The following is a 57,671-nucleotide window of genomic DNA, read 5'->3' as shown; positions in this document are numbered from 1 at the left end:
GCTGCATGATGGCGTGGCCGCCGACCTGGCCCTGGCCAGCGAGGAATACGCCGTGGCGGTACTCGATGTCGGCCTGCCGCGGATGGACGGCTTCGAGGTGCTGGCGCGCCTGCGGGCCCGCGGCAAGACCGTGCCGGTGCTGATGCTGACCGCGCGCAGCGACGTCAAGGACCGGGTTCATGGCTTGAACCTGGGCGCCGACGATTACCTGGCCAAGCCGTTCGAGCTGACCGAGCTTGAGGCGCGGGTCAAGGCCCTGCTGCGCCGTAGCGTGCTCGGTGGCGAGCGCCAGCAGCGCTGCGGGCCACTGGTTTATGACCTCGATACCCGGCGCTTCACCCTCGGCGAAGAACTGCTGACCCTGACCTCCCGCGAGCAGGCGGTGCTCGAAGCACTGATTGCGCGGCCCGGGCGGGTGATGAGCAAGGAGCAACTGGCCGCCCAGGTGTTCGGCCTGGACGAAGAAGCCAGCGCCGACGCCATCGAAATCTACGTGCACCGCCTGCGCAAGAAGCTCGACGGCCATGCCGTGGCGATCGTCACCTTCAGGGGGCTCGGCTACCTGCTCGAGCACAAAGATGCGTAACAGCGACAGCCTGCGCGGGCGACTGCTATGGAACCTGGCAATTCTGCTGGTGGTGCTGATGCTGGCCAGCGGCCTGAGCGCTTACTGGAACGGCCGTGAAGCCGCCGACACCGCCTACGACCGTACCTTGCTGGCCTCGGCGCGGACCATCGCCGCCGGCCTGTCGCAGCGCGACGGTACCCTCAGCGCCGACGTGCCCTACGTGGCGCTGGATACGTTCGCCTACGACAGCGCCGGGCGAATCTACTACCAGGTCAACGATATTCACCAGCGCTTGATCTCCGGCTACGAAAACCTCCCGGCGCCGCCGCCCAATACCCCGCGCACCGACGATTACCCGGCCCTGGCGCGCTTTTACAACGCCCGTTACCTGGGCCAGGACGTGCGCGTGGTCAGCCTGCTCAAGGCGGTCAGCGAGCCGAACATGAATGGCATGGCCGAAATCCGCGTGGCCGAAACCGAAGAGGCGCGGGTGCGCATGGCCCGCAGCCTGATGGCCGATACCCTGCTGCGCCTGGGTATGCTTGCCCTCGGGGCGCTGATGCTGGTGTGGTTTGCCGTCAGCGCCGCCCTGCGCCCGCTGGAGCGCTTGCGCAGCGCTGTGGAAGAACGCCAGCCCGATGACCTGCGGGCCTTGCCGGTGGTCCAGGTGCAGCGCGAGCTGAGCCCGCTGGTGCGCGCCCTGAACCACTTTACCGAGCGCTTGCGCGGCCAGTTCGAACGCCAGGCGCAGTTTATCGCCGAGGCCGCCCATGAACTGCGCACGCCGCTGGCGGCGCTAAAGGCGCGGGTCGAACTGGGCTTGCGCTCCAACGAGCCGCAAGTCTGGCGCGAAACCCTTGAGGCCGCCGCGCAAGGCACCGATCGCCTGACCCACCTGGCCAACCAGTTGCTGTCGCTGGCGCGGGTCGAGAACGGCGCCCGGGCGATTGCCGAAGGCGGCGCGCAATTGCTCGACCTCAGCCAATTGGCCCGTGAGCTGGGCATGGCCATGGCGCCGCTGGCCCATGCGCGTGGCGTCGCCCTGGCGCTGGAGACCGAGGGGCCGGTGTGGGTGCGCGGCGAGCCGACGCTGCTCAATGAGCTGCTGAGCAACCTGGTCGATAACGCCATGGCGTATACGCCCAAGGGCGGCGATGTGATTCTGCGCGTGGTTGAGCCGGGCATTCTCGAAGTCGAAGACGACGGCCCGGGGATTCCTGAAAGCGAGCGCGAAAAGGTCTTCGAGCGCTTCTACCGGCGCGGCGCCCAGGGCACTGGCCTGGGCCTGGCGATTGTCGGCGAGATCTGCCGCGCGCACCTGGCGCAGATCAGCCTGCACGATGGTGAGCGTGGCGGCTTGAAGGTGCGGGTCAGCTTCAGCGCTGACTAGCGGAACATCGCCTTGGCATTGAGCAGGTCGCTGGCCTGCAGTTCAGTGCCGGTAGGCAGGCCAAGGTGGCGGTAGGCGGGCAGGGCGGCCAGCGGTCGTTCCTTGCTGTTGCTGCTGAGTACCTGGGCGATCTGCACAATATCGACGTAGTCGACCTTGTCGGTGCCGCGATCCAGGTCCTGGATCAGCCCGGGCAGGTGCACCAGTTGCTCGGGGAACTCCCAGACGCTGAGGATCTTGTCGCCCAGTGCCGGGTGAATCTGTTCGATGACATAGTTCAGGCTGACCGGGTCGGAGAGCAGCTCGTTGTGCTCTTCGGCATACAGCAGGATCGGCAGCGCGCCAATCTGATGAACCAGGCCAGCGAGGGCTGCCTGGTCCGGCTTGAGCTGGGTGAATCGCAGGCACAGCTCATAGCTGATGCCCGCCACTTCGAGGCTTTTTGACCAGATCTCGCGCATTTTTTGCTCAACCACATCCGAGCGGGCATGGAAGATCTGCTCGATCACCAGGCCGATCGCCAGGTTGCAGCTGTAGTTGATGCCCAGGCGGGTGATGGCCGTTTGCAGGTCGGTGACCTCGGTGGCGGCGCGCAGCAAGGGGCTGTTGACCACCTTGATCAGGCGCGCCGACAACGCTGCATCGCGACCGATCACCTTGCTCAGGGTGCTGACGCTGATCTCGCTGTCTTCGGCGGCTTCGCGAATGCTCAAGGCCACTTCCGGCAGGGTCGGCAGCACCAGGTCATCGTTGTCGATGGCGCTCAGCAGGTGGGCCTGGATCATCTCGGCCATCTTGTTCATGGTGATTCTCTACCGCAATTGACGAGTGCCCCGCCCGTGCAGGGCGGGCGCAGGCTCAGCGCTGGATTTCGCGATCGCGGTCCAGTTCGTAAGGAAGCGTCAGCAGCTCCAGGCGCGGACCTTCGGCGCTGCCCAGGTGCAGGTTGTTGTCGGCAACCGCGTCGGCGGTCAGCACGGCCAGCAGTTCGCAGCCCTGTTCACTGTGGGCAGCCAGTACCACTTCACCAACGGAGGAGCTGTGGGTGGGCGAGAACACTTCGGTACCGGGCTGCGGCAGGTCGCCCTCGGCCAGGGCCAGGCGGTACTGGCGACGCTTGAGCTTGCCCAGGTACTGCATGCGCGCGACGATTTCCTGGCCGGTGTAGCAACCCTTCTTGAAGCTCACGCCACCCACGGCCTGCAGGTTGATCATCTGCGGAATGAACAGCTCGCGGGTTTGCAGCATGACCTGGCCGATGCCGGCGCGGATCTGTCCGAGCAGCCAGTCGTTGAGCCCGGCCTCGGCCAACTGCGCCGCCAGTTGCGCTTGCACCGCCGGGGCCTGCTCGGCAGGTACCCACAACTCGATGCGCCCAGCCGATACGGCAATGGCGGCCAAACCGTTGTGACGGGTGACCGCGTCAGTCTGCACCGGCACTTCCAGGCCCAGGGCCGGCAGCGCGGCTGCACCGTCGTGCAGGCCGAAACGCACCCAGGCAGCGCTGTCGTCGGTCAGCTTGGCCTTGGAGAACACTGCGTACTTTTTAAGGTCGGCCAGTTGCGGTTCGAGCAGTTCGCGGGTCATCGCCAGCAAGTAGCCATCGCCCTCGGAGAGGATGCGAAAGCTCGACTGCATGCGGCCCTTGACCATGCAGCGGGCGCCGAGGCTGGCGGTATGCTCGTTGAGGTAACTGATGTTGCAGGTCAGCTGGCCTTGCAGGAACTTGCCGGCGTCCGAGCCGCGGACGGCGAGAACGCCTTCGTGGGAAAGGGTGCAGAAAAAAGCGGAATCGGCCATGGTTTATCGCAAGGTGATAGGACTGGGGCCCATGATAGAGCGCTGTCGGCAAAATAGGTAGTTGAGTACAGGCCTCTGTCATTATTTGCTCACATGTCCGGACCAACGTCGCGTGTCCCCCGGGCGCTGGCTCTGTATACTGGCGGCCTATTTTAGGAGGGCTTCATGGTCGAACAAACTGAACTCAACCGGCTCTTTTGGCACAGCCGCCGCGGCATGCTCGAGCTTGATGTACTGCTGGTCCCGTTCAGCGCGGAGGTCTACCCGACCCTGAGCGAGGCCGACCGTGAGCTGTACAAGCGCCTGCTGAGCTGCGAAGACCAGGACATGTTCGGCTGGTTCATGGAGCGCAGCGAGTCCGAAGACCCGGAGCTGCAACGCATGGTTCGCATCATCCTGGACCGTGTCCAGCCCAAGTGAGCGTTTCGAATGTCGCTGGCAGGGCTCAAGGGCACTGTTGGCGGCATACCTGGCCAGCCTGCTGCTGGCCTTGCTGGCCCTGAGCCTGCTGCAGGTGCCCCTGTGGTTGCGCCTGGCGGCCATTGCCTTGTGCCTGCTGCATGGCGCCTGGGTCATTCCCCGGTGCATCCTGCTGACCCACCCCAACGCCATTACCGCCCTGCGCCGCGATGCCCACGGCTGGCAGTTGTTCAGCCGCGCCCAGGGCTGGCAGGCGGTGCAGCTCAAGCCCGATAGCCTGGCCTTGCCCGGATGCGTGGTATTGCGCTTTCGCCGGGCCGGGCGGCGTTTCAACGAGGGCCAGTGCATCGCCTTCGACGCGCTGGAGCCGGTGCAGCACCGGCGCCTGCGTTTGCGCCTGAAATTCAGTCGGCGTAGGTGGGCGGCTGCAGGATAGTGTCGCGGGCCTCTTTGAGCATGCCCGGGTAATCCAGGGTGTAGTGCAGGCCGCGGCTTTCCTTGCGTTGCATGGCCGAGCGGATCATCAGTTCGGCGACCTGGGCCAGGTTGCGCAATTCGATCAGGTCGCGGCTGACTTTGTAGTTGCTGTAAAACTCGTCGATCTCATCGAGCAGCAGGCGCACCCGGTGTTCGGCGCGCTGCAGGCGCTTGTTGGTGCGCACGATACCGACGTAGTCCCACATGAAGCGCCGCAGTTCGTCCCAGTTGTGCGCGATGATCACGTCTTCGTCCGAATCGGTCACCTGGCTGGCATCCCAGCACGGCAGCGCCTGGGGCATTGCGGTCTGGTCCAGGCGGGCGACGATGTCGTTGGCCGCCGAACGCCCGTAGACGAAACATTCGAGTAGCGAGTTGCTGGCCATGCGGTTGGCACCGTGCAAGCCGGTAAAACTGGTTTCGCCGATGGCGTACAGGCCCGGCACGTCGGTCAGGCCTTGTTCGTCGACCATCACCCCGCCGCAGGTGTAATGGGCGGCCGGTACTACCGGGATCGGCTGGCGGGTGATATCGATGCCAAAGCCCAGGCAGCGCTCGTAAACGGTGGGGAAGTGGCTTTTGACGAATTCGGCCGGCTTGTGGCTGATGTCCAGGTAGACGCAGTCCACCCCCAGGCGCTTCATTTCATGGTCGATGGCGCGGGCGACGATGTCGCGCGGGGCCAGTTCTTCGCGCGGGTCGAAGCGCGGCATGAAACGCTCGCCATTGGGCAGCTTGAGCAGGCCGCCTTCGCCGCGCAGGGCTTCGGTGATCAAAAAGCTCTTGGCCTGCGGGTGGTACAGGCAGGTCGGGTGGAACTGGTTGAACTCAAGGTTGGCCACCCGGCAACCGGCGCGCCAGGCCATGGCGATGCCATCGCCGCAGGCGCCGTCGGGGTTGCTGGTGTAGAGGTAGACCTTGGCTGCGCCGCCGGTGGCGAGCACGGTAAAGCGCGCGCCGAAGGTGTCGACTTCGCCGCTGGTGCGGTCCAGCACGTACGCCCCCAGGCAGCGATCGCCGTCCAGGCCCAGACGCCGCTCGGTAATCAGGTCGACCGCTACCCGTTGTTCCAGCAGTTCGATATTCGGCCGCAGTCGCGCTTGCGCCAGCAGGGTGGTGAAGATCGCCGCGCCGGTGGCGTCGGCGGCGTGGATGATGCGCCGATGGCTGTGGCCACCTTCGCGGGTCAGGTGGAACTCAAAGCCGCTTTCTTCATCGCCGGCGTGTTCGTCGCGGGTAAAGGGCACGCCCTGGTCGATCAGCCACTGGATCGCTTCGCGGCTATGCTCAACGGTGAAGCGCACGGCGTCTTCGTGGCACAGGCCGCCACCGGCATTGAGGGTGTCTTCGACGTGGGACTGCACCGTGTCGGTGTCGTCCAGTACCGCGGCCACGCCGCCCTGGGCCCAGAAGGTCGAGCCGTTGGCGAGGTCGCCCTTGCTGAGCACGGCGACGCGCAGGTGACCGGGGAGGGTCAGGGCCAGGCTGAGGCCGGCGGCGCCGCTGCCGATCACGAGAACATCATGTTGGAATTGTTGGCTCATGTCAGGACACTAGTATCTGAAGGGGGGGATCGGCACAATAGTCAGGCGCTTATGGCATTGTGAAACTATCGTGAATCTGGACCGGCTGCCTTTATAGCAGCCCCAAGGCCCTGATTTCCAATGGCGCTTGTGCAGTCTAGGGAGCCTTTTGTGGGAACTTTCCGTGATGTACGGATATCCATAGAAGGATGCCCGCACGCCACAATGCCGCGGCGACGCATGGCAGGCGCCCCTTGAAGGCACTGTTTGCGTATTCGAGACCCGATTATCGACGCAGCCGGCCGTGACCGCGCTGCGTTTTTCGTGCGAGCCGACCAAGGGCCGCAGGAAACTTGCTTGGAGGGGAGAACTTTTGCGCAAAGCCCGAGTCTATGGTTGCAAGCCTGAACGATGGCAGGTGCAACGCTCCTTCGAGTTCACTGAGGAGTGTTCATGCTAACCCAGGAAGAGGATCAGCAGCTTGTCGAGCGCGTGCAGCGTGGCGACAGGCGAGCGTTCGATCTGTTGGTGCTGAAGTATCAGCACAAGATTCTCGGGTTGATCGTGCGTTTTGTCCACGACACCCATGAAGCCCAGGATGTGGCGCAGGAAGCTTTCATCAAGGCTTACCGGGCGCTTGGTAATTTTCGCGGGGACAGCGCCTTTTATACCTGGCTGTACCGCATTGCCATCAACACGGCAAAAAACTATCTGGTGTCCCGCGGTCGGCGGCCACCAGACAGCGATGTAAGTTCCGAGGATGCGGAATTTTACGACGGCGATCATGGCCTCAAGGATCTGGAGTCCCCCGAGCGCGCGTTGTTGCGAGATGAGATCGAAGGCACCGTCCATCGGACCATCCAGCAACTGCCAGAAGATTTGCGTACGGCGTTAACTTTACGTGAATTCGATGGTCTGAGTTACGAGGACATTGCGAGCGTCATGCAGTGTCCGGTGGGTACCGTGCGCTCTCGAATCTTCCGCGCTCGGGAGGCCATAGACAAAGCCCTGCAGCCGTTGTTGCAGGAAACCTGAGACAGCGGCGACAGCCAAGAGAGGAACCGCCATGAGTCGTGAAGCTTTGCAGGAATCGCTGTCCGCGGTGATGGATAACGAAGCGGACGAACTGGAATTACGTCGGGTGTTGAATGCCGTCGATGATCCCGAAACCCGTGCCACCTGGTCGCGTTACCAGGTAGCCCGTGCAGCCATGCACAAAGAGCTGGTACTGCCACAGCTGGATATCGCCTCGGCCGTATCCGCAGCCCTGGCCGATGAAGCCGCTCCGGCCAAGGTCTCCCGTGGACCCTGGCGCAGCCTGGGCCGCCTGGCCGTTGCCGCTTCGGTGACTGTCGCGGTACTGGCCGGTGTACGCCTGTACAACCAGGACGAAATCAGCGGTGCCCAGCTGGCTGCCCAACAACCGGCGCAGCAAGGCCTGAGCTTGCCACAAGCACAAGGCCCGGCCGTATTGGCAGGCTATAGTGAAAGTGCAGAACAGCCAGGCCCGATGGCCAATGGCGTGCTGCAGGGGCAAACCGGCTGGCACGACCAGCGTCTGCCTGGCTACCTGCGTCAGCATGCTCAGGAAGCAGCCCTCAAGGGTACCGAGAGCGCTCTGCCGTATGCACGTGCAGCCAGCCTGGAAAATCGCTAAGTAAGGAGGATCATGCGCGCGCTACCTCTCATACCGCTGCTGCTGGGTGGCTGGTTGACGCTACCGGCCCTTGCCGCCAACTCCTCTGCGCAGGCAGGTGACTGGCTCAAGCGTCTGGCACAGGCCGAGCAACAGCAGAGTTATCAGGGTACTTTCGTTTACGAGCGTAACGGTAGCTTCTCCACCCACGACATCTGGCATCGCGTCCAGAGCGGCAAAGTCAGCGAGCGGCTGTTGCAGCTCGATGGCTCGGCCCAGGAAGTCGTGCGTGTCGACGGGCAGACCCAGTGCGTAAGCGGGGCCCTGGTACCGGGAGTGGCCAACACGCCGGAGTCTGCGGCGCGAGTGCTTGATCCTCTGAAACTGATGAGCTGGTACGACCTCGGGGTCGCCGGCAAATCCAGGGTGGCCGACCGTGAAGCGGTCATCGTCACCCTTACCCCGCGTGATCAACACCGCTATGCCTTCGAGCTGCACCTGGATAAAGACACCGGGCTGCCGCTCAAGTCGTTGATGCTCGACGACGGTGGGCGATTGCTTGAGCGTTTCCAGTTCACTCGCCTGAATACCGCCGTCGCACCAAGCGATGAACAGCTCAAGGCCAGTGGCATCTGCAAGCCGGTTGCCCAACTGACCGCGCAGGCTGCACAACCTGTCACCGGCTGGCGATCGGACTGGTTGCCACCTGGATTCGAGCTGATCACCAGCTCCGTGCGCAAGGACCCGCAAAGCAAAAATGCCGTTAGCAGCCTGATGTACGACGACGGCCTGGCGCGCTTTTCGGTGTTCGTCGAAGCCCTCGACAAAGGCTCGGCCGCCGATATCCGCACGCAGCTGGGCCCGACGGTCGCCGTCTCGCGACGGCTGACCACGCCCCAGGGCGAAATGATGGTGACGGTGGTGGGCGAGATTCCTATCGGCACCGCCGAACGCATTGCGCTGTCCATGCGCGCCCAGGATGCCCAGGCTAAAAATGAGGCGCAGGCAATGAGGCTGACAGGTCGAGGATTGCTTGGCTGACATGATTGGCAAGCTTTGCAGTTTGCAAAAACTCCAGAATTTTTCTATAGGTCAGTCCTTTCGGGGGCTGGCCTTTCCTGCTTCTGCAGGTCCCTACTGCTAACCACGCTCGTTGTGACGGGAGCCGTATGTCAATACCACGCTTGAAAACCTACCTATCGATGGTCGCCGCCGTGTTCATGCTCGGTCAGGTGCTCACCGCCCAGGCCGAAGCCCTGCCGGACTTCACCACCCTGGTCGAGCAGGCCTCGCCTGCGGTGGTGAACATCAGTACCAAGCAGAAACTGCCGGACCGCAAGTACGCCGCCGGGCAGATGCCTGATCTTGAAGGCCTGCCGCCGATGTTCCGCGAATTCTTCGAGCGCAACATGCCGCAGACGCCGCGTTCGCCGCGCGGCGACCGCCAGCGTGAAGCGCAATCGCTGGGTTCGGGCTTCATCATCTCCAGCGACGGTTACGTGCTGACCAACAACCATGTGGTCGCCGACGCCGATGAGATCATCGTCCGCCTGTCGGACCGCAGCGAGCTGCAGGCCAAGCTGGTCGGCACCGACCCGCGCACCGACGTGGCCCTGCTCAAGGTCGAAGGCAAGGACCTGCCAACCGTCAAGCTGGGTGACTCCGAGAAGCTCAAGGTCGGTGAGTGGGTGCTGGCCATCGGTTCGCCGTTCGGCTTCGACCATTCGGTGACCAAAGGTATCGTCAGTGCCAAGGGCCGCACCCTGCCCAACGACACCTACGTGCCGTTCATCCAGACCGACGTGGCGATCAACCCGGGTAACTCTGGTGGCCCGCTGTTCAACATGAACGGCGAAGTGGTGGGTATCAACTCGCAGATCTTCACCCGTTCCGGTGGCTTCATGGGCCTGTCGTTCGCCATCCCGATCGATGTCGCGCTGGATGTTTCCAATCAGCTGAAGAAAGACGGCAAGGTCAGCCGCGGCTGGCTGGGCGTGGTGATTCAGGAGGTCAACAAGGACCTGGCTGAGTCCTTCGGTCTCGACAAGCCGGCCGGTGCCCTGGTCGCCCAGGTCCTGGAAGATGGCCCGGCCGCCAAGGGTGGCCTGCAGGTCGGTGACGTGATCCTGAGCATGAACGGTCAGCCGATCGTCATGTCTGCCGACCTGCCGCACCTGGTCGGTGGCCTCAAGGATGGCACCAAGGCCAAGCTCGACATCATCCGCAATGGCAAACGCCAGTCGCTGGACATCACCATCGGCGCACTGCCGGATGAAGATGCCGACATCACCACCAACGCCAATGGCGGCGTCGAGCGCAGCAGCAACCGCCTGGGTGTGTCGGTGGCCGACCTGACCGCCGAGCAGAAGAAGTCCCTCGAGCTCAAGGGCGGCGTGGTCATCAAGGAAGTCCAGGACGGTCCGGCAGCGCTGATCGGCCTGCGTCCGGGCGACGTCATCAGTCATCTGAACAACCAGGCGATCCTTTCGGCCAAGCAGTTCACCGAAATCGCCAAAGAGCTGCCGAAGAACCGTTCGGTGTCGATGCGCGTCCTGCGTCAGGGCCGCGCCAGCTTCATTACCTTCAAACTGGCTGAATAAGCCGGCTTGAGCAGAAAAGGGCAGCCTCGGCTGCCCTTTTTTCTGGGCGCCGCGCAGGTTTCCCGGGGCATGCACCGATTTCCCACAATCGCGGTACCCACAGTTCACGTGACGCCAACGTCAAGCTTCAGGTACAATTCCCGGCTATTTTTCGGTGGGCGTCCGGCCCGCAGCCTTTTTGAGTGTTGACCCGTGAGTGATTTGAGTCATATCCGCAATTTCTCCATCATCGCCCACATTGACCATGGCAAGTCGACCCTGGCCGACCGCTTCATTCAGATGTGCGGTGGCCTGACTGCGCGTGAAATGGAGGCCCAGGTACTCGATTCCATGGACCTGGAGCGTGAACGCGGTATCACCATCAAAGCCCACAGCGTCACCCTGCACTACAAGGCGCAGGACGGCAAAACCTATCAGCTGAACTTCATCGACACCCCCGGCCACGTTGACTTCACCTACGAAGTCAGCCGCTCGCTGGCGGCCTGTGAAGGTGCCTTGCTGGTGGTCGACGCCGGCCAGGGCGTAGAGGCCCAGTCGGTCGCCAACTGCTACACCGCCATCGAGCAGGGCCTTGAGGTCATGCCGGTACTGAACAAGATGGACCTGCCCCAGGCCGACCCGGACAAGGTCAAGGACGAGATCGAGAAGATCATCGGTATCGACGCCACCGACGCCGTGGCCTGCAGCGCCAAGAGCGGCATGGGCGTCGACGAGGTGCTCGAGCGCCTGGTGCACACCATCCCGGCGCCTACCGGTGACATCGAGGCGCCGCTGCAGGCGCTGATCATCGACTCCTGGTTCGACAACTACCTGGGCGTTGTCTCCCTGGTGCGTGTCCGTCACGGCCGGGTGAAGAAGGGCGACAAGATCCTGGTCAAGTCCACCGGCAAGGTCCACTTGGTCGACAGCGTCGGTGTGTTCACCCCCAAGCACACCCAGACCGCCGATCTCAAGGCCGGCGAAGTAGGCTTCATCATCGCCAGCATCAAGGACATTCACGGCGCGCCGGTGGGTGACACCCTGACCCTGAGCACGACCCCCGAGGTCGAGGTGCTGCCAGGCTTCAAACGCATTCAACCGCAGGTGTATGCCGGTCTGTTCCCGGTCAGTTCCGATGATTTCGAAGATTTTCGTGATGCATTGCAGAAACTGACCCTGAACGACTCGTCGCTGCAGTACCTGCCGGAAAGCTCCGACGCCCTGGGCTTCGGCTTCCGTTGCGGCTTCCTCGGCATGTTGCACATGGAGATCATTCAGGAGCGCCTGGAGCGCGAGTACGACCTGGACCTGATCACCACCGCGCCGAGCGTAATCTTCGAGGTCAAGCTCAAGACCGGCGAAACCATCTACGTCGACAACCCGTCGAAGCTGCCGGACGTGTCCTCGGTCGAAGACTTCCGTGAGCCGATCGTATCGGCCACCATCCTGGTGCCGCAGGAGCACCTGGGCAACGTCATTACCCTGTGCATCGAGAAGCGTGGCGTACAGCGCGACATGCAGTTCCTCGGCTCGCAGGTGCAAGTACGCTACGACCTGCCGATGAACGAAGTGGTACTGGACTTCTTCGACCGCCTGAAGTCCACCAGCCGCGGCTACGCCTCGCTGGACTATCATTTCGACCGCTACCAGTCGGCTAACCTGGTCAAGCTCGATGTACTGATCAACGGTGACAAGGTCGACGCCCTGGCGCTGATCGTGCACCGCGACAATGCGCACTACAAGGGCCGCGCATTGACCGAGAAGATGAAGGAACTGATTCCTCGGCAGATGTTCGATGTGGCAATCCAGGCCGCCATTGGCGGGCAGATTGTTGCGCGTACGACTGTCAAGGCGCTCAGAAAGAACGTACTGGCCAAATGCTACGGTGGTGACGTTAGCCGTAAGCGCAAGCTGTTGGAGAAGCAGAAGGCCGGTAAGAAACGCATGAAACAGGTCGGTAACGTGGAAATCCCACAAGAAGCCTTCCTCGCCGTGCTCAGGTTGGATAGTTAGGTCCTATGTCGCTAAATTTCCCGCTGTTGCTTGTCATCGCCGTCGCCGTCTGCGGTCTGTTGGCCCTGGTCGACCTGCTGTTCCTGGCCCCGCGCCGGCGTTCGGCGATCGCCAACTATCAGGGCAGCGTCAGCCAGCCAGAAATGGCAGTGGTCGAGCGCCTGAACAAGGAACCGTTGCTGGTCGAGTACGGTAAATCGTTCTTTCCGGTGCTGTTCATTGTCCTGGTGCTGCGCTCGTTCCTGATCGAGCCGTTCCAGATCCCTTCGGGGTCGATGAAGCCGACCCTGGAAGTGGGCGACTTCATCCTGGTGAACAAGTTCTCCTACGGGATCCGCCTGCCGGTGATCGACAAGAAGGTCATCGAGGTGGGTGATCCGCAGCGCGGCGATGTCATGGTGTTCCGCTACCCGAGCGACCCGAACGTCAACTACATCAAGCGTGTGGTTGGCCTGCCGGGCGATCAGATTCGCTACACCAGCGACAAGAAGCTGTTCGTCAACGGTCAGGCGATCGCCGAGCAGCTGGTCGGCACCGAGCCGGGTACCCTGGGCAGCGCCGAGCTGTACAAGGAAAAGCTCGGTGAAGCCGAGCACCTGATCCGCAAGGAAATGAGCCGCTACCGCATGCCGCCTGACCAGCAATGGACAGTCCCGGCCGGCCATTACTTCATGATGGGCGACAACCGCGACAACTCCAACGACAGCCGTTACTGGGATGATCCCAACATTCCCAAGGAACTGCACGGCATGGTCCCGGACCAGAACATCGTCGGCAAGGCCTTCGCGGTCTGGATGAGCTGGCCAGAGCCTAAACTGAGCCACTTCCCGAACCTGTCGCGGGTCGGCCTGATCAAGTAACACCACAACGGCGCTGTCCTGGGACAGCGCCGAATGCGTTTCTGGCATAGGCTGTGTTCAGGGAAGCCTGGATGCAACCGATCACCCCGGCCAGCGAGCATGAGCCAAACAGTCTTTCAGGATGTTGATTTGAACAATGCGTTAAATCCGACGGTAGCCCCGATGGCGGCGTACCGAGTTGCAAAGTGTGAGCCCCGCGCCCAGGCGTGCGGGCTGAATTTCGGCCACGAACTGCGCGTGGGTACACTGTGAGCGTTTCCTTGAGTCGCCTCGAGCGCCAGCTCGGCTACACCTTCAAGAACCAGGAGCTGATGCTGCTGGCCCTGACGCACCGCAGTTTTGCCGGGCGCAACAACGAACGCCTCGAGTTCCTCGGCGATGCGATCCTCAACTTCGTCGCCGGTGAAGCACTGTTCGAGCGCTTCCCCCAGGCCCGCGAAGGCCAGCTGTCGCGCCTGCGTGCGCGGCTGGTCAAGGGCGAGACCCTGGCGGTACTGGCCCGGGGCTTTGACCTGGGCGAATACCTGCGCCTGGGTTCGGGCGAGCTGAAAAGCGGCGGTTTTCGCCGCGAGTCGATCCTGGCCGATGCCCTGGAGGCGCTGATTGGCGCCATCTACCTGGATTCGGACATGCAGACCGCTCGCGAGCGGGTACTGGCATGGCTGGCGGGTGAATTCGAAAGCCTGACCCTGGTCGATACCAACAAGGACCCGAAAACCCGTCTGCAGGAATTCCTGCAGTCGCGGGCCTGCGAACTGCCGCGCTACGAAGTGGTGGATATTCAAGGTGAACCCCATTGCCGGACGTTTTTCGTCGAATGCGAAGTGACCCTTTTGACTGAAAAAAGCCGAGGGCAAGGCGTCAGCCGGCGTATCGCCGAGCAAGTCGCGGCCGCCGCAGCACTGATCGCCCTGGGCGTGGAGAATGGCAATGACTGATACCAACACTACCCGCTGCGGCTATGTCGCCATTGTCGGCCGCCCGAACGTCGGCAAGTCGACCCTGCTCAACCACATCCTCGGGCAAAAGCTCGCAATCACCTCGCGCAAGCCGCAGACCACCCGCCACAACATGCTCGGGATCAAGACCGAAGGTGATGTGCAGGCGATCTACGTCGATACCCCGGGCATGCACAAGAGCAACGAAAAGGCGCTCAACCGTTACATGAACAAGACCGCTTCGGCCGCCCTCAAGGACGTCGACGTGGTGATCTTCGTGGTTGACCGCACCAAATGGACCGACGAAGACCAATTGGTGCTCGAGCGCGTGCAGTACGTGCAGGGCCCGGTGATCCTGGCGATCAACAAGACCGACCGGATCGAAGAGAAAGCCGACCTGATCCCGCACCTGCAATGGCTGCAGGAGCAACTGCCGAACGCCGAAATCGTGCCGATCTCGGCCCAGCAGGGGCACAACCTCGAAGCACTGGAAGGGCTGATCGCCAAACACCTGCCGGAAAACGAGCACTTCTTCCCGGAAGACCAGATCACCGACCGCAGCAGCCGCTTCCTGGCCGCGGAACTGGTGCGCGAGAAGATCATGCGCCAACTCGGCGCCGAGCTGCCGTACCAGATCACCGTCGAGATCGAAGAGTTCAAGCAGCAGGGCAAGATCCTGCACATCCATGCGCTGATCCTGGTCGAGCGTGACGGCCAGAAGAAGATCATCATTGGCGACAAGGGCGAGCGGATCAAACGCATCGGCTCCGAGGCGCGCAAGGACATGGAAGTGCTGTTCGACGCCAAGGTCATGCTCAACCTCTGGGTCAAGGTCAAGGGTGGCTGGTCCGACGACGAGCGCGCCCTGCGCTCGCTGGGCTACGGCGACCTCTGATCGCTCCAGGCCCGGTAGCGTCCGCTGCCGGGTCGAACCTTTTCTGAAGCGCCGCTCATGGAACTGCCAGTTGGCCAACCGGCCTACGTGCTGCACAGCCGGGCCTACCGTGAAACCAGCGCGCTGGTGGATTTCCTCACCCCGCAAGGACGCCTGCGCGCGGTCATGCGCCGTGCCCGTGGCAAAGGCGGCAGCCAGGTGCGGCCGTTCGTCCCGCTTGAAGTCGAGTTTCGCGGCCGCGGCGAGCTGAAGAACGTCGGCCGTCTGGACAGCGTCGGTGTCGCTGCCTGGCTGCACGGCGATGCGCTGTTCAGCGGGCTGTACCTCAACGAGCTGCTGATTCGCCTGCTGCCGGCTGAAGACCCGCATCCGGTGGTATTCGAGCACTATGCGGCGACCTTGCAGGCGCTGGCCGCCGGTCGCCCGCTGGAGCCGCTGCTGAGGGCGTTCGAGTGGCGCCTGCTGGACGAACTGGGTTATGCCTTCGCTCTCGATCATGACGTCAACGGCGATCCGCTGGTGGTCGATGGCCTGTACCGCTTGCAGGTCGATGCCGGGCTCGAGCGCGTCTACCTGTTGCAGCCGGGGCTGTTCAACGGTGCCGAGCTATTGGCCATGGCTGAAGCCGCCTGGGAAATCCCCGGTGCTCTGGGCGCCGCCAAGCGCCTGATGCGCCAGGCCCTGGCCGTACACCTGGGCGGTCGGCCGCTGGTCAGTCGCGAACTGTTTCGCAAGCGCTGAACAACGTCGTATGCTGTGGGGCTCAATCTTCAGGAGAGCCTCTTCGTGACTCAAAGCAACCGCATGCTGCTCGGCGTGAACATCGACCACGTGGCGACCCTGCGCCAGGCGCGTGGTACCCGCTACCCGGACCCGGTCAAAGCCGCGCTGGACGCTGAAGAGGCCGGTGCCGATGGCATTACCGTGCACTTGCGCGAAGACCGCCGGCACATCCAGGAGCGTGACGTGCTGCTGCTCAAGGATGTGTTGCAGACGCGCATGAACTTCGAAATGGGCGTCACCGAAGAAATGATAGTGTTTGCCGAGCGCATTCGCCCGGCGCACATCTGCCTGGTTCCGGAAACCCGTCAGGAGCTGACCACCGAAGGCGGCCTGGACGTCGCCGGCCAGGAAGCACGGATCAAGGCTGCGGTTGAGCGCCTGTCGCGTCTGGGCGCGGAAGTGTCCTTGTTCATCGATGCTGACGAGCGCCAGATCGAAGCCTCGCGCCGTGTCGGTGCGCCGGCCATCGAGCTGCACACCGGCCGTTATGCCGATGCGCAAACCCCGAGCGAAGTGGCTGAAGAGCTCAAGCGCGTGGCCGATGGCGTAGCCTTTGGGCTCGGCCAGGGCCTGATCGTCAATGCCGGTCACGGCCTGCATTACCACAACGTTGAAGCGGTGGCGGCGATCAAGGGCATCAACGAACTGAACATCGGCCATGCGCTGGTGGCCCATGCGCTGTTCGTTGGCTTCAAGTCGGCGGTGGCGCAGATGAAGGCGCTGATTCTGGCGGCCAGCCGGCACTGACAGATTCGACGCTAACCCTGTGGGAGCAGGCAAGCCAGCTCCCACAGGGTTTGCTGCGGCCCTCCTATTCGGCAGTATCCACAAACACCAGGCTAAACCGCGTCACCCCCTGCAGCTCGCTCTGCACCTCAACCCGCCCGCCATGCACCTGCATGATCGAGCGCACGATTGCCAGCCCCAGCCCGGTACCGCCTTCCAGGCGCGAGCGCCCCGAGCCCACGCGGTAAAAGCGCTCGAACAGGTGCGGCAAATGCATCGCGGCAATACCGGGACCGCGATTTTCCACTGATACCCACACCGAGCCGTCCCGGCGTTCAATCGCGATGTTGATCGGCTGGCCCTCATCGCCATGGCGAATCGCATTGCTGAGCAGATTCGACAGCGCCCGCTGCACCATCAAGCGATCCCCCATCACCGTGCCCCAGCCCTGTACGCGCAGGGCAATACCTTTTTGCTCGGCGTTGCATTCGAACAGCTCGCAAACCCGCTGCACCTCGTCGGCCAGCACCACCGGCTTGAGCGGCACCTGCGCCTGCGGCTGGCTGACCTGGGCGAGGAACAGCATGTCGTTGATGATGCGGTTCAGCCGGGTCAGCTCTTCGATGCTGTTTTCCAGCGCTTCACGGTATTGCTCGTTGGAGCGCTCGCGGGTCAGGGTGACCTGGGCCTTGCCCATCAGGTTGCCGATGGGCGTGCGCAGTTCATGGGCAAGGTCGTCGGAAAACTGCGACAACCGCTGCACGCCGTCGTCCAGGCGGTCGAGCATGATGTTGATACCACCGGCCAGGTCGCCCAGTTCTTGCGGCAGGCCGGTTTCTGGCAGGCGGTGGCTGAGGGTTTGCGCCGAGACCTGTTCGGCCACCCGGCGAAAACGGCGCAATGGCAGCAGCCCGCGCTGGACCAGCTTCCAGGCGCCCAGGCCGATCAGCACCAGCAGCAGCGGCAAAGCCCATAGGGTCGAGCCCAGGTAGGCCTGGAGCAGGGCATGGTCGTCGGCACGATTGACCGTCAGCAGCACCCGCACCAGGGTGCCGTCCTGCAGGCGCATCAGCCGCGAGGCGGTGAGCAGGTGTTCGCCGTCCTGGTCGCGCCAGGGGCTGAAAGCCAGGTGCGGGCCGCTTTCAATCTGCAGCAAGGCGTTGGCTTCCAGGGCCGGGCCTAGAGTGAGCAGGGCTGAGTGACGGCCGGTCAGGGCAATGACGCTCAGGCTCAGGTTGTCGTGGCCCATGACCACATCCAGCAACGGATGCACCGGCGTGCCCAGGTCGGCGGCTTTCAGGTCGATGGTCAGGCTGTGTTCGATCTGCGCCATCTTGTTGGCCAGGTGCTTGCGTGCACGGCTGTCCAGCTCATGGTCGAGGGCAAATACCGCAAGGCATGCGAGCAGCAGCACCAGCGCCGCGCCCATCAGGCTGACGCTCAGGCCCAGGCGCAGCGACAGGCGCGCAGGTTTCATTCGCGGGCCTCAAGTACGTAGCCGACGCCGCGCAGGGTGTGGATCAACTTGTTGTCGAAAGGATCGTCGATTTTCGCCCGCAGGCGGCGGATCGACACTTCCACCACGTTGGTGTCGCAATCGAAATTCATGTCCCAGACCAGCGAAATGATCTGTGTGCGCGACAGTACCTCGCCGCTCTGGCGCATCAGCAGGTGCAGCAGGGCGAACTCCTTGGCGGTCAGGTCGATGCGCTGGCCGCTGCGGTAGGCGCGGTGGCGGCTGGGGTCCAGTTCCAGGTCGGCGACCTTGAGGGTATTCGGTTGCAGGGCCTGGTCGTTGCGCCGCAACAGGCTGCGGATGCGCGCCAGCAGTTCGGGGAACTCGAAGGGCTTGAGCAGGTAATCGTCGGCGCCCAGGTCCAGGCCCTTGACCCGATCGGCCAGGCGGCCGTGGGCGGTGAGCATCATGATCCGTGTGCTGGACTCGGCGCGCAGGCGCTGCAGCACGGTCCAGCCATCGAGCTCGGGCAGGTTGACGTCGAGAATCACCAGGTCATAGGCCTGCTGGCGCGCCAGGTGCAGGCCGTCGGCGCCAGTGTGGGCGCAATCGACGATGTAGCCGTTTTCGCGCAGGCCCTGTTGCAGGTATTCGGCGGTGCGCAGTTCGTCCTCGACAATCAGTAGACGCATGGGATGACTCGTTGGCAGTGAAAGGCGCTGATTCTCAACCCTGTAGTAACTGTAAGGTCAAGCGCTGGAGTGCATTGAGCGGCGGATACTAAGCCATCCGCGCCTGCGGTTTGCCTGGATTACAGATTTGTAATACTTGAGTCATCCTGGCGATAAACCCCGATTACTAGAGTGCGGGCTCCGATCACGGCGCAGGAGTCCGCCATGTTTTGCACCCTGGAGCGGCCAGGCACAGGCCCTGGCCGACTATTGCTGGCCCTGTTGTTGCTGGCCTTGCCGTCGCTGGCCCTGGCGCAGGAGCCCGTATTAACGCTGGAATCGGCGCTGCAGATGGCCCGTGACAACAACCCCGAGCTGGCTGCGGCGCGTTGGGGCATCGACATTGCCGAAGGCGAGCGGCGCCAGGCCGGTGTACTGCCCAACCCGCAACTGAGCTGGGAAGTGGAAGACACCCGCAAAGGCTCGCAGACCACCACCGTTGGCGTCAGCCAGCTGTTCGAGCTGGGCGGCAAACGAGGTGCACGCCTGGACGTTGCCGGCCGCGATGCCGAACTGGCGGCGCTGGAACTGGAACGCCAGCGCAACGTGCTGCGGGCCGAGGTTATTGCTGCCTTCCAGGCCGCTGCCCAAGCCCAGGAAGGCTTGCAACTGGCCGAGCAGTCGTTGCGCCTGAGCGAGCGTGCGCTGCAAGTGGTGCAAGGCCGGGTCAGGGCCGGCAGCGCCTCGCCGGTCGAGGCTACCCGCGCCCAGGTGCAACTGTCAGAAGTGCGCCTGGAGCAGGGCCGCGCCGAGCAGGCGCTGACCGTTGCCTACCAGCAACTGGCCGCCGTCACTGGCGCTGCCAGGGTGCAGTTCAGCCGCGTTGACGGCGGCCTGCAGGCGAACAACGACATCCCCAGCCGCACACTACTGCTCGATCGCCTGGAGCAGACGGCCGACTTGCGTCTGGCCCGCCTGCAGATCGACCAGCGCGAAGCCGCCCTGGGCCTGGCCCGCAGCCAGCGTATTCCCGACCTGACGGTCAGCGTCGGCAGCCAGTACAGCGAAACCGACCGCGAGCGCATCAATGTGGTCGGCTTGTCGGTGCCGATTCCTTTGTTCGACCGCAATCAGGGCAATGTGCTGGCCGCTGCCCGGCGCGCCGACCAGGCCCGTGACCAGCGCAATGGCGCCGAACTGCGCCTGCGCAGCGAAGTGGTCCAGGCCCTGGCGCAGTGGAGCACGGCGGCCAGCGAGGTGCAGACCTTCGACCGCTCGATCCTGCCTTCGGCGCAGCAGGCGCTGGATGCCGCCACCCGCGGCTTCGAACGCGGCAAGTTTGCCTTCCTCGATGTGCTCGACGCCCAACGCACCCTGGTGGCTGCGCGCCTGCAATACCTGCAGGCCCAGGCCCAGAGCAGCGAGGCACGGGTGCGCCTGGAACGGATCTTTGGCGACCTGAGCCTCGCCAGTCGCTGATCGCGACCATCACCCGACACTTTGCTGAGGAACCTGCATGAACAACAAGTCCATCACGCTGCTGGTCGCGGCCCTGCTGCTCGGCCTGGGCCTGGGCGTGCTGCTGGCGCGCCAGGGCGGCCCGGTTGCCGCCGCCCCTGCCGCCGCCCACGCCCATGCCGAAGGCGATCATGAGGAAGAAGAACATGGCCAAGCGGAACAAGCCGAAGAAGGTCATGAAGAGGAGGGCGCGCTGACCCTAAGCCAGGAGCAGATAGATCTCGCCGGTATCGAGCTGGCCGCCGTTGCCCCGCGCCAACTGCAGCGCAGCCTGGCACTGCCCGGCGAGATCCGTTTCGACGAAGACCGCACCGCGCACCTGGTGCCGCGCGCAGCCGGGGTGGTCGAGTCGGTCGCCGTGGTGCTCGGCCAGCAGGTCAAGGCTGGCGATCTGTTGGCGGTGATCGCCAGCCCGCAGATCTCCGAGCAGCGCAGTGAACTTGCCGCCAGCCAGCGCCGCCTGGAACTGGCGCGCAGCAGCTACCAGCGCGAGAAGGACCTGTGGCAAGAGGGGATTTCCGCCGAGCAGGATTACCAGCAGGCGCGCCAGGCCCTGCAAGAGGCAGAAATCGCCCAGGCCAATGCCCGGCAGAAGATCAGCGCCCTGAGCGGCAGTGTGGTGCTGGCCGGCGGCAACCGCTACGAGTTGCGCGCACCCTTTGCCGGGCAAATCGTCGAGAAGCACTTGGTGCCGGGCGAGGTGGTCAACGAAACCAGCGCCGCCTTCACCCTTTCGGACCTGTCGCGGGTCTGGGCGACTTTCGGCGTGGCGCCCCGTGACCTGCCCAAGGTGCGCGCCGGCATGCCGGTGACCATCGTTGCCAGCGAGCTGGGCCAGCAGGTGAGTGGCACGGTTACTCATGTCGGCAGCCTGCTCGGTGAACAGACCCGTACCGCCGCCGTGCGCGTCACCCTCGACAATCCGCAAGGGGCCTGGCGCCCCGGCTTGTTTGTCGCAGTGCAGGTGCCCACCGAGCAGTATGCCGCCGCCCTCAGCGTACCGGACCAAGCCCTGCAGACCCTGGAAGAAAAGCCCACGGTGTTCGTGCGCACTGCCGAAGGCTTTATCGCCCAGGCGGTTGAGCCGGGCGCCAGTGCCAACGGTTTCGTCGAGATTCGCAAGGGCCTGCAAGCCGGCCAGCAAGTAGCGGCGCAGGGCAGCTTCATCCTCAAGTCGGAGCTGGGCAAGGCCAGCGCCGAACACGCCCACTGACCGGGAAGCTCACATGTTCGAACGCCTCATACAATTTGCCATCGAACAGCGCCTGATGGTGCTGCTGGCGGTGCTGCTGATGGCTGGGCTTGGGGTTGCCAGCTACCAGAAGCTGCCGATCGACGCCGTGCCGGACATCACCAACGTCCAGGTGCAGATCAACACCCAGGCCGCGGGCTTTTCGCCGCTGGAAACCGAGCAACGCATTACCTTCGCCATCGAAACCGCCATGGCCGGCTTGCCGGGGCTGGAACAGACCCGTTCGCTGTCGCGTTCGGGTCTGTCGCAGGTGACGGTGATTTTCGAGGAAGGCACCGACCTGTTCTTTGCCCGGCAACTGGTCAACGAGCGCCTGCAGCAGGCGCGTGAACAATTGCCCGAAGGCGTTGAAGCGGCCATGGGGCCGATCTCCACCGGCCTTGGCGAGATCTTCCTGTGGACCGTCGAAGCCGCTGACGATGCGCGCAAGACCGATGGCAGCCCGTACACGCCGACCGACCTGCGCGAGATCCAGGACTGGATCATCAAGCCGCAACTGCGCAACGTGCGCGGGGTGGCGGAGATCAACACCATCGGCGGTTTCGCCAAGGAATACCAGATTGCCCCAGACCCCAAACGGCTGGCGTCCTACAAGCTGACCCTGGGCGACCTGCTCACCGCCCTTGAACGCAACAACGCCAACGTCGGCGCCGGCTATATCGAGCGCCGCGGCGAGCAGTTGCTGATCCGCGCGCCGGGGCAACTGGCCGGTCTCGATGACATTGCCAATATCGTCCTGGCCAACGTCGACGGCACGCCGATCCGCGTGCGCAACGTCGCCGAAGTCGGTATCGGCCGTGAGCTGCGCAGCGGCGCGGCAACCGAGAACGGCCGCGAAGTGGTACTCGGCACGGTATTCATGCTGATCGGCGAGAACAGCCGTACAGTGTCCCAGGCGGTGGCGCAAAAGCTGGTGGAGATCAACCGCTCGTTGCCGCCAGGGGTGAGCGCGATCACCGTCTACGACCGCACCAACCTGGTCGACAAGGCCATTGCCACGGTGAAGAAGAACCTCATCGAAGGCGCGATCCTGGTCATCGTCATTCTATTCCTGTTCCTCGGTAACATCCGTGCGGCGCTGATCACCGCCATGGTCATCCCGTTGTCGATGCTGTTCACCTTCACCGGCATGTTCAGCAACAAGGTCAGTGCCAACCTGATGAGCCTGGGCGCGCTGGACTTCGGCATCATCGTCGATGGCGCCGTGGTGATCGTTGAAAACGCGATCAGGCGCCTGGCCCATGCCCAGCAGCATCACGGCCGCCTGCTGACCCGTTCCGAACGCCTGCACGAAGTCTTCAATGCCGCCCGCGAAGCGCGCCGGCCGCTGATTTTCGGCCAGCTGATCATCATGGTGGTGTACCTGCCGATCTTTGCCCTGAGCGGGGTCGAGGGCAAGATGTTCCACCCGATGGCCTTCACCGTGGTCATCGCCTTGCTCGGCGCCATGCTGCTGTCGGTGACCTTCGTGCCGGCGGCCATTGCCCTGTTCGTCACCGGCAAGGTCAAGGAAGACGAAAACCTGCTGATGCGCAGCGCCAAGCGTGGCTATGCGCCGCTGCTCAAATGGGTCATGAGCCATCGCCCGCTGGCGTTCTCCCTCGCCGCGATTACCGTGCTGCTTTCGGGTGTGCTGGCCAGCCGCATGGGCAGCGAGTTCGTGCCGAGCCTGAGCGAGGGCGACTTTGCCCTGCAGGCCCTGCGCGTGCCCGGCACCAGCCTGAGCCAGTCGGTGCAGTTGCAGCAGCGCCTGGAGCAAAGCGTGCTCAGCCAGGTGCCGGAGGTAGAGCGGGTGTTCGCCCGCACCGGTACCGCTGAAATCGCCTCGGACCCGATGCCGCCGAACATTTCCGACAGTTACGTGATGCTCAAGCCACAAGCGCAATGGCCCGATCCGGGCAAGAGCCGCGAGCAACTGATCGCCGATATCCAGCGTGCCAGCGCGCGGGTGCCGGGCAGCAACTATGAGTTGTCGCAGCCGATCCAGTTGCGCTTCAACGAGCTGATTTCCGGGGTGCGCAGTGATGTCGCGGTGAAGGTGTTTGGCGACGACATGGCGGTGCTCAACAGCACTGCGGCGAAGATCGCCAGTACCTTGCAGGCGGTGCCGGGCGCCTCGGAAGTGAAGGTCGAGCAGACCTCGGGGCTGCCGGTGCTGACCATCGACGTTGACCGCGACAAAGCCGCGCGCTATGGGCTCAACGTCGGCGATGTGCAGGACACCATCGCCGTGGCCGTCGGCGGCCGCCAGGCCGGGACCTTGTATGAAGGCGATCGGCGTTTCGACATGGTGGTGCGCTTGTCCGACACCCTGCGTACCGATATCGACGGCCTTTCGCAGTTGCTGATACCGGTGCCGGCCAGCAGTGGCAGTGGCGGCCAGATCGGCTTTATCACCCTTGGCGATGTCGCCAGCCTTGAGCTGGTGCAGGGCCCCAACCAGGTCAGCCGTGAAGATGGCAAGCGCCTGGTGGTGGTCAGCGCCAACGTGCGCGGTCGCGATATCGGCTCGTTCGTCGACGAGGCGGCGGCGCGCATCGACAGCCAGGTGAGCATTCCGGCCGGTTACTGGACCCGCTGGGGCGGTCAGTTCGAGCAGTTGCAGTCTGCTGCTCAGCGCCTGCAGGTAGTGGTGCCAGTGGCGTTGCTGCTGGTGTTCGGTCTGTTGTTCATGATGTTCAACAACCTCAAGGACGGGCTGCTGGTGTTCACCGGCATTCCATTCGCCCTGACCGGCGGGGTGGTTGCCCTGTGGCTGCGGGATATCCCCCTGTCGATCTCGGCGGGCGTGGGCTTTATTGCCCTGTCTGGGGTCGCGGTGCTCAACGGCCTGGTGATGATTGCCTTTATCCGCGGCCTGCGCGAGCAAGGTCGTTCGCTGCACCAGGCGATCGACGAAGGCGCACTGACGCGTTTGCGCCCGGTGCTGATGACTGCCTTGGTGGCATCCCTGGGCTTTATCCCCATGGCCCTGGCCACCGGCACCGGTGCTGAAGTGCAGCGACCGCTGGCCACTGTGGTGATCGGCGGCATTCTCTCGTCGACGGCGCTGACCCTGCTGGTACTGCCGGCGTTGTATTACTGGGCGCACCGCAAGGATGAAGAGCAGGAGGTCGCATCCGAGGTGACGAAACTGTAATTCGCCGCTCATCTTCGGGTTATTCAGCCCTTGTCAGGATACCCAAGGCGCCCGCATTGCGGGCGCCTTGGGTATCTCTGCCAATAATCAGGAGTTGAAGATGGGGAACAAATCCACAGCCTGTTTTACCGGCGCCCTGGCCCTGGCCAGTTGTGCGACCGCCAATGCCGTCAGCCAGCCCGCAGGCGGGGGCTTTGTCGAAGACAGCAGCCTGACGGTGCTCAGCCGTAACTTCTATTTCAATCGCGACTACCGTAACGGTGAGCAATCGCCTACCGGCAAGGCCGGTTACGCCGAGGCCTGGGCCCAGGCCTTTATCGCCCGCTTCGAGTCAGGTTACACCGAGGGCACGGTCGGTTTTGGCCTGGATGCCCACGCCATGCTCGCCCTCAAGCTCGACAGCGGCGATGGCCGCAGCGGCGGGCGCAGTTCGTTCGACATGCTGCCGGTGGACCGCAATGGCGATACCGCCAGCAACTTCAGCAAGCTCGGTGGCGCGATCAAGGCGCGCTTGTTCGACACCGAGCTCAAGTTCGGCGACGTGTTCCCGACCACTCCGGTGGTGCATTTCGGCGACTCGCGGCTGTTGCCGGAAAGCTTCACCGGCTGGACCCTGGAGAACACCAGCCTGGCCGGCCTGAAAGTGCAGGGCGGGCGCTTGCATGCCATGAGCCAGCCGCTGTCGAGCAACAACCGCGACGGCTTCGTGACTTTCTACGCCGGCCCCGTGGATTCGCCCTGGCTGGGCTATTTCGGCGGCGATTACCAGGCCACCGACAACCTCAGCCTGAGCCTCTACAGCAGCCGCCTGAAGGACGCCTGGGACCAGTACTACGCCGGAGTCAGCTACAAGTACCCGATCACCCGCGACCTCACCGGCTTCACCAGCTTCAACTACTACAAGGCCAAGGATGAGGGCCAGCAACTGCTCGGCACGTTCGACAACGACATCTGGAGCGCCCGCGTCGGTGTCAGCTACGGCGCCCACACCCTGGCCTTGTCGCACCAGCGCAACCAGGGTGACAACGATTTTGACTACCTGCGCCAGTCCGACTCGATCTACCTCGACAACTCGATCCAGTACAGCGACTTCAACTCGCCGAAAGAGCGCTCGTGGATGCTCCGTTACGACCTCGACATGGCCGCTTATGGCGTGCCGGGCCTGTCGTTCATGAGCCGCTACGGGCGCGGCAGCGGCATTGATTACTCCGATGCCAACGGCGTGTACATGCGCCGCGATGCCGAGGGCAACCCGCTGACCGGGCAGAAGCGCTGGGAGCGCGATATCGAGGCGAAGTATGTGGTGCAGTCCGGCAGCCTCAAGGACCTGTCGCTGCGCGTGCGCCAGGCCACGACCCGGGCCACGGCATTCGAATCGGACCTCGATGAGGTGCGCCTGATTGTCGAGTATCCGCTGAGCGTGCTGTAAGGCGAATCTTGCAGCACTGTAATGTCCGCCTCACCTTGGCGTTAGCTTGCCCCCCGTAAGATTGAACTGTCCTGAAATTCAATCACGAGGTGAGCAACATGAGCCTGAACAAGTATGTGCTGATGGCCGTATTGGCCCTGGGCAGTAGCGCGGCACTGGCCGAAGGCGGGGCGGAGCGTTCCAGGCAGTTCTGGGAAAACTTCCGCCTCAGCCAGGAGCAGATTCACGGCAAGAAGGACCAGGCCGTGGCCGAGTCCGAACGTGAGAGCAAACAGAAGCAGGTCGCCAAAGAGTAGCTCCGTTCACCTTGGAAGCTCCCCAGCTCCTTTGGAAAAGGTGAATCTTCGGCGCCCGTTACGGGCGCCTGTTTTACTTGCGCGCCACCAGTACGGCGCGGCGCGGCGCTGGCAGGCCTTCGATGGTGCGGCTGTGGTCGTCGGGGTCGAGGAAGTCGCTGAGCGACTGGTAGCGCATCCACTCGGTGCTGCGTTGTTCTTCGATGCTGGTGGTGCTGACATCGACGCAGCGCACATCGCTGAAACCGGCGCGGCGCAACCAGCGCTCCAGGGCCGGTACCGACGGCAGGAACCAGACGTTGCGCATTTGCGCGTAGCGGTCTTCCGGCACCAGCACCTGGTTTTCGTCACCTTCGATCACCAGGGTTTCCAGCACCAGTTCACCGCCCTTGACCAGGCAGTCCTTGAGCGCCAGCAGGTGCTCGATGGGCGAGCGGCGATGGTAGAACACGCCCATGGAGAACACTGTGTCGAAGCCTTCGAGGTTGGCCGGCAGGTCCTCCAGGGCGAACGGCAGGTGCCAGGCCGGCAGCTGCGGCAGGTAGCGCTGCACCGCCTGGAACTGGCAGAAGAACAGCCAGTTGGGGTCGACGCCGATGACGCTGTCGGCTCCGGCGCCGAGCATGCGCCACTGGTAGTAACCATTACCGCAACCGACATCCAGCACCCGCTTGCCCTTGAGGTCCAGGTGCGGGGCGACGCGCGACCACTTCCAGTCCGAGCGCCATTCGGTGTCGACGTGCACGCCGAACAGGTCGAACGGCCCCTTGCGCCACGGCGACAGGCCCATCAGCGCCTGCTGCATGCGCGCGCGGGTGTCGTCGTCGCAGTCGCAATCGAGGTTGAGGCCGTTTTGCAGATCGATGCGCGTGGGTTCCAGCACTGGCAAGGCATCCAGCGCCGCTTGCCAGCGTTCCAGGTCGCCATGACCTTTTGCCATCTTGGCGTCGAGTTGCGCTTGCAGGCCTTGCGCCCATTGCGCCAGGGGGGTGCCCGCCAAGCGGCGGACCAGGGGGGACAGATCAATCATGGCAGGGCAATCAACGAGGCAAAGTTAAGGCATTGGAACCAGGGCACAACCTTGGAGAAACCCGCCGCCAGCAGGCGCTGGCGGTGTTCTTCGAGGCTGTCGGGCTTCATCACGTTCTCGATGGCGCTGCGCTTCTGGGCAATTTCCAGTTCGCTGTAGCCATTGGCGCGCTTGAAAGCCACGTGCAGGTCGGTGAGCAGCGCGTGTTCATCAGCGTCTTCGAAGCGCAACTTCTCCGAGAGAATCAGCGCACCGCCCGGCAGCAGCGCCTGGCGAATACGTGTGAGCAGCTCCAGGCGTTGTTCGGGGGCGATGAACTGCAGGGTGAAGTTCATCGCCACCACCGAGGCCGGCTGGAACTCAAGGGCAAGGATGTCACCTTCGATCACCTCGACCGGCAACAGCTCCTGGAACATCGAGTCCTGGGCATTGAGGTACTGCCGGCAGCGCTCGACCATGGCCGCCGAGTTGTCGATGGCAATCACCCGGCAACCATCGCTACGCACATGCCGGCGCAGCGCCTGGGTCACCGCGCCGAGCGAGCTGCCCAGGTCATACAGGGCCGTGCTGGGCTGGGCAAACTGGGCGGCGAGCACGCCGAGGTTCTCGACAATGGTCGGGTAACCGGGCACCGAACGCTTGATCATGTCCGGGAACACCCGCACCACGTCTTCGTTGAAGGCGAAGTCGGGCACCTGGCCAAGGGGCTGGGCGAAAAGGCGGTCGGGTTCTTTGCTCACGGGGGCAATCCAGGCGTTGGGCGGTAAAAGGCCGGCATTTTAGCCAAACTGGCGTCAGGATGCATGGCCCGCTGACCAGCGCGGCCTACTTGACCGTGATTGCGCAGTCGAAGGTCTGCACCGGGCGCACTTCCGGGGCCCAGGGTTGCTGGTAGACCAACAGCAGATGGCCTTCACCGGCGCCCTGGGCCTGGAAACGCCACACCGATTGCCCGGCGCTACCGACGATGCCGGCATCTTCCGGGTGGCTGTAGACCTCGGGGCCGAGGCTACGCAGGATGCCTGCGGCCGGGTTCTGCACCAGCCAGCGATAGCCGGTGCTGGGGTTGCTCGGCAGGGTCAGGGTGAGGTTCTGGCCGTTTTGCAGTTGCAGCGGGCAGTCGGCCTGGTTGTCCAGTTCGACGTTGTGCACAGGTTTTTGTGCGCAGGCAGCTAGCAGGGCAAGGCCCAGGGGAACGAGCAGGCGGGCGGCAGTCATGATGGCTCCGGATAGGCGACGATAGCGCAGCATAACCGAAGATGATCGCGGGGCAAGCCTACTCCACAGCAGGAGCGGGCCGGCCCCGCGAAGGGCTTAGAACAACACCTTCGCTACATCACTGAAGCGCTTGGCGAAGTGCACGCTCAAACCCTCCTTGAGGTAATCCGGCAATTCTTCGAAATCACCGCGGTTGGCTTCCGGCAGGATCAGCTCGAAGATTTTCTGCCGCCGCGCCGCAATCACCTTCTCGCGCACCCCGCCAATCGGCAGGACCTTGCCGGTCAGGGTCAGCTCGCCGGTCATGGCCACGCCTTTCTTCGGCGCCTGGTCGCGCGCCAGCGACAGCAGCGCACTGGCCATGGTCACCCCGGCGCTGGGGCCGTCCTTGGGCGTGGCGCCTTCGGGTACGTGCAGATGAATGAAGGCCTCGTTGAAGAAGCTCGGATCACCGCCATATTGCTTGAGGTTGGCGCTGACGTAGCTGTAGGCAATTTCAGCGGACTCTTTCATCACCTCACCCAACTGGCCGGTGAGCTTGAAACCACGATTGAGGGTGTGGATGCGCGTCGCCTCGATCGGCAGGGTGGCGCCGCCCATGCTGGTCCAGGCAAGGCCGGTGATCACGCCTTTGCCGGTCAGCACCTGTTCGCTGCGAAACACCGGCATGCCCAATGACGTTTCGAGGTCCTTGGGGCCGATCTTGATCTTTTTCTCGGGATCTTCGAGCAGTTGCACCACGGCCTTGCGCACCAGCTTGCCCAGCTGTTTTTCCAACTGGCGTACCCCGGCTTCGCGGGCATAACCCTCGATCACCGTGCGCAAGGCGCTGTCGCTGATGCTCAGGCTGGTCTTGGCCACCCCGGCCTTTTGCAACTGCTTGGGCCACAGGTGGCGCTTGGCGATGGCCAGTTTTTCTTCAGTGATATAGCCGGACAGGCGGATCACTTCCATGCGGTCGAGCAACGGCCCGGGGATCGAGTCGAGGGTGTTGGCGGTGCACACGAACAGCACCTTGGACAGGTCCAGGCGCAGGTCCAGGTAATGGTCGAGGAAGTCGACGTTCTGCTCCGGGTCGAGGGTTTCCAGCAGCGCCGAGGCCGGGTCGCCCTGGTAGCTCTGGCCCATCTTGTCGATCTCGTCGAGCATGATCACCGGGTTCATCACCTCGACGTCTTTCAGCGCCTGCACCAGTTTGCCCGGCTGGGCGCCGATGTAGGTGCGGCGATGGCCCTTGATCTCGGCCTCGTCGCGCATACCGCCGACGCTGAAACGGTAGAACGGTCGGCCCAGGGATTCGGCAATCGACTTGCCGATGCTGGTCTTGCCAACCCCCGGCGGGCCTACCAACAGCACGATGGAGCCGCTGATCTCGCCTTTGTAGGCACCCACGGCGAGGAACTCGAGGATGCGTTCCTTGATGTCATCGAGGCCGGCGTGATGCTGGTCGAGCACCTTGCGCGCGTGCTTGAGGTCGAGCTTGTCCTTGCCGTAGACACCCCAGGGCAGGGCGGTGGCCCAGTCCAGGTAGTTGCGGGTGACGGCGTACTCGGGCGAGCCGGTCTCGAGGATCGACAGCTTGCCCAGCTCTTCGTCGATGCGCTTTTGTGCGGCTGCGGGCAGGGTCTTGCCTTGCAGACGCTGCTCGAATTGTTCGAGGTCGGCACTGCGGTCGTCTTTGGTCAGGCCCAGCTCCTGCTGAATGACCTTGAGCTGCTCCTTGAGGAAAAACTCGCGCTGGTGCTCGCCGATCTGCCGGTTGACCTCGGCGGAGATCTCGTTCTGCAGGTGCGCGACTTCGACCTCTTTACGCAGCATCGGCAGGACTTTTTCCATGCGCTTGAGCATCGGTACGCAGTCGAGCACTTCCTGCAGCTGATTGCCGGTGGCCGAGGTCAGCGCCGCGGCAAAGTCGGTCAGCGGCGACGGATCGTTGGGACTGAAGCGGTTGAGGTAGTTCTTCAGCTCTTCGCTGTACAGCGGGTTGAGCGGCAGCAGCTCCTTGATCGCGTTGATCAGGGCCATGCCGTAGGCCTTGACCTCGTCGGTCGGCTCGCTGGGTTGATGCGGGTACTCGACCTCGACCAGGTAGGGCGGGCGATGGTGCTTGAGCCAGGTACGGATGCGCACCCGGGTCAGGCCCTGGGCGACGAACTGCAGCTTGCCGTTCTCGCGGCTGGCGTGGTGAACCTTGACCAGGGTGCCGTACAGCGGCAGGGCCGAGGTGTCGAAATGACGGTGGTCTTCTGGTGGCGTGTCCATGAAGAACAGGGCCAGGGAGTGGTGCGGGGTCTTGGCGACCAGGTCCAGGGTTTCGGCCCAGGGTTCTTCATTGACGATTACCGGCAATACTTGCGCGGGGAAGAACGGGCGGTTGTGGATCGGGATGATATAGACCTTGTCCGGCAGCTGTTGGCCCGGCAAAGCAAGGTTATGGCCGCTGTTTTCGGCGGCTTCAAGATGCTCGACTTCGGCGTTTTCCTCGGGACGTTCCGGTAGATCCTGCTGATCGCTCATGGCGCACCTGCTCAATGACTATGGTGCTTAGATGGGGCGGGTGGAGCAAAGATTCAAGCTTCAAGCCACAAGCCGCAAATGAGGAGCGCGGTACTTGCAGCTTGAAGCTTGCAGCTTGCAGCTTGCAGCTAAGGCCTACTCAGCCAGTTTGTAAGCGATTACGTAATCGCCCATCTTGGTACCCAGCGAGCCGTGACCACCGGCGGTCACCAGCACGTACTGCTTGCCGTCCTTACCGGTGTAGGTCATCGGCGTGGCCTGGCCACCGGCCGGCAGGCGCGATTTCCACAGCTCTTTGCCGGTGTTGCTGTCATAGGCACGCAGGTACTGGTCCAGGGTGCCGCTGAGGAAGCCCAGGCCGCCGGCGGTGACGATCGAGCCGCCCATGCTTGGCACGCCAATCGGCAGGCCGATCGGGATCGGCGAGCTGTCGCGGCTGGTGCCGTTCTTATGCTTCCACACCACCTGGTTGGTGGTCAGGTCGATACCGGCCACGTAACCCCAGGCTGGCGCCTGGCACGGTACGCCCAGTGGCGACATGAACGGGTGCATGATCACCGCATAGGGTGCGCCGGTGTTCGGCTGCACACCGCTGGTTTCGCTCTCGCGCTTGCTGCCGGCGGCGACTTCGGCGCGCGGCACCATCTTCGAAACGAAGGCCATGTAGTTGGGGCTGGTGAACAGCAACTGGCGAACCGGGTCGACCGAGACGCTGCCCCAGTTGAACACGCCGACGTTACCCGGGTAGACCAGGCTGCCCTGCACCGACGGTGGGGTGTACTGGCCTTCGTAGCGCAGTTCGCGGAACTGGATACGGCAAAGCATCTGGTCGAACGGGCTGGCGCCCCACATGGCCTGTTCGGTCAGGTCCGGGCCGAGCAGGTTGAGGTCCGAACGGGCCTGGGTTGGCGCGGTATGATCGCCTTCGACCGCACCTTGCGGTACCGGGATTTCGCGGATCGGCACGATCGGCGTACCGTCGCGACGGTCGAGCACGTACAGGCTGCCTTGCTTGGTCGGGGCGATCAGCGCAGGTTTGACGCCGTCTGCGGTCTTCAGGTTGAGCAGGGTTGGCTGGCTGCCGACGTCCATGTCCCACAGGTCGTGGTGGGTGAACTGGTAGTTCCAGCGGACTTTGCCGTTGGCAAGGTCCAGCGCAACGATACCGGCGCTGTACTTCTCGGCGCCCGGGGTGCGATCAGCGCCCCACTGGTCGGGGGTCTGGTTGCCCAGCGGGAGGAAGACCATGCCCAGTTTCTCGTCGACACTGGCCAGCGACCACATGTTCGCCGAGTTGCGGCTGTAGGTCTTGCCCGGCGCCAATGGTGCGGTGTCGTCCGGGTTGTTGCTGTCCCAGTTCCATACCAGGCGGCCATCGTGCACGTCGTAGGCGCGGATCACCCCGGACGGCTCGTTGGTCGACTCGTTGTCGGTGACATGGCCGCCGATGATCACCAGTTCGCGGGTGATCGCCGCAGGCGAGGTGGAGTAGTAACCGCCGGCGGTGAACGGGCCGATGCCGGTGGTCAGGTCGATCACGCCCTGGTTGCCGAAACCTTCACAGACCTTGCCGGTGTCGGCGTTGAGGGCGATCAGACGGGCGTCGGCGGTCGGCAGGTAGAGGCGACGCGGGCAGGCGACGGCAACGGCCTGGCCGGCATCGCTGATTTTCGGCGCCGGGCTACCGTCAACGTTGACGTAGTTGTTTTCGTCGTAATACGACACACCACGGCAGGTCATGTGGGCGAAGCCCTTGAAGCCCACCGGGCTCTTGATCTGCGGGTCGAAACGCCAGATTTCGGCACCGGTGTCCGGGTCCAGGGCCAGCACCTTGCTGTGGGCGGTGCAGGCGTACAGCTTGCCGTTGACCTTCAGCGGGGTGTTCTGGTTGGTCAGCTCGACCGGGTCGTTGTCGGTCGGCAGGTCGCCAGTGCGGATGCGCCAGGCTTCCTGCAGTTTGTGCACGTTCTGCGGGGTGATCTGGCGCAGCGGCGAGTAGCGGTCGCCGAATTCGGTACGGCCGTAGGCCTGCCACTCGCCATCCGGCATCTGTGGCGCGGTGCTGCTCATCTCGGCGCTTTCACGGCCCAGCTCGCCCTTGATTTCACCCGGGTGGGTGAACTGGCTGGCCACTGCAGTAGCGCCCGACAGCACTACGGCCAGGCTCAGCAGGCCGCTGTTGACCTTGGACGGGTTGCCCAGCAGCGGGCGGCGTGCCCACGGCAGCAGCAACACCACACCCAGGGCGAACCACAGGGCCAGGCGCGGCACCAGCTGCCACCAGTCCAGGCCGACTTCCCACAAGGCCCACAGCGTGCTACCGAGCAGCACCAGGCCATACAGGCTCAGGGCGTTGCGGCGCAGGGCCAGCAAGAGGATGCCGGACAGGGCGAAGCCGATGCCGGCGATCAGGTAATACAACGAACCGCCCAACTGGCTCAGTTTGATACCGCCAGCCAGCAGGGCCAGGCCCATCAGCAACAACAGCACACCGATCAGTCGCGGCAGCCAGCGGGTTCTACTCAAGGCACCATCAGTGCTCATCGTGTGTTCTCCGTTAGGTGAAAAGGGTGGTTAGAAACTGCTCTGGATCTTGATCCCGCCGATCAGCGCGTCATCGACCTGGCTCACGCCACCGGGGTGGCGGATGTACTGCAGGTTCGGGCGCACGGTCAGCCAGTCGGCCAGGTGGATGCCGTAGTACAGCTCGGCGCTGTATTCGGTGTCCTGGATCGGACGGAACAGGGAGTCGTTGAAGTCGCTGACGTCGCGGGCCTGGTTGATGGCCTGGGCGTTCTTGCGGTAGGCAGGGTTGACGTGCACGCGTGCCAGGGCGAAACCGATGTCGTCCTTGGCGCGGGCATCGAAGGGCCCCTTGTACACCACACCTGCCTGAACATAGTTGTCGATGGCATTGGTCTTCTTGTCGTGCAGCGTGGCGTTGGCGAATACGCTCAAACCACGCGAATGGTCAGATGCCAGCGACGTCACCTGTTGCTGGGCACCGAGCCAGAAGCCGTGCTTGCTCGAACTGCTGCGGTAAGCCTGGCCGCTCAGTGCTGCCGGTTGATCGTTGCTGTCCTTGTAGACATCGCTTGCCTTGGCATTACTGTAGTAGTAACCGGCGCGATATTCCCCTTTCAGGCCATTGACCGCCGGGCTCCACACCAGTTCGACCGGAATCACCGCGCCCTGGGTGCCGCTGCCGCTGAGCTTGAAGCCGTTGCCGCGATCGAGGTTGGAAGGGTTCTGCTCGTAGGCGCCGATCTGCGCGTACAGCTCGGGAGTCAGGTTGTACTTGACCCGCAGGGCCCACTGGCTGACCGGCCAGTTGTACCAGATGTCACCGACCCAGTTGCCCACCTGCGAGCCGCAGAACGCCAGGTTCTGGAAGTCGCACGGGAAGCTGTTGAAGTCCTCGCCCTGGCCGAAGCGGCCGAATTTCACATCCAGCGCGCCGTCGAAGTATTTCTGCTTGATCCACATCTGCGTCAGCCGCCAGGTCTGGCCACGTCCCCAGACTTCCTGGGCCGAGGTAAAGCCGCCAACGCGCGGGTCGTTGATGCGGTCATTACTGATGTTGTTGCCGTGACGCTCGGTGACCGTCAGCTGGAACTCGGCATCATGCCAGCCAAGGATCTTCTGCAGGTCCAGGTGGGTGCCGAGGGCGAACTGGTCGCTGTAGCGCGCGGTCTTGTCGTTGTCATGGCCGCCGTGCAGGTTGGCGCCCATCTCGCCGGTATAACCGAGGGTGAAGTCGTAGCCGCGTTCAGCCAGCTCCGTGCGGGTGCCGCCCCAATCGCCAAGCATCCATGGCGAGTCGCTGGCGAACATCGCCGCGGCCTGGGCGCAAGGCGCGAGGCTGGCGATGGCCAGACCCGAAAGCAGTGTCCGGGTGGCGGGGGAAAAGCGGAAACGATCGTTCTGAGGCATGAGATAGCGCTATCTTTTGATTATTGAAAAAACGGCAAGGCCACCGAGTTCCGAGGATCATCGGCGATAAAGCTGCAGGGAAATAGACTGAAGCGGTTCAGCTTGCGGCGGGGAGGATATAGCTGAACTTGTAAGAAAAAAAGTCAATTCAGCAAGAGGCACCGTTGCCGGATTGGTAACAGTGCGGTTGAGGCAGGCGACTCTGATCCGCTGTGGGAGCCAGCAAGGCCGGCGCCCACAGGGGGCTATTGCTTTAGAAGGTGGTACGCAAGCCGACTTCGACACTGCGCCCTGGTGCCGGGGCGATGTCACGCAGGATCGAACTTGAGTAGCGCACGGTCTGGTCGGTCAGGTTCTCGCCCCGGACGAAGGCCAGCCACTGGCTCTGGCCGATATCGAAGCGGTAGCCGACGCTGGCGCCGAGGGTGGTGTAGCCGTCGGTGCTGGTCTCGTTGGCCGGTTTCTTGTGCTGGGCGCTGGCGTGCTGCACGTCCACCCGCGCCTGCCAGCGATCCAGTTCCCACAACAGGCCGCTGTTCAGGCGCAGCGGGGCGATGCGCGGCAGGTCCTCGCCGGTGTCGAGGTTCTTGGCCCGGGTATAGTCACCGGACAGCTCCAGGGCAAAGCTGCCATAACGGTTCTGCGCCAGTTGCCAGCGGTCCTGGGCCTCGATGCCGTAGAAGCGCGCGCGAACCCCGTGGTAGAGGTATTCGGGTACATCGCCGCCGTGGTCATGATCATGGTCGTGATCGTGGTCTTCATCGCCGTGATCATGGTCGTGGCCTTCGCGCAGGTTGCCGCTGGCCAGCAGGCCGATGTAATTGCGAAAGTGGCTGTAGAACACACCGACGCTGCCCTTGTGCGTGCCGTTGTCGAAGCGCAGGGCCAGGTCGCTGGAGATGGCTTTTTCCTTGCTCAGGTTCGGGTCACCGACCTCGTAGGTGCCGGTGGCGACGTGGGCGCCGTTGGCGTACAGCTCGTAGAAGGTCGGAGCACGCTCGGTGTAGCCCAGGGTCGCGGCCAGGGACCACACCGGGGTCAGCTCGTAGACCGCGCCGGAGGACAGGCTGGCGGCGGTGAAACTGCTTGAACGATCAGCCTCGGCAAAACGTTCGCTGCCCTTGCTGTCGGGTTCGACCCGGGTGTGCTCCAGGCGCCCGCCGAGGCTCAGGTTCAGGCGTTCGGTGGCTTGCCACTGCTCGAGCATGAACAGCGCCAGGCTGTTGGTGTCGGTGTGCGGCACGAAGGCTTCTTCGCCGAGGGCGGAGAACTCGTTGCGGCTGACCTGGGCGCCAATCACCCCTTCGACCGGCCCCAGTGGCTGATGCCGCGCCTCGACCCGCGCCTCGTAGCCTTTGTTCTTGAAGGTGGTGTGCACCTCGCCGCTTTCCAGCTCGCGGTGCTGGTAGTCGGTATAGCCAAGGTCGACCTTCACCGAGCTGAACGGGCCGTCGAGGTCGCGCAACTCCGAGGCGAAGCCGTAATGATCCTGCTGCATGTCCAGGCGCACGCCCGGCTCGGCCACCGAGCCGTAGTTGGAGTCATAGCGGCTGTAGGAAAGGCCGGCATAGCCGTGATCCCAATGGTAGGAACCGCCAACGGCACCGCCGTCCTGGCGACCGTCGCTGTTTTCCAGGCGGTGCTTGCTGCCCGGTTCGTCGGCGTCGCGCACTTTCGAGCTGCGGGCGTAGCCTGGGATGCGCAGGTCATTGAACTGGCGGCTGTTGGCGTCCAGGTGCAGGGCGAAGCGGCCATCACCAGCCTCCAGTTTGCCGGCGCTGCTGCGGGTGGTGTCGGCGCCGCCATAGCGCAACTCGCCGGCGCCGTGAATGCCGTCGATGGGCGAAGTCGGAATGCGGTTGTCGAAGCTGTTGACCACCCCGCCGATGGCGTTGCCGCCGTAGAGCAGGGCGGCCGGGCCGCGGACGATTTCGATACGCTCGACGGTGGCCGGGTCCAGCGGCACGGCGTGGTCATAGGACAGCGACGAGGCATCCAGGGCGCCAACGCCGTTGCGCAGGATGCGGATCCGGTCGCCGTCCAGGCCGCGGATCACCGGGCGGCTGGCACCGGGGCCGAACCAGGTCGAGGCGACGCCGGGCTGGTTGTTGAGGGTCTGGCCGAGACTGCCTTTTTGTTGCAGGGCCAGGTCGTCGCCATCGAGCACAGTGGTGGGCGCAGCCAGCTCGCTGTTGCCCAGCGGGTTGGCGGTGATCACCTGGGGTTGCAGTTCGACAGCCTGGCTCACGGGGGACGCGAGCCAGAGCGCAGCGGCAAGGGGAGAGAGGCGCAGGGGTAAGTGACGCATGGAGGGAAGGGGTCCTTGGCAGTGTTATAGTGCTGATACAGTATAACATTACCATCAAAGATAAAACGCTCAAGCGCTGGCTAGAGCCTTTGCCCACACTAGAATGTCTGTTAGCAGCATCTGGGATGCGAAAAGTCTGAAGACTTGTAGCCGTGCCTCGGCTAAGGTGCGCACCTTTCGTTGGCTGGAGCACAGGCATGACCGCCGCTAATCAAAACCCGCTGCATGGCGTGACCCTGGAGCAGATCCTTACCGCGCTGGTCGCGAAGTACCAATGGGACGGCCTGGCTGAGCGCATTGATATCCGCTGCTTCAAGAGCGACCCGAGCATCAAGTCGAGCCTGACCTTCTTGCGCAAGACCCCCTGGGCCCGCGAGAAAGTCGAGCGCCTGTACCTGAAAATGCAGCGCGGCCGCTGAGCCGGTGAGCCGGCGCAGGCTGTTGATTGCCCTGGCTGCGTGCCTGGGCTGGAGCGCGCTGGCGATCCAGATGTACCTGCTGTTGCTGGCACGCTGGCAGGAGCAGGCGAGCCTGCTGGGCGGCCTGGTGACCTTGTTCAGTTTTTTCACCGTGCTCAGCAACACCCTGGTCGCGGTGGTGCTGAGCCACGCGGCATTCGGCCGCGAGTCGGCGCTGCGACGGTTCTTCCTCGCGCCCTGGGTCAGTTCCGGGATTGCCGCGAGCATTATCCTCGTGGGCCTGGCCTACAGCCTGTTGCTGCGGCACCTGTGGCACCCGCAAGGTTGGCAATGGCTGGCGGACGAGCTGCTGCACGATGTCATGCCGCTGCTGTTCGTGGTCTATTGGTGGTGCTGTGTGGAGAAGGGCAGCCTGCGATTCAGGCATCTGCTGGCCTGGCTGCTGTATCCGCTGGGGTATTTTGCCTACGCACTGCTGCGCGGGCATGTGATAGGTGTTTATCCCTATCCGTTCATCGATGTGGCCGAACTGGGCTATGGCCAGGTGCTTCTTAATGCGCTGGCGATTCTCGCCGGGTTTGTCGCCATCAGTCTGCTGTTGCTCGGCCTCGATCATTGGCAGGGCGGGCGCCTGGCCAAGGCCAGGACGCAACCCTGAGGCAGCCGTTCAATCGTCGTGCGGGTCGAGCTGCCAGTACGAGGCGGCTTTGATCAGGTCTTCCTTGACGCCCTTGTCATCGATCAGCAGGCGCTTGGCCTTACGCATCAGCGATTTTTCCAAGGCTACCCAGGTATACAACTGACCGCTTGGCAAGGACAGATCCTTCACTACTTCAAGCAGATCCTGCTGCTGGCGCAGAACCCAGATCACTTCGACCTGCGCGGCGCTGGCCAGTGCTTGTTGCTCCTGAGCATTCTCGATCTCGATCACTGCCAGCACCTTGCGGCCGGCTGGCAGTTTTTCCAGGCGCCGGGCGATGGCCGGGATCGCGGTTTCGTCACCGACCAGCAGGTAGCTGTCGAAGATATCCGGGACCACCAGCGAGGCCCGTGGCCCGGCCATGTTGAGCACTTGGCCGACTTGCGCCTGGGCCGCCCAGGTCGAAGCAGGGCCGTCGCCGTGCAGGACAAAGTCGATGTCCATCTCGCCGCCGGCCAGGTCGATGCGCCGCGGCGTGTACTCGCGCATGGTCGGGCGCAGGCCGTCGCGGCTGAAGTCGAGGTTGTCGAGCACGGCCTGTTCTTCTGCCGAGCAGGCGAACATCAGTTTGACGTGATCGTCGCTGCCAACGCTGGTAAAGCCCTGCAGTTCTGGCCCGCCGAGGGTGATGCGGCGCATGCGCGGGGTCAGCTCGGTGACCCGCAGCACGTTCAGGCGGCGGTGCTTGATCTCGTGGTTGACGCGGTGAATGGTGGCGTTTTCGCTAACAGTCATTCGGCTTGCTCCGTTGAGGTCGCAATGGGCCCTGCGACGATGGCTTTGGCGGTGTCGTTGAGCAGGGTGCGGACCCGCTCGATTTCTGCCGGGTTCCAGCGCCCGCTGTGCATCTGCAGGGCATGGCGCAGGTTGTGGACCGCTTCGTGGATCTCGGCCGGGCGGTCGTGGCCGCGCAGCGAACGCTTGCTGACTTCAATGCGCATGCGCACCCCGTCCAGGGCGATGGCCTGGTCGGCCAGGGATTTCTCCCCGGCTGCGGTAATGCCGTAGAGGCGCTTGCTGCCCTGGGTCTGGCCGCTGATCAGCTCGGCTTCTTCAAGAAAATTCAAGGTCGGGTAGATCACCCCGGGGCTGGGGCTGTAGCTGCCATCGAAGAGGCTTTCGATCTGGCGGATCAGGTCGTAGCCGTGGCAGGGCTGCTCGGCCAGCATCGACAACAACAGCAGTTTCAGGTCGCCTGGGGCAAACACGCGGGGGCCGCGATCGCCGCGTTCACGGCCGTGACGGCGTTCGAAGCCGTCATGCCGGTCGCCATGCTCGCGGTGGGGATGATGGTCACGCATGGGGGGATCTCCGTTTGCGTTAGATGTATCTTTAGATATTACTCAAGATATATCTTAAAGCAAGCGCGAGAATAAGAATATTTCTCATGATCAGCGTGGGACGTGCTGAATTCGTGTAGGAATGCTTAAGGTTTTTCCTACAAACGCCTCAGATTGGCTTGATCTACACCCACGGAAATCACCCCTAAGATTCGCCACGTTTTCTTCACCTGTGAGTATTTCACCGTGGCGCGTTCAATTTTTTTCATCAGCCTGCTCTGGGGGCTGTCGTTTTTTGCCCAGGCCAATTTCTCCGTTACCCAAATCGCTCGCGAGCACACGGTGCGGCACGAGCTGGAAGCCAACCTCGATCGTCTGGTCGAGCGTGCACACGAGTTGATCGGCGTGCCGTACCGCTGGGGCGGTATGTCGGTCAAGGGCGGGTTTGATTGCAGCGGCCTGCTGGTCTACCTGTTCCGTCACGAGGCCGATATCAGGATTCCGCGTACCACCGCGGCGATGCTCAAGTCCGGTGCCCGGACCATCAAGCAGAGCCAGTTAAAACGTGGCGATGCGGTGTTCTTCAACCGTAATGGCCAGGGCCGGATCGGCCACGTCGGCCTGTACATCGGCGAAGGGCGTTTCATCCACGCCCCACGGACCGGCAAGAACATTCGTATTGACTCGCTGAGCAACAGTTACTGGGCCAAAAGCTACACGACCGCCAAGCGCTTCCACTAACGCTGGACCATCCGCGGCGGCTTGCACAGGGTGAGGCTGCCTGGTTCCAGGTAGGGCATCAGGATTGGCGCCATGCCCTTGAGCACCTGCACCGGCAAGGCCGAGGTAAAGCGGAAGGATTCCGCCGCACGGCCAGGTACGAAGGCGGTGAGGGTGCCGAAGTGGTTTTCGCCGAGGTAGAACACGAAAGTCGCGGTGCGGTTCAGCGAGCGTGAGCCGATCAGCCGCCCGCCGGCACCGAAGCTTTCGATGCGGTTATCGCCGGTACCGGTCTTGCCGCCCATCACCAGCGGGGTGCCGTCGGCCAGTTTGAAGCTGCCCGACACCCGCCGCGCAGTACCGGCGTCGACCACTTGCGAGAGGGCGCCGCGCAGGGCCCGGGCAACTTCCACCGAGAGCACCCGCTGGCCGAGGTCGGGGTCGCTGGTCAGGCGGGTTTCATACGGGGTGTCGGCGGCGAAGTGCAGGGTGTCGATGCGCAGCACCGGCAGACGTACGCCATCGTTCTGGATGATCCCGATCAGCTCGGCCAGGGCTGCCGGACGGTCGCCGGAGCTGCCGATGGCGGTGGCCAGCGACGGCACCAGGTGGTCGAACGGGTAGCCGACACGTTTCCAGCGCTGATGAATATCGAGGAAGGCTTCGATTTCCACCAGGGTGCGGATACGGCTGTCGCGTGCGCCCTTGTGCCGGCTCTTGAACAGCCAGCCATAGACTTCCTGACGCTCGAAGTGGCCGGCCTCAGCCGCCTCCTGGAAGGTGGCGCTGGGGTGCTGGAGCAGGTAGCCAAGCAGCCACAGGTCCAGTGGATGGACCTTGGCGATAAAGCCCTGGTCGGGCAGGTCGTAGGCGCCCGGGCGGTAGGCTTCGTACAGCTCTTGCAGGCGTTTCTCGGTGACGGTGTTCTGCTTGGTCGCCGGGGTCTTGTTCTCGACCCGGTCCTTTTTCAGGTGCGCCTGGACGAACGCGTTGAAAGTCGCCTGGTCAGCCTCGGGAAACAGGTAGCGGTGTACTGCGGCCAGGCGGATCGGGGTGACCCGCAGGCTGTCGAGGAAGGTATCCAGGCGCTGCTGCGAAGTCTTGCGCTGGTACTTCTTCCAGAACCTGCGCAGGTAATCGGTGCCTTCCTTGTCGGCAAAGCGTGCCAGGTACTCCTGGCGGCGCGGCTCGGCATCGTCCTTGAGCAGGCTGGCGCTGTTGCCCGGCTGCTGGTAGGTGCTGTAGCGCACCAGGTCGCGCATCAGGCGAATAAACGGCAGGTTGATCGACTCGCGCAAGGCGTCTTTGAGGGTAGGGATACGGCCGTTGTCTTCCTTGCGAAAGTTGTTGAACACATGCAGGCCGCCGCCAGTGAAGAAGGCTTCGCCGGGGCTGGCGGAATACTTGCGCTCAAGGGCGGCGTTGAGCATGGCGCTGAGGTCGCGGTCCTTGTTCTGGATCAGGTAGTCGATGGCCCAGCGGGTAATGAAGTCCAGTTCCGCCACCGGGACTTTTTTCAGCTCCGCAGCCGGGGTGTTGGCGTACTTGTCGTGCAGTTCGCCGATGATTTCCAGGTAGCTGGTCAGCACCCGCAGCTTGGCGGTCGAGCCCAGCTCGAGCTTGCTGCCTTCGTTGATGTCGAACGGCTGGTCGGTGCTGTCGGTCTGCACCCGCACCCTTGAGCCGTCGGCGGTGCGTTCGAGCAGGGTGAAGCTATAGCGCACCTGGGTGGTACTGGTCGGGGTCAGCAGGCGTTCGCCGAACAGGCCCATTTTTTCCGCAAAGGCCGGGTCGGCGAGGTCCTTGAGGTACTGGCTGACCTGGCCCTGCAAATCCGACTGCAGGGTGCTGGTGGCCGACAGGTCGAGACGGTCGAGGTCGTACAGTGGCCGGCCGAGGGCCGAAGACAGCCGGCTGCGGGCAACGCTGATGCCTTTGTTGGTAACGATTGGCTGAATGGTCGGCTGGGCCACCCAGTCGCGGTAGATGGCCTTGCTGGCCAGGGCGGCGTCCGCCAGCGGCTTGTCGATGATGTTGCTGGCCGCGAGGATGCGGATGTGGCTGTCGGTCAGCAACGCCAGTTCCGCCCGGCCCTTGGACAAAAAGTGCGAGGGCCGGCGTTGAGCGATCATCAGCGACAGCACCTGGCGCAGGGCCAGGCCACGGGCGGCGAGGCTGGCCGGGTCGGTGTCGGTGGACGACAGGGCCTGGTTGACCTGGGCGAAGTCGGCGCCGTACCAGACCCGCAAGCCTTCGGCCATGCCATGCACTTCACCATGCCCGGGAACCGCCGACAGCGGCACGCTATTGAGGTAATCACGGACGATGCGCTGGCGGGCTTCCAGGGTCTGCGGGCCATCCTGATAAGCGCGCACGCTGGCAGAAATCATCTGGCGAATCTTCTCGCTGCCCGAGGCGGTCAGGCCGTCGGGCGAATGCCGGTATTTTTCCAGCTGGGTCGCCAGGGTACTGCCGCCTGCCGACTGGCCGGGCAGGGCCAGGTACTTGGCCACCTGGGTGTAGGCCGCTTTGGCGAAGCGCGGCCAGTCCACGGCGGGGTTGTTCAGTGGGTCGTCGGGGTCGAGCAGGTCGCGGTTCTCGATGAACAGCAGGCTGTGGACGATGACCGGCGGGATCGAGGCGAAGTCGGGGTACAGGTGCTGCGGGTAATGAAACTGGTACAGGGCGTCGCCCTTGCAGTCGGTAATCGACAGGCCTGCCTGAATCTTCTCGGCATAAGGCACGAAAAAGCCATGATCGACGTAGTCCATCAATGCGGGCGAAAAACGCGTCTGTTCATTGATGACGTAATCGCGCTTGAGCAGGCGCGGCAGGAATTCCCCCAGCGAGCTGTAGCCCAGGCGCTTGTCGAACGGGCCGTCGCCAGGGTAGCGGATGGCATCGCTGGGGCCGGGTTGCATGGAGTAGCTGAGGGTCGCGGCGAACTGGCTGAATTCGCGCGCCTGCAGGCGCGAAGTGCGCATTTCGACGCTGGCGGCATAGCCCAGGGCGATCAGGGCGAGCAGCAGCACCAGCCACAAAAGGCGCCACCAAAGACGGCGCTGGCGTGGGCTTTTCGGCAATGGCGAAGGTTCGAGGTGTTCAGAGGGAGCTTCCGTACTGTTCGGTTCCGATTGCCACAATGCGCCCATAGTCTTCAGCCCGGCTACGTATTTTCGTCTTGCTTGCCTGAAGCTTAGACGGTGGCCGGGTTTGGTGAAAAATTTGTAGTCAGTTGCCGGGCATTTCCTAAAAACGTGTCAGAAATGCGCCTTTGGTGGAGCTTGAATTGCCCCGTTTTGGTGCTATGTTAGCCGCCCTGTTTCCTGCAGAGGCTCTAGCACGGGGAATGCCCCTCCGTAGAAGCGGTTTTTGCCGAGAGTTCTCGCCAAATATCGCGCTTTATACAGTGAAATGCCCTGCAGGGGCCTTTCTATACTGCTCGCCCCTTTCGCTCTGCCGGTTTTGCACACCCGGCAGACGGGTCCGCTCACAAGGTGGTGCCCGGCGAGGCAGCGCATCCAGCCTATCGGCGGTGCCAGGCCTGCACGAATGGTCATATCCAATAACAAAATGAGGTTGTATTTCTATGCCAGTCGGCAACCACCCTTCTCATGGTGAGACCGCCCAGGGCGGCCCACTCAAGCGAGAACTCGGCGAACGCCACATTCGCCTGATGGCGCTGGGCGCCTGTATCGGTGTCGGCCTGTTCCTCGGTTCGGCCAAGGCCATCGAAATGGCCGGTCCGGCCATCATGCTGTCGTACATCATTGGCGGTCTGGCGATCCTGGTGATCATGCGCGCCCTTGGCGAGATGGCCGTGCACAACCCGGTAGCCGGCTCGTTCAGCCGCTACGCCCAAGACTACCTCGGCCCGCTGGCGGGTTTTCTCACCGGCTGGAACTACTGGTTCCTGTGGCTGGTGACCTGCGTGGCGGAAATCACCGCGGTGGCCATCTATATGGGCATCTGGTTCCCGGAAGTGCCGCGCTGGATCTGGGCCCTGGCGGCTCTGGGCAGCATGGGCGCGATCAACCTGATCGCGGTCAAGGCCTTCGGTGAGTTCGAGTTCTGGTTCGCCCTGATCAAGATCGTCACCATCATCGCCATGGTCCTGGGCGGCGTCGGCATCATCGCCTTCGGTTTCGGCAACGATGGCGTGGCCATGGGCATCTCCAACCTCTGGAGCAACGGCGGCTTCATGCCCAATGGCGTGACCGGCGTGCTGATGTCGCTGCAGATGGTGATGTTCGCCTACCTGGGCGTCGAGATGATCGGCCTGACCGCCGGTGAAGCGCGCAACCCGCAAAAGACCATTCCCCAGGCCATCGGCTCGGTGTTCTGGCGCATCCTGCTGTTCTACGTCGGCGCCCTGTTCGTGATTCTGTCGATCTACCCGTGGAACGAAATCGGCAGCCAGGGCAGTCCGTTCGTGATGACCTTCGAGCGGCTGGGCATCAAGACTGCTGCCGGTATCATCAACTTCGTGGTGATTACTGCCGCGCTGTCGTCGTGCAACGGCGGCATCTTCAGCACCGGGCGCATGCTCTACAGCCTGGCGCAGAACGGCCAGGCGCCGGCCACCTTTGCCCGCACCTCGAGCAACGGCGTACCGCGCAATGCCTTGCTGCTGTCGATCGCAGCCTTGCTGCTGGGCGTGCTGGCCAACTATCTGGTGCCGGAGAAAGTCTTCGTCTGGGTAACCGCCATTGCCACCTTCGGCGCGATCTGGACCTGGGTGATGATCCTCCTGGCCCAGCTGAAGTTCCGCGCCGGCCTGAGCAACGCCGAGCGCGCTGCCCTGAAGTACCGCATGTGGCTGTGGCCGCTGAGCTCCTACCTGGCGCTGGCGTTCCTGATCCTGGTGGTCGGCCTGATGGCCTACTTCGAGGAAACCCGCGTAGCCCTGTACATCGGCCCGGCGTTCCTGGTGATGCTGACCGTGCTGTACTACGTGTTCAAGCTGTCGCCAAACAGCGTGGAACAGCGCGCGGCAAGTTCGGCGTCCTGATCCTCGCGTAAGTAAAAAAGCCCGTATCCATGGATACGGGCTTTTTTTGGGCTCTTCACGGAATCCCGGGTTGGGATGTTAAGGCTGCGAGTTTATCCATTCAGTGTGGGGCTGCTGCTGGCCCCTTCCGCCTTTACGGCGGCCTACTTTTCTCTTGGGAAGAAGTAGGCAAAACCGCTTGCTCCTGCATACGGCCCTACGCTGCGCTTCGGGTCCCCTCGCTACGGCACCTTCCGGGGCATCGCGGCCTACGACTTGCTGCGCCAAGTCTACGTCTCGCGTCTTCGGCTGCCGCCGAAGGTGCTGCGCACCAGCCCCCTACAGGCACCTACGCTCGGCCTCCTGAAGTCGCTTTTCGCGGCGCCTGGAAGTACGTGCATGAAGATCAAGACCAAAACCAAAACCAAAACCAAAACCAAGCAAGTCGTTCCTAGCTTTGGCTTCAGTATGACCGCGCCAGAATCTGATTTCGCAGATACGCCAGTGCAGGCACCGCCCGTAACTTCGCGACTTCAGGAGGCTGAGCGTAGGTGTCTGGAGGGGGCTGGTGCGTAGCACCCTTCGGCCTGAGCCGAAGTCGCGAGACGTAGACTTGGCGCAGCAAGTCGTAGGCCGCGATGCCCCTGGAAGGCACCGTAGCGAAGGAACCCGGAGCGCAGCGTAGGGCCGTATGCTGGAGCGAGCGGTTTTGGTTCCTTTTGCCAAGAATGTATGGACCGGACACATGGTGTGGACAGGTGTACGGGGACATGGTTGACACTTTTCGGCAAGCAAACCTGCCGGGAATTCGACCATGCCTTGGAGCGCGAGAGACGCCATGAGCTTGAGAGAAGAGTTCGTTCATCTGGCCAATCACCCAGACGCCAATGTCAGGGAGTTGTGCCGACGCTTCGGTATCAGTCCCCAGACAGGTTACAAGTGGCTTAACCGCTACCGGCAGGAGGGTGCGGCAGGCCTTTTGGAACGATCCAGAAAACCTGCCAGCAGCCCTAGGCTGACGGATCGTGGGCTTGAGAAAGAAGTGATCGCCATCCGCAAGGAGCACCCTGCCTGGGGTGGCCGCAAGATCAGGCATCTACTGGGTCAGCGCATTTGCGCCAGTACCGTCACCAATGTTCTGCATCGCCACGGGCTGATCACCTCCGAAGCCAGTGCTGCAGCTACGCCGTGGAAACGCTATGAACGCGAGGCTCCTAATGATCTCTGGCAGATCGACTTCAAAGGCTTCTTCCAGACAGGTCAGGGGCCGTGCTACCCGTTGACGTTGATCGATGATCACTCGCGCTTCAACTTGGCGATTCAAGCCTGTGCGCATCAGCGAACCGAATTGGTCCAGGAGCACCTGACCGATCTGTTCAGGCGGTATGGCCTTCCCCTGCAGATCAACGCAGACAATGGCGCGCCCTGGGGGGCACCACGAAACCCTGGAGAGCTGACGCCGCTAGGGATCTGGATAGTGCGTCTGGGCATACGCTTGACCTTCAGCCGGCCAGGGCACCCACAGACCAACGGTAAAGACGAGCGCTTCCACCGAACGCTCAAGGCAGAAGTGCTCAGGGACCGCACCTTCCGTGATTTGCGGGAGGCGCAGGAGGCGTTCGACCTGTGGCGTGGCGTCTACAACTACAAGCGACCCCACCAGCAGTTGGACTACCAAGTACCGAGGGAGCGCTACCAGATGAGCACACGGCCGTTTCCAAGCCGGGTACCAACCTTTGAATACGGACCCGAAGATATCCTAGTCAAACCCTACGACAGTCAGTTCCGCTTCAAGAAGCGCTCATTCCGGATAGCAAAAGCGCTGGTGGGCCACATTTTGGCTTTGCGCCCGAGCGAGAAGGGACCTGATCACTTCGACGTCTACTTCTGCCACCGCAAGCTGAGAACCATCGATTTCAACAACCCGGATGGCAAGCGATAATGTGTCAACCATGTCTCCGTACATGTGTCAGCGATGTCTCCGGTCCATACACCAAGAACAAAAGGGACCCGCCGTAAGGGCGGAAGGGGCCGGCAGCCGCGCCACACCGAATGGATAAGCCCGCAACCCAACCCAAGAATCATAGCCCCCGGGATTCCGTGAAGAACCTTTTTTTACCTGCGCGAATCAGGTAGCAACCGCCCGCATCGGCTGGGTCAGGCGCTTGTTGAAGTCCAGCCAGGCGCCGAGCAGGGCCATGATCGCGACGCCCACCAGGGCGGTGAATACCTGCATGGCAAAGGCATCGCCAGCCATGGCATTAATCATGTCCGCCAGCGGCGCCAGCAGCACCCCCAGGCAGAATACTTCAAGCGAATAGCGGCCCATGCGCCCGGTTTGCTGCGCCAGCCAGTTCTGCGTCCAGCCGCTGCCGGGCAGCAGCTTGGCGGTGACGTAGGCCAGGGCCAGGAAGTGCAGCAAGCGCACCGGCGACAGGTCGGTCTTGCTGATTGGGTACAGCAGGTTGTTGAGGCTGGCCGGCATCCACGCATCGTGAATCTCTGGCCAGCGCCAGGACAGGGTAATGATGCCGGCTGTCAGCGAATAGGCGGCAGCTGCCAGGAACAGTGGCTGGCGGCGCAACGGTCGGGTTTGTGCTGGCCGCGCCTGCTGCCCGTACAACGCCGCGGCGCCGCCCAGCACGAACAGGAACTGCCAGGTGACCGGGTTGAAGTACCACACGCCATCGGAAAAATTCGCCAGGTTCCAGCCCATGCCGGGGGCCGCCAGGTACACCGCCATCGATACACCGACCACCGCCAGGGTGTTGCGCATCAGCAGCCCCAGCCCCAGCGCCAGGCCGGCCAGTAGCACGATGTACAGCGGCAGCGGGTCCATCAGGTTGGGTTTGAAGCGCAACAGCAGCTCGTCGGTCAGGGCTTGCTGAGGGTTGGTGACGAAGTGGGTAAGACCCATTTCCTCGACCAGGTCGCGAGTTTCTACATGGCTGTTGGCAAAGAACACGATGCCCATCAGCATCGCCAGCAGGAAGATATGCACCACATACAGCACCCAGGTGCGGCGCAGGATTTTCACGCAGGCGATCAGATAACCGTCGCGCTGCAGCACCTTGCCGTAGGCCAGCACTGCAGCGTAGCCGGCAAGGAAGACGAAAACCTCGGCGGCATCGCTGAAACCGATGTTACGCAGGGTGATCTGGCCTAAAGGGTTGTGGGGGACGTGATCCCAGAAAATGAAGATCAACGCCAGGCCTCGAAAGAAATCGATGCGCGGGTCGCGTCCGTTAAGCATGGCAGCGGGCTCTTGAACAGTGGGTTTAATAGTGACAGGCAGACGCCGGCAAACACACGCGCCGCACGTCGGGCGGGGGGCAGGGTGGCGGTATTAGCAGCGAATTGCAAAAGTTGCGTATTACCGGATGTCTCGATTGTCCCTTGAGCAACAGACCGTTGGTCGTAAATCGTCCGTTCCTGTCATTAGTATCAGTAGACGAACCGCCAATGGCGTGGCCTGCTGAGCCCAGGCGCAACGGTCAGCGAGGCGTGACAGGCAATGGCCAACATATGGAAAGGATTTTCCACCTACAGCGTAATCGGCATCGCCAACGCCCTGGTCCATTGGCAGCTTTTTTTCGTCCTGCGGGTAGCATTCGATCTCAGTCAGGCCCTGAGTAATTTGCTGGCATTCTGTGTTGCCGCGACTCTTTCCTTTTATGTAAACGCCCTCTACACCTTTGCCGGGCCGCCCTCGATCGGCCGCTACTTGCTGTTCATGCTGTGCCTGGGCGCCGTCAGCCTGGCCGTGGGCTGGCTGGGCGATCATTGGCGGTTGCACGGGATGATCACCGTCGCGAGCTTTTCTCTGATCAGCCTGACCTGCGGCTTCTTGCTGGCAAAATGGGTGGTGTTTCGCAGGTCGGAGCCATGAACGTCTCGCTGATTGTGTCGTTATTCAACGAGGAACGCAGTGCTGATCCTCAGGCCGCTGCCACCTCCTGCGGCTCGAAGCTGTCCGCCCGCGCCATCTGCCACATCCGCGAATAGAACTCGCCGTTGACCTCGCCGTTGAGCAATTCACCCGGCTTGAGGAACACATGCATCTGCGAGAACAGCTTGATCTCGGTGGCCGAGATGCGCCGCACCAGGTGCTTGGCTTGCAGTTGTGAGGGGTGATCGAGGCCGGCGGCGGCGAGCATTTCAGCCAGGGCCTTGAGGGTGTTGTGGTGAAAGTTGTGCACCCGCTGGGCCTTGTCGGGCACCACCAGGGCGCGCTGGCGCAGCGGGTCCTGGGTGGCAACGCCAGTCGGGCACTTGTTGGTGTGGCAGCTTTGCGACTGGATGCAGCCGATGGCGAACATGAAGCCGCGCGCCGAGTTGGCCCAGTCGGCGCCGATGGCCAGGACGCTGGCGATGTCGAAGGCGCTGACGATCTTGCCGCTGGCGCCGAGCTTGATCTTGTCGCGCAGGTTCAGGCCCACCAGGGTGTTGTGGACGAACAGCAGGCCTTCGCGCAGTGGCACGCCGATATGGTCGGTAAACTCCACTGGCGCCGCGCCGGTGCCGCCTTCCTTGCCGTCGACGACGATGAAGTCAGGCAGGATGCCGGTTTCCAGCATGGCCTTGGCGATGCCCATGAACTCCCAGGGGTGGCCGAGGCAGAACTTGAAGCCCACCGGTTTGCCACCTGACAGTTCACGCAATTGGGCGATGAACTGCATCATCTCGATCGGGGTAGAGAACGCGCTGTGGCGTGACGGCGAGATGCAGTCTTCACCCATCATTACCCCGCGGGTTTCGGCGATTTCGCGGGTGACCTTGTGCTTGGGCAGGATGCCGCCGTGGCCGGGTTTGGCGCCCTGGCTCATCTTGATTTCGATCATCCGCACTTGCGGGTTGCGCGCCTGCTCGGCAAAGCGCTCGGGGTCAAAGCGCCCGTCCGAGGTGCGGCAGCCAAAGTAGCCGCTGCCCAGTTCCCAGGTCAGGTCGCCACCGTGTTCGCGGTGGTAGGGGCTGATGCTGCCTTCACCGGTGTCGTGGGCGAAGTTGCCCAGCTTGGCGCCCTGGTTCAGGGCACGGATGGCGTTGGCGCTGAGTGAGCCGAAGCTCATCGCCGAGATATTGAACACCGACGCCGAGTACGGCTGCGTGCACTGCGGGCCGCCGACGATTACCCGAAAGCTCGACGGGTCGCTGAGCGGCGCCGGGCGCATGGAGTGGCCGATGAACTCAAAACCGGACTGGTACACGTCGATCAGGGTGCCGAAAGGCTTGTCCGAAGCTTCGTTCTTGGCCCGCGCATACACCAGCGAGCGCTGCGCCCGGGAAAACGGCAGGGCATCGCTGTCGGCTTCAAGCAAGTACTGGCGGATTTCCGGGCGAATGCCTTCGACCAGGTAGCGGATATTGCCCAGAATCGGGTAGTTGCGGCGCACCGCGTGACGGCTTTGCAGCAGGTCGCCAAGGCCGATCAGGCTGAGCACGGCGGTCACCAGGGTGAACGGCCACAGCCATTCGTGGTGGAGGAAGGGCAGGCTGACCAGGGTGAACAACACACAGGCAGCGAAGAAGGCGTAGCGGCTGAGAAGTGACAGGCTCATACGGTTTCCTTGCGATGGCACGGTCAGGCTCAGGGCCTGGACAAACCCCGACCTTAGCCCGGTTGGGGTTTCCAGCGCCAGCCCGCAGCGCGCAAGGGCTGCAAGCTTCATCTTGGAATCGAAAATCATTTGTATTTGCGAGAAATTGATATGTTATATAGTATCAGCTCTTGTTCGTTCATTTTCCCAAGAGGCTTGGCCATGAAACCCGGCATTCACCCCGACTATCGCCCCGTGCTGTTCCACGACACTGCCGCCGATGTGTACTTCCTGATCGGCTCGACCGTCGACACTGACCGCAGCTACACCCATAGCGACGGCAAAACCTACCCCTACGTGGCCCTGGATGTTTCCAGCGCTTCGCATCCGATCTATACCGGCCAGCAACGCAAGACCACGGTCGAAGGTCGGGTGGCCGGTTTCAACAAGCGCTTTGCCGGGTTCGCCGCGCCGCAGGTCAAGTGACCAGAGCAGCATCGCGGATCAGGCGCTCGCGCCATTCGCCATGCGCCGCCAGTTCATCTTCTGCATTGAACTGGAGCTTGCCGGCAATCAGCATCGCCACCGGCACACCATCGCGATAAAGCAGGCGATTGCCGCTGACTGCAGGCACCTTGCTGCCCGGCAGCAGGGTGCCGACCAGGTTCAGCGGGTCGCTGGCGCTGATCGCCACCAAACTGCCATCGAGCGGGCGCCGGCGCACTTCGCGCAGCAGTGCCACGGCCTCAGGCAGGGCGAACTGCTCGCCGGCCAGGCCGCTGATAAAGCGCCCGCCACGGATTTCGCCGCGGGCTTCCAGGCGGTGGTAGCAGCGCAGCAGCTCGCGCCAGCTGGGCAGCCAGTCGGCCTCGCGATCCAGCAAGCGCCAGCACATCACGCCATAGCGGCGCAGCAAGGTGCGGGCGATGTGTTCAAGGTCCTCGTCACGCTTGGCAGTGGGTTTGCGCAACAGCGCCCAGCGCCCGGCGTCTTCCATACCGGCGAACAATGGCCCGCGACCGCGGCGATGGCTACGGCCCTGGCGTTTGCTCGCCGGGGTAATCAGTGCACGCAGGCCGGCAAAGCTGTCGGCGCTGATCAAACCGGCGGCCACCAGCTCTTGCAAGGCGTTTTCCAGTTCGCTGGGCAGCAGGTGGGCATCGTGCACCAGCTCATCGAAGAACAATGCGCCGTGTTCGCTCAACACCGTGTGTACGCGTTGGGCACGCAGGCCCAGTTCGCTGCTGTCCAGCGCCGGGCTCAGGGCCCGCCACAAGCCCAGGCGGGGGCGTGGCAACAGCACCAGCGGCGTGCTGCGCAGGGTGCTCGCCGCGGCGCTCGGGGCCAGGCGCGCCCAGGCATATTTGCCGGCGCGGCAGGCTTCGTCGAGCCAGCGCGGGCTGTAGTCCTTGAGCCGGGTGGGCAGCAGGTCGCTTTCCCAGGCCGCCGCCGCTGCCGGGTAACCTTCGAACTGATCGAGCACGGCGCTCAGCGCGGCCTGGCCTTGCAGGCGCGAGCCGGGTGCCAGGTGCTGCCAGTCGAACAGAAAACGGGTGAAGTCCTGCAGGCTGACCGGTTCGATTTCCCGGCGCAGGCGCTTGATGGTGTAGCGATGAATCCGCGCCAGCAGGTGCCGTTCGCACCATTGCAGCGCCTGCTGGCCCGGTTGCTGGCCCGGTTGCTGGTTCGGTTGCTGATTTGGTTGAAAGTAGTACCCGCGCATCACGTAGCCTTCGCCTTCCAGGCGGGCCAGGGCCTGCTCGATGGCGCTGACCGGCAGTTGCAGCGGCGCGGCAATCTGCTCGGTCGTCAGCGGTCCGAAGCCGCTCAGGCGTGCGCGCAGCAGCTCGACCAATGCGGCTTCGGCGTCCATGGCCTGATCAAAGCCGGGCAGGGCGCTGACGTCGGGTGTCAGGGGTGCGTTTGGGTACAGGGCGCGCAGCAGCATCAGGCGTTCGCGGGCCAGCCACAATGCTTGGCCACCGCTCAGTTGCAGGCGGCAGGCGCGGCCTTCATTGCCCAGCGCCGCCAGCCACTCTTGCCAGCCGTCATTGGCCTCGGCTTCGGCCTGGCTGATGCAGGCCAGGCTCATCAGAGCCTCATGCATTTCATCGCTGCGGGTGGGCGTCGGCCATGCCTCGCTTTGTACGGCGGCGATGGCCTGCGGGTCGAGCGCGCCGAGGTCATCGCTGCTTTGCGCCTCGTTCCAGCGGCGATTGAGTACGGCCTGGGTGCGTCGTTCTTCTAGCGGCGCATCATCCAGGAAGGTATAGGGCCGGGCGTTGAGAATGGCCGAGGCCAGCGGCGAAGGCGCGGGCAGGTCACGGGCAATCAGCGTGATCTGGCCGTGTTCGATACGCCGCAGCAGCGCCAGCCAGCCTTCGCTGTCCATGGCTTCGTGCAGGCAGTCGTCGAGGGTCTGCTCGACCAGTGGGTGATCGGGAATCTGCCGCTCGCCGGCGAGGTTTTCCAGGCAGGCGATCTGGTCGGGGAACACTGCGGCTATCAGGTCTTCGCTTTTCATCCGCTGGATTTGCGGCGCCACCTTGCGCCCGCCGACAAAGCGCGGCAGGGCCAGCGCGGTGCCGGCATTCCAGCGCCAGCGCACGCCGAACAGCGGCGCATCGAGCAGGGCCTGGATCAGCACCGCCTCGGCGCTGTTGCTGTGCAGGTAACGCCAGACTTCTTCGAGGGCAAAGCTGTGGCTGGCCGACAGCGACAGGACAATCGCATCTTCGCTGGCCGCCGCCTGCAGCTCGAAGTTGAAGGTACGGCAGAAGCGCTTGCGCAGGGCCAGGCCCCAGGCGCGGTTGATGCGGCTGCCGAACGGTGAATGGATGATCAGCTGGGTGCCGCCGGACTCGTCGAAAAAACGCTCCATCACCAGGGTCTGCTGCGAGGGCAGGGCGCCGAGCACCTGGCGAGTATGGGCCAGGTATTCAAGCAACTGCTCGGCGCTGTCCAGGCCCAGGCTCAGCTCGGTCGTCAGCCAGTCGAGCAGCGGTTGCAACTGGCCGTCGGCAGCGCCCAGGCGCTGGTCGATCTCGCCTTGCAAGCGTGCCACGCCTGCCGACAACTCGTCACTACGCCCCGGCGCTTCACCGAGCCAGAACGGGATGCTCGGCGGCAGGCCCTTGGCGTCCTCGACCCGCACCCGGCCGCTTTCCACGCGCAGGATGCGGTAAGAGGCGTTGCCCAGCTGGAAGATATCACCAGCGATGCTTTCCACCGCGAAGTCTTCGTTGACCGTGCCGATGTTCAGGCTCTGCGGTTCGAGCACCACGCTGTAGTCGGCGTTATCGGGGATGGTGCCGCCGCTGGTCAGCGCCGTCAGTTGCGCGCCACGGCGCCCGCGCAGGGTACCGTTGACCGCATCGCGGTGCAGATAGGCGCTGCGGATACCCTGGCGACCATTGAAGCCTTCGCCGAGCATGCGCAGCAGCGCCTGGTAGTGGCCTTGATCCAGCTCGGCGTAGGGCATGGCCCGGCGCAGGCAGTCGAACAACGCCTGTTCATGCCATTCCTGGCTGCTGACTTCGGCGACGATCTGTTGCGCCAATACGTCCAGCGGTGCCTGCGGCACCTGCAGGCGATCGAGCTCGCCGCGCCGTACGCAATCGAGCAACGCTGCGCATTCGATCAGGTCATCGCGCGACAGCGGGAACAGCCGGCCCTTGGGCGTGCCTTCGACCTGGTGCCCGGAGCGCCCGACTCTTTGCAAAAACGCGGCAATCGAGCCGGGCGAGCCGATCTGGCAGACCAGCTCGACCTCACCGATATCGATGCCCAGCTCCAGCGAGGCGGTGGCTACCAGGACCTGCAGCTCACCACGCTTGAGCCGTTGCTCGGCGTCCAGGCGGTACTCCTTGGCCATGCTGCCGTGGTGCGCGGCCACGGCGTCGCGGCCCAGGCGTTCACTCAAATGGCGGGTCAGGCGCTCAGCCAGGCGCCGGGTGTTGACGAACACCAGGGTGGTGCGGTGCTCGCGGGCCAAGGCCGCCAGGCGATCGTAGACCAGGCCCCAGACATCCGTGGCCATCACCGCGCCAAGCGGCACCGGCGGCACTTCCAGGCCCAGGTCGCGGGGGCGGGCATGGCCGATATCGACAATCGCGCACTCGCGCCCCTGGCCCACCAGAAACTGCGCCACGCGCTCGACCGGGCGTTGCGTGGCCGACAGGCCGATGCGCCGCAGTGACCGCCCGCACAGCGCTTCAAGGCGTTCCAGGCTCAGGGCCAGATGGCTGCCGCGCTTGTTGCCGGCCAGGGCGTGGATTTCGTCGACAATCACCGTGTGCACGCTGGCCAGGCCCTGGCGCCCGGAGGCCGAGCCGAGCAACACATACAGCGATTCGGGGGTGGTCACCAGAATATGCGGCGCCTGGCGGCGCATGGCTGTGCGTTCTTTTTGCGGGGTATCGCCGCTGCGCACCGCCGTGCGGATTTCCAGCGGCGCCAGGCCTTGCTCGGCCAGTACCGCGTTGATCCCGGCCAGCGGCGCCTGCAGGTTGATCTGGATATCGTTGGACAGCGCCTTGAGTGGCGAGACGTAGACCACTTGGGTCTGGTCCGGCAACTGGCCGGCGGCCAGGCCCTGCACGAACAGCTCGTCGAGGATGGCCAGGAAGGCAGTGAGGGTTTTGCCCGAGCCGGTAGGCGCTGCCACCAACAACGATTGCCCGCTGCCGATCAACGGCCAGGCCCGGGCCTGGGCGGCGGTGACCGTCGGGAACTGGCGCTCGAACCAGGTGCGGACCGCGCGGTGGAAGGCGTCCAGTTCCGGGTGCTTGCAGGCGGGTAGGTTCATGGCCTGTTTATGCGGCCAATGGCGCGGGCTTGCAAGGGGCGTTCGTCAGACCGGCCCAGGATTGAAAGGCACCTGCCAACATGTGATCCTTGCGCGCTTTCCTGTTCACGAGCGTCCCATGAGCAAAACCATCCGCATCGCCGCCGCCCTCCTGCTTGACCCGCAAGGCCGTACCCTGCTGGTGCGCAAGCGCGGTACCCAGGCGTTCATGCAGCCTGGCGGCAAGATCGAGGCCGACGAGCAGCCGGTCAGCGCTCTGGCCCGCGAGCTGTTCGAGGAGCTGGGCCTGGCGATCGAGGCGCAGGACGCCGAGTACCTGGGGCAATTCAGTGCCCCGGCCGCCAACGAGCCGGGTTTTGTCGTCCAGGCCGAGATTTTCAAGGTGCACACCGCCATGCCGGTCGAGCCCGCCGCGGAAATCGAAGAGGTGGTCTGGGTCTCGGCGCGCAAACAACTGACCCTTGAGCTGGCGCCGTTGACCCGGGACTTGATTCTGCCGCTGTACCGGCAGTTAACTACAGCACCTGCCTGATCTCACTTGCAAAGGAATGCCGATGATCCCCACCCATGAATGGCTGCTGTTTATCGGCGCCGCGCTGCTGATGGTGCTCACCCCCGGGCCGAACATGATCTACCTGATTTCCCGTTCGATCTGCCAGGGCCGCATGGCCGGGGTGACGTCGCTGCTGGGGGTGGTCGGCGGCTTTCTGGTGCACATGACGGCCGCAGCCATTGGCCTGACTGCTTTGTTCATGGCCGTGCCGCTGGCCTACGACCTGCTCAAGTGGGCCGGTGCCGGCTACCTGCTGTGGCTGGCCTGGCAGGCGGTCAAGCCGGGTGCCCGTTCGCCGTTCGAGCCTCGCGAGCTGGCGCCGGACTCGCCGCGCAAACTGGTGTTGATGGGTTTTCTGACCAGCGTGCTCAACCCCAAGGTGGCGGTGTTCTACCTCTCGGTGCTGCCGCAGTTCGTCTCGCCGGAAAACGGCTCGGTGCTGCTCCAGAGCCTGGCCCTGGGCCTGACCCAGATCGCCGTGAGCTTTTCGGTCAACCTGCTGATCGCATTGTTCGCCGCCGGCATCGCCGGTTGGTTTGTGCGCTACCCGCTGTGGCTGATGCTGCAGCGCTACGTGATGGATTTCGTCCTGGCCGGCCTGGCGTTGCGCCTGGTGCAGGAGCAACGCCGGGCCGTGTAAGGCTCAGCGTACCGCGCTGACGCCATCGAGGGTCGAGAACGAGGTGTCCTTGGCGGTCAGCAGAAAATCGCGCATGTACGGCGCATCGAGCATGTCGCTGCGCACCGCCGCGTAGAGCGTGGCGAACAGGCCTTTCTCGCCCAGTCGCTTGGCCTTCACATAGCCGCGCGAACTGTACTCGTGCAAGGCCCAGTGCGGCATGCCGCAGACCCCGCGGCCGCTGGCCACCAGTTGCATCATCATCACCGTCAGTTCGGCCGTGCGCACCTGCGCGGGCTCGACGTCGGCCGGCTCCAGGAAGCGGGTGAAGATGTCCAGGCGGTCACGCTCTACCGGGTAGGTGATCAGGGTTTCCGTGGCCAGGTCTTCTGGCACCATGTACGGCTTGTGCGCCAACGGGTGCTGGTTGGCCACGGCGAGCATGGCTTCGTAGGTAAACAGCGGCACGTAGGTGATGCCGCTGAGCTCCAGCGGGTCGGAGGTCACCACCAGGTCGAGGTCGCCGCGGGCCAGCGCCGGCAGCGGGGCGAAGGCAAAGCCCGAGGCCAGGTCCAGTTCGACCTCCGGCCAGGCATCGCGGAACTGGTCGATGGTCGGCATCAGCCACTGGAAGCAACTATGGCATTCGATGGCCATGTGCAGGCGCCCGG

47 protein-coding genes (2 of these 47 running past the window's edge) are annotated in these 57,671 nt (G+C 63.5%); 28 read left to right on the top strand and 19 right to left on the bottom strand.

The window, feature by feature from the left end; translation table 11 throughout:
• Positions 1–586 carry the 3' portion of a response regulator gene (locus tag LOY54_RS21680; RefSeq protein WP_045197613.1) on the top strand. Its footprint begins 86 nt before the window's first position, so only the last 586 of its 672 coding nucleotides appear in the window; its start codon lies off the left edge, out of view; its stop codon occupies positions 584–586.
• Entirely contained in the window at positions 579–1,958 is a 1,380-nt protein-coding gene (locus LOY54_RS21675) for a sensor histidine kinase (RefSeq protein WP_045197615.1), read from the top strand. Before LOY54_RS21680 ends, LOY54_RS21675 begins: the two co-directional genes overlap by 8 nt.
• Here the strand turns inward: LOY54_RS21675 and LOY54_RS21670 are convergent.
• On the bottom strand, positions 1,955–2,761 hold the full coding sequence (locus LOY54_RS21670) for an HDOD domain-containing protein (RefSeq protein ID WP_045197617.1): 807 nt from the start codon (positions 2,759–2,761) through the stop codon (positions 1,955–1,957). The genes LOY54_RS21675 and LOY54_RS21670 overlap by 4 nt on opposite strands.
• A gap of 55 nt (positions 2,762–2,816) precedes the next feature.
• Positions 2,817–3,758 (bottom strand): folate-binding protein YgfZ, encoded by a 942-nt coding sequence (locus LOY54_RS21665; protein ID WP_258607875.1) that lies wholly within the window; start codon positions 3,756–3,758, stop codon positions 2,817–2,819.
• A 165-nt stretch (positions 3,759–3,923) separates the two neighbouring features.
• Here LOY54_RS21665 and LOY54_RS21660 point away from each other — a divergent pair, with 165 nt between their 5' ends.
• Entirely contained in the window at positions 3,924–4,178 is a 255-nt protein-coding gene (locus LOY54_RS21660) for a succinate dehydrogenase assembly factor 2 (protein ID WP_038607607.1), read from the top strand.
• Positions 4,162–4,614 carry a protein YgfX gene (locus tag LOY54_RS21655; RefSeq protein ID WP_093380053.1) on the top strand — a complete coding sequence of 151 codons (453 nt, stop codon included), beginning with the start codon at positions 4,162–4,164 and terminating at the stop codon, positions 4,612–4,614. The genes LOY54_RS21660 and LOY54_RS21655 overlap by 17 nt, the downstream gene beginning before the upstream one ends.
• On the opposite strand, the gene nadB is transcribed toward LOY54_RS21655, so the two are convergent.
• The gene (gene nadB / locus LOY54_RS21650; protein ID WP_258607873.1) at positions 4,583–6,199 is read right to left on the bottom strand and encodes an L-aspartate oxidase; all 1,617 of its coding nucleotides are present in this window, start codon (positions 6,197–6,199) and stop codon (positions 4,583–4,585) included. The genes LOY54_RS21655 and nadB overlap by 32 nt on opposite strands.
• A gap of 432 nt (positions 6,200–6,631) precedes the next feature.
• Between nadB and rpoE the strand changes: the two genes are divergently transcribed.
• The 10 genes from rpoE to pdxJ all read left to right on the top strand — a co-directional run bounded on the left by rpoE (position 6,632) and on the right by pdxJ (position 16,629).
• Positions 6,632–7,213: an RNA polymerase sigma factor RpoE gene (gene rpoE, locus LOY54_RS21645; protein WP_010220971.1), complete on the top strand. Its 582-nt coding sequence runs from the start codon at positions 6,632–6,634 to the stop codon at positions 7,211–7,213.
• 31 nt (positions 7,214–7,244) lie between these two features.
• A complete protein-coding gene (locus LOY54_RS21640; protein WP_038999040.1) occupies positions 7,245–7,835 on the top strand; it encodes an RseA family anti-sigma factor in 591 nt (196 codons plus the stop codon).
• A 12-nt stretch (positions 7,836–7,847) separates the two neighbouring features.
• Complete coding sequence (locus LOY54_RS21635; protein WP_258607871.1) at positions 7,848–8,855, top strand: MucB/RseB C-terminal domain-containing protein; 1,008 nt, start codon at positions 7,848–7,850, stop codon at positions 8,853–8,855.
• 161 nt (positions 8,856–9,016) lie between these two features.
• Positions 9,017–10,414, top strand: a complete 1,398-nt coding sequence (locus LOY54_RS21630) for a DegQ family serine endoprotease (RefSeq protein ID WP_258610742.1) — start codon at positions 9,017–9,019, stop codon at positions 10,412–10,414.
• Between the two features lie 192 nt (positions 10,415–10,606).
• Positions 10,607–12,406: a translation elongation factor 4 gene (gene lepA, locus LOY54_RS21625; RefSeq protein WP_045197631.1), complete on the top strand. Its 1,800-nt coding sequence runs from the start codon at positions 10,607–10,609 to the stop codon at positions 12,404–12,406.
• A gap of 5 nt (positions 12,407–12,411) precedes the next feature.
• Positions 12,412–13,266, top strand: a complete 855-nt coding sequence (gene lepB / locus LOY54_RS21620) for a signal peptidase I (protein WP_045197633.1) — start codon at positions 12,412–12,414, stop codon at positions 13,264–13,266.
• 248 nt (positions 13,267–13,514) lie between these two features.
• Entirely contained in the window at positions 13,515–14,204 is a 690-nt protein-coding gene (gene rnc / locus LOY54_RS21615) for a ribonuclease III (RefSeq protein ID WP_010220977.1), read from the top strand.
• Positions 14,197–15,099, top strand: a complete 903-nt coding sequence (gene era, locus LOY54_RS21610) for a GTPase Era (protein ID WP_045197636.1) — start codon at positions 14,197–14,199, stop codon at positions 15,097–15,099. The genes rnc and era overlap by 8 nt, the downstream gene beginning before the upstream one ends.
• Before the next feature lie 57 nt (positions 15,100–15,156).
• Positions 15,157–15,840 carry a DNA repair protein RecO gene (gene recO / locus LOY54_RS21605; protein WP_195884894.1) on the top strand — a complete coding sequence of 228 codons (684 nt, stop codon included), beginning with the start codon at positions 15,157–15,159 and terminating at the stop codon, positions 15,838–15,840.
• Positions 15,841–15,903: 63 nt separating this feature from the next.
• The gene (gene pdxJ / locus LOY54_RS21600) at positions 15,904–16,629 is read left to right on the top strand and encodes a pyridoxine 5'-phosphate synthase (protein WP_408980602.1); all 726 of its coding nucleotides are present in this window, start codon (positions 15,904–15,906) and stop codon (positions 16,627–16,629) included.
• A gap of 64 nt (positions 16,630–16,693) precedes the next feature.
• On the opposite strand, the gene LOY54_RS21595 is transcribed toward pdxJ, so the two are convergent.
• Positions 16,694–18,085, bottom strand: coding sequence for a heavy metal sensor histidine kinase (locus LOY54_RS21595; protein ID WP_258607866.1), 1,392 nt, complete (start codon positions 18,083–18,085; stop codon positions 16,694–16,696).
• Positions 18,082–18,756 (bottom strand): heavy metal response regulator transcription factor, encoded by a 675-nt coding sequence (locus LOY54_RS21590; protein ID WP_045197646.1) that lies wholly within the window; start codon positions 18,754–18,756, stop codon positions 18,082–18,084. Before LOY54_RS21590 ends, LOY54_RS21595 begins: the two co-directional genes overlap by 4 nt.
• A gap of 204 nt (positions 18,757–18,960) precedes the next feature.
• Between LOY54_RS21590 and LOY54_RS21585 the strand changes: the two genes are divergently transcribed.
• The 5 genes from LOY54_RS21585 to LOY54_RS21565 all read left to right on the top strand — a co-directional run bounded on the left by LOY54_RS21585 (position 18,961) and on the right by LOY54_RS21565 (position 26,369).
• Positions 18,961–20,214: a TolC family protein gene (locus tag LOY54_RS21585; RefSeq protein ID WP_258607864.1), complete on the top strand. Its 1,254-nt coding sequence runs from the start codon at positions 18,961–18,963 to the stop codon at positions 20,212–20,214.
• Between the two features lie 37 nt (positions 20,215–20,251).
• On the top strand, positions 20,252–21,466 hold the full coding sequence (locus LOY54_RS21580; protein WP_045197651.1) for an efflux RND transporter periplasmic adaptor subunit: 1,215 nt from the start codon (positions 20,252–20,254) through the stop codon (positions 21,464–21,466).
• A 13-nt stretch (positions 21,467–21,479) separates the two neighbouring features.
• Entirely contained in the window at positions 21,480–24,644 is a 3,165-nt protein-coding gene (locus LOY54_RS21575) for a CusA/CzcA family heavy metal efflux RND transporter (RefSeq protein ID WP_258607862.1), read from the top strand.
• Between the two features lie 100 nt (positions 24,645–24,744).
• Positions 24,745–26,073, top strand: coding sequence for an OprD family porin (locus LOY54_RS21570; RefSeq protein WP_093380064.1), 1,329 nt, complete (start codon positions 24,745–24,747; stop codon positions 26,071–26,073).
• A gap of 98 nt (positions 26,074–26,171) precedes the next feature.
• Entirely contained in the window at positions 26,172–26,369 is a 198-nt protein-coding gene (locus tag LOY54_RS21565) for a hypothetical protein (RefSeq protein ID WP_045197655.1), read from the top strand.
• Positions 26,370–26,442: 73 nt separating this feature from the next.
• Here the strand turns inward: LOY54_RS21565 and cmoB are convergent, their stop codons facing one another.
• The 7 genes from cmoB to LOY54_RS21530 all read right to left on the bottom strand — a co-directional run bounded on the left by cmoB (position 26,443) and on the right by LOY54_RS21530 (position 37,375).
• Complete coding sequence (gene cmoB, locus LOY54_RS21560) at positions 26,443–27,399, bottom strand: tRNA 5-methoxyuridine(34)/uridine 5-oxyacetic acid(34) synthase CmoB (protein WP_093380066.1); 957 nt, start codon at positions 27,397–27,399, stop codon at positions 26,443–26,445.
• On the bottom strand, positions 27,396–28,139 hold the full coding sequence (cmoA, locus tag LOY54_RS21555) for a carboxy-S-adenosyl-L-methionine synthase CmoA (RefSeq protein WP_045197658.1): 744 nt from the start codon (positions 28,137–28,139) through the stop codon (positions 27,396–27,398). The genes cmoB and cmoA overlap by 4 nt, the downstream gene beginning before the upstream one ends.
• An 85-nt stretch (positions 28,140–28,224) precedes the next feature.
• Complete coding sequence (locus LOY54_RS21550; protein WP_045197660.1) at positions 28,225–28,617, bottom strand: protease inhibitor I42 family protein; 393 nt, start codon at positions 28,615–28,617, stop codon at positions 28,225–28,227.
• A gap of 96 nt (positions 28,618–28,713) precedes the next feature.
• On the bottom strand, positions 28,714–31,134 hold the full coding sequence (gene lon / locus LOY54_RS21545; protein WP_045197662.1) for an endopeptidase La: 2,421 nt from the start codon (positions 31,132–31,134) through the stop codon (positions 28,714–28,716).
• 135 nt (positions 31,135–31,269) lie between these two features.
• Positions 31,270–33,678: a glucose/quinate/shikimate family membrane-bound PQQ-dependent dehydrogenase gene (locus tag LOY54_RS21540; RefSeq protein WP_258607860.1), complete on the bottom strand. Its 2,409-nt coding sequence runs from the start codon at positions 33,676–33,678 to the stop codon at positions 31,270–31,272.
• 30 nt (positions 33,679–33,708) lie between these two features.
• On the bottom strand, positions 33,709–35,067 hold the full coding sequence (locus LOY54_RS21535) for a carbohydrate porin (protein ID WP_045197666.1): 1,359 nt from the start codon (positions 35,065–35,067) through the stop codon (positions 33,709–33,711).
• Positions 35,068–35,320: 253 nt separating this feature from the next.
• Positions 35,321–37,375 carry a TonB-dependent receptor gene (locus LOY54_RS21530; RefSeq protein WP_258607858.1) on the bottom strand — a complete coding sequence of 685 codons (2,055 nt, stop codon included), beginning with the start codon at positions 37,373–37,375 and terminating at the stop codon, positions 35,321–35,323.
• 197 nt (positions 37,376–37,572) lie between these two features.
• Between LOY54_RS21530 and LOY54_RS21525 the strand changes: the two genes are divergently transcribed.
• Together LOY54_RS21525 and LOY54_RS21520 are read left to right on the top strand one after the other, a co-directional pair.
• Positions 37,573–37,794, top strand: a complete 222-nt coding sequence (locus tag LOY54_RS21525; protein WP_045197670.1) for a VF530 family DNA-binding protein — start codon at positions 37,573–37,575, stop codon at positions 37,792–37,794.
• Between the two features lie 70 nt (positions 37,795–37,864).
• Positions 37,865–38,452 carry a Pr6Pr family membrane protein gene (locus LOY54_RS21520; protein WP_249744434.1) on the top strand — a complete coding sequence of 196 codons (588 nt, stop codon included), beginning with the start codon at positions 37,865–37,867 and terminating at the stop codon, positions 38,450–38,452.
• 9 nt (positions 38,453–38,461) lie between these two features.
• On the opposite strand, the gene LOY54_RS21515 is transcribed toward LOY54_RS21520, so the two are convergent.
• Together LOY54_RS21515 and LOY54_RS21510 are read right to left on the bottom strand one after the other, a co-directional pair.
• On the bottom strand, positions 38,462–39,229 hold the full coding sequence (locus LOY54_RS21515) for a siderophore-interacting protein (RefSeq protein WP_258607856.1): 768 nt from the start codon (positions 39,227–39,229) through the stop codon (positions 38,462–38,464).
• Complete coding sequence (locus tag LOY54_RS21510; protein ID WP_045197676.1) at positions 39,226–39,795, bottom strand: PadR family transcriptional regulator; 570 nt, start codon at positions 39,793–39,795, stop codon at positions 39,226–39,228. The genes LOY54_RS21515 and LOY54_RS21510 overlap by 4 nt, the downstream gene beginning before the upstream one ends.
• Positions 39,796–40,020: 225 nt before the next feature.
• On the opposite strand from LOY54_RS21510, the gene LOY54_RS21505 reads away from it, so the two are divergent.
• Positions 40,021–40,515 (top strand): C40 family peptidase, encoded by a 495-nt coding sequence (locus LOY54_RS21505; RefSeq protein ID WP_045197678.1) that lies wholly within the window; start codon positions 40,021–40,023, stop codon positions 40,513–40,515.
• Here LOY54_RS21505 and LOY54_RS21500 read toward each other — a convergent pair.
• Entirely contained in the window at positions 40,512–43,646 is a 3,135-nt protein-coding gene (locus LOY54_RS21500) for a transglycosylase domain-containing protein (protein ID WP_258607854.1), read from the bottom strand. The genes LOY54_RS21505 and LOY54_RS21500 overlap by 4 nt on opposite strands.
• A gap of 437 nt (positions 43,647–44,083) precedes the next feature.
• Between LOY54_RS21500 and LOY54_RS21495 the strand changes: the two genes are divergently transcribed.
• A complete protein-coding gene (locus LOY54_RS21495; RefSeq protein ID WP_045197680.1) occupies positions 44,084–45,505 on the top strand; it encodes an amino acid permease in 1,422 nt (473 codons plus the stop codon).
• Between the two features lie 793 nt (positions 45,506–46,298).
• The gene (locus LOY54_RS21490) at positions 46,299–47,426 is read left to right on the top strand and encodes an IS481 family transposase (protein WP_258607852.1); all 1,128 of its coding nucleotides are present in this window, start codon (positions 46,299–46,301) and stop codon (positions 47,424–47,426) included.
• 186 nt (positions 47,427–47,612) lie between these two features.
• On the opposite strand, the gene LOY54_RS21485 is transcribed toward LOY54_RS21490, so the two are convergent.
• Positions 47,613–48,737 (bottom strand): OpgC family protein, encoded by a 1,125-nt coding sequence (locus tag LOY54_RS21485; RefSeq protein ID WP_213603425.1) that lies wholly within the window; start codon positions 48,735–48,737, stop codon positions 47,613–47,615.
• Between the two features lie 261 nt (positions 48,738–48,998).
• On the opposite strand from LOY54_RS21485, the gene LOY54_RS21480 reads away from it, so the two are divergent.
• Complete coding sequence (locus LOY54_RS21480) at positions 48,999–49,373, top strand: GtrA family protein (RefSeq protein ID WP_258607850.1); 375 nt, start codon at positions 48,999–49,001, stop codon at positions 49,371–49,373.
• A gap of 49 nt (positions 49,374–49,422) precedes the next feature.
• Here the strand turns inward: LOY54_RS21480 and LOY54_RS21475 are convergent, their stop codons facing one another.
• The gene (locus LOY54_RS21475) at positions 49,423–51,042 is read right to left on the bottom strand and encodes an FMN-binding glutamate synthase family protein (RefSeq protein WP_093380093.1); all 1,620 of its coding nucleotides are present in this window, start codon (positions 51,040–51,042) and stop codon (positions 49,423–49,425) included.
• A 201-nt stretch (positions 51,043–51,243) separates the two neighbouring features.
• Here LOY54_RS21475 and LOY54_RS21470 point away from each other — a divergent pair, with 201 nt between their 5' ends.
• A complete protein-coding gene (locus LOY54_RS21470; protein ID WP_258607849.1) occupies positions 51,244–51,507 on the top strand; it encodes a type B 50S ribosomal protein L31 in 264 nt (87 codons plus the stop codon).
• Here the strand turns inward: LOY54_RS21470 and LOY54_RS21465 are convergent.
• Positions 51,500–55,828, bottom strand: a complete 4,329-nt coding sequence (locus LOY54_RS21465; RefSeq protein WP_258607848.1) for a DEAD/DEAH box helicase — start codon at positions 55,826–55,828, stop codon at positions 51,500–51,502. The two genes, LOY54_RS21470 and LOY54_RS21465, sit on opposite strands and share 8 nt — an antisense overlap.
• Before the next feature lie 118 nt (positions 55,829–55,946).
• Between LOY54_RS21465 and LOY54_RS21460 the strand changes: the two genes are divergently transcribed.
• Both LOY54_RS21460 and LOY54_RS21455 read left to right on the top strand, forming a co-directional pair.
• Positions 55,947–56,360, top strand: a complete 414-nt coding sequence (locus LOY54_RS21460) for an NUDIX domain-containing protein (protein WP_045197688.1) — start codon at positions 55,947–55,949, stop codon at positions 56,358–56,360.
• Positions 56,361–56,382: 22 nt separating this feature from the next.
• Complete coding sequence (locus LOY54_RS21455; protein ID WP_258607847.1) at positions 56,383–57,021, top strand: LysE family translocator; 639 nt, start codon at positions 56,383–56,385, stop codon at positions 57,019–57,021.
• A 3-nt stretch (positions 57,022–57,024) separates the two neighbouring features.
• On the opposite strand, the gene metR is transcribed toward LOY54_RS21455, so the two are convergent.
• Positions 57,025–57,671 carry the 3' portion of a transcriptional regulator MetR gene (gene metR, locus LOY54_RS21450; protein WP_045197692.1) on the bottom strand. The gene runs 271 nt beyond the window's last position, so 647 of the gene's 918 nt are visible here — the last part of the coding sequence; the start codon falls outside the window, past its right edge; the stop codon is at positions 57,025–57,027.

Source organism: Pseudomonas sp. B21-032 (genome assembly GCF_024748965.1).
In the GTDB taxonomy this organism is placed as follows: Bacteria; Pseudomonadota; Gammaproteobacteria; order Pseudomonadales; family Pseudomonadaceae; genus Aquipseudomonas.
The sequence above is the reverse complement of the archived record's forward strand: the minus strand, read 5'-3'. Positions and strand labels throughout refer to the sequence as shown.

Excerpts from the sequence above, each read along its gene's own strand:
- LOY54_RS21675 (WP_045197615.1), top strand. The coding sequence starts at position 579 with ATGCGTAACAGCGACAGCCTGCGCGGGCGACTGCTATGGAACCTGGCA.
- LOY54_RS21670 (WP_045197617.1), bottom strand. The coding sequence starts at position 2,761 with ATGAACAAGATGGCCGAGATGATCCAGGCCCACCTGCTGAGCGCCATC.
- LOY54_RS21665 (WP_258607875.1), bottom strand. The coding sequence starts at position 3,758 with ATGGCCGATTCCGCTTTTTTCTGCACCCTTTCCCACGAAGGCGTTCTC.
- LOY54_RS21660 (WP_038607607.1), top strand. The coding sequence starts at position 3,924 with ATGGTCGAACAAACTGAACTCAACCGGCTCTTTTGGCACAGCCGCCGC.
- nadB (WP_258607873.1), bottom strand. The coding sequence starts at position 6,199 with ATGAGCCAACAATTCCAACATGATGTTCTCGTGATCGGCAGCGGCGCC.
- rpoE (WP_010220971.1), top strand. The coding sequence starts at position 6,632 with ATGCTAACCCAGGAAGAGGATCAGCAGCTTGTCGAGCGCGTGCAGCGT.
- LOY54_RS21640 (WP_038999040.1), top strand. The coding sequence starts at position 7,245 with ATGAGTCGTGAAGCTTTGCAGGAATCGCTGTCCGCGGTGATGGATAAC.
- LOY54_RS21635 (WP_258607871.1), top strand. The coding sequence starts at position 7,848 with ATGCGCGCGCTACCTCTCATACCGCTGCTGCTGGGTGGCTGGTTGACG.
- LOY54_RS21630 (WP_258610742.1), top strand. The coding sequence starts at position 9,017 with ATGGTCGCCGCCGTGTTCATGCTCGGTCAGGTGCTCACCGCCCAGGCC.
- lepB (WP_045197633.1), top strand. The coding sequence starts at position 12,412 with ATGTCGCTAAATTTCCCGCTGTTGCTTGTCATCGCCGTCGCCGTCTGC.
- era (WP_045197636.1), top strand. The coding sequence starts at position 14,197 with ATGACTGATACCAACACTACCCGCTGCGGCTATGTCGCCATTGTCGGC.
- recO (WP_195884894.1), top strand. The coding sequence starts at position 15,157 with ATGGAACTGCCAGTTGGCCAACCGGCCTACGTGCTGCACAGCCGGGCC.
- pdxJ (WP_408980602.1), top strand. The coding sequence starts at position 15,904 with ATGCTGCTCGGCGTGAACATCGACCACGTGGCGACCCTGCGCCAGGCG.
- LOY54_RS21595 (WP_258607866.1), bottom strand. The coding sequence starts at position 18,085 with ATGAAACCTGCGCGCCTGTCGCTGCGCCTGGGCCTGAGCGTCAGCCTG.
- LOY54_RS21590 (WP_045197646.1), bottom strand. The coding sequence starts at position 18,756 with ATGCGTCTACTGATTGTCGAGGACGAACTGCGCACCGCCGAATACCTG.
- LOY54_RS21585 (WP_258607864.1), top strand. The coding sequence starts at position 18,961 with ATGTTTTGCACCCTGGAGCGGCCAGGCACAGGCCCTGGCCGACTATTG.
- LOY54_RS21580 (WP_045197651.1), top strand. The coding sequence starts at position 20,252 with ATGAACAACAAGTCCATCACGCTGCTGGTCGCGGCCCTGCTGCTCGGC.
- LOY54_RS21575 (WP_258607862.1), top strand. The coding sequence starts at position 21,480 with ATGTTCGAACGCCTCATACAATTTGCCATCGAACAGCGCCTGATGGTG.
- LOY54_RS21570 (WP_093380064.1), top strand. The coding sequence starts at position 24,745 with ATGGGGAACAAATCCACAGCCTGTTTTACCGGCGCCCTGGCCCTGGCC.
- LOY54_RS21565 (WP_045197655.1), top strand. The coding sequence starts at position 26,172 with ATGAGCCTGAACAAGTATGTGCTGATGGCCGTATTGGCCCTGGGCAGT.
- cmoB (WP_093380066.1), bottom strand. The coding sequence starts at position 27,399 with ATGATTGATCTGTCCCCCCTGGTCCGCCGCTTGGCGGGCACCCCCCTG.
- LOY54_RS21550 (WP_045197660.1), bottom strand. The coding sequence starts at position 28,617 with ATGACTGCCGCCCGCCTGCTCGTTCCCCTGGGCCTTGCCCTGCTAGCT.
- lon (WP_045197662.1), bottom strand. The coding sequence starts at position 31,134 with ATGAGCGATCAGCAGGATCTACCGGAACGTCCCGAGGAAAACGCCGAA.
- LOY54_RS21540 (WP_258607860.1), bottom strand. The coding sequence starts at position 33,678 with ATGAGCACTGATGGTGCCTTGAGTAGAACCCGCTGGCTGCCGCGACTG.
- LOY54_RS21535 (WP_045197666.1), bottom strand. The coding sequence starts at position 35,067 with ATGCCTCAGAACGATCGTTTCCGCTTTTCCCCCGCCACCCGGACACTG.
- LOY54_RS21530 (WP_258607858.1), bottom strand. The coding sequence starts at position 37,375 with ATGCGTCACTTACCCCTGCGCCTCTCTCCCCTTGCCGCTGCGCTCTGG.
- LOY54_RS21525 (WP_045197670.1), top strand. The coding sequence starts at position 37,573 with ATGACCGCCGCTAATCAAAACCCGCTGCATGGCGTGACCCTGGAGCAG.
- LOY54_RS21520 (WP_249744434.1), top strand. The coding sequence starts at position 37,865 with ATGTACCTGCTGTTGCTGGCACGCTGGCAGGAGCAGGCGAGCCTGCTG.
- LOY54_RS21515 (WP_258607856.1), bottom strand. The coding sequence starts at position 39,229 with ATGACTGTTAGCGAAAACGCCACCATTCACCGCGTCAACCACGAGATC.
- LOY54_RS21510 (WP_045197676.1), bottom strand. The coding sequence starts at position 39,795 with ATGCGTGACCATCATCCCCACCGCGAGCATGGCGACCGGCATGACGGC.
- LOY54_RS21500 (WP_258607854.1), bottom strand. The coding sequence starts at position 43,646 with ATGGGCGCATTGTGGCAATCGGAACCGAACAGTACGGAAGCTCCCTCT.
- LOY54_RS21495 (WP_045197680.1), top strand. The coding sequence starts at position 44,084 with ATGCCAGTCGGCAACCACCCTTCTCATGGTGAGACCGCCCAGGGCGGC.
- LOY54_RS21490 (WP_258607852.1), top strand. The coding sequence starts at position 46,299 with ATGCCTTGGAGCGCGAGAGACGCCATGAGCTTGAGAGAAGAGTTCGTT.
- LOY54_RS21485 (WP_213603425.1), bottom strand. The coding sequence starts at position 48,737 with ATGCTTAACGGACGCGACCCGCGCATCGATTTCTTTCGAGGCCTGGCG.
- LOY54_RS21480 (WP_258607850.1), top strand. The coding sequence starts at position 48,999 with ATGGCCAACATATGGAAAGGATTTTCCACCTACAGCGTAATCGGCATC.
- LOY54_RS21475 (WP_093380093.1), bottom strand. The coding sequence starts at position 51,042 with ATGAGCCTGTCACTTCTCAGCCGCTACGCCTTCTTCGCTGCCTGTGTG.
- LOY54_RS21470 (WP_258607849.1), top strand. The coding sequence starts at position 51,244 with ATGAAACCCGGCATTCACCCCGACTATCGCCCCGTGCTGTTCCACGAC.
- LOY54_RS21465 (WP_258607848.1), bottom strand. The coding sequence starts at position 55,828 with ATGAACCTACCCGCCTGCAAGCACCCGGAACTGGACGCCTTCCACCGC.
- LOY54_RS21460 (WP_045197688.1), top strand. The coding sequence starts at position 55,947 with ATGAGCAAAACCATCCGCATCGCCGCCGCCCTCCTGCTTGACCCGCAA.
- LOY54_RS21455 (WP_258607847.1), top strand. The coding sequence starts at position 56,383 with ATGATCCCCACCCATGAATGGCTGCTGTTTATCGGCGCCGCGCTGCTG.